Below are 56830 nucleotides of genomic sequence, written 5' to 3'. Positions count from 1 at the left end.
CTGTTCTCCGGGACGGTGGCGACGAATCTTCGGTACGGAAACCCGGACGCCACCGACGAGGAGCTGTGGCACGCGCTGGAGGTCGCGCAGGCCAAGGAGTTCGTCGAGGAGCTGGAGCACGGCCTGCACGCGCCGATCGCGCAGGGCGGCACCAATGTCTCCGGCGGGCAGCGCCAGCGTCTGTCGATCGCCAGGACGCTGGTGCAGCGGCCGGAGATCTATCTCTTCGACGACTCGTTCTCCGCGCTCGACTACGCGACCGATGCCGCGCTGCGCGGGGCGCTCTCGCGGGAGACGGCCGAGGCGACCGTGGTGATCGTGGCCCAGCGGGTGTCCACCATCCGTGACGCCGACCGCATCCTGGTGCTGGACGAGGGCCGGGTCGTCGGCTCCGGCACCCATCACGAGCTGATGGACGGCAATGAAACATATCGGGAGATCGTGCTCTCCCAGCTGACGGAAGCGGAGGCCGCGTAATGGCCGGGCCTGGCGGACGCATGATGGCGGGCGGGGCTCCGACCGACCGGTCCATGGACTTCAAGGGATCCTCGAAGCGGCTGCTGAAGCGCTTCGCCACGGAGAGGACCTCGCTGTACGCGATGCTCGCGGCCTGCGTGCTGAGCGTCGGGCTGTCGGTGGTCGGGCCGAAGATCCTCGGCAGGGCGACCGACCTGGTGTTCGCCGGGGTCATCGGCCGGCGGATGCCCGAGGGCACGACGAAGGAACAGGCCGTGGAGGGCCTGCGCAAGACCAACAGCGGCCTCGCCGACATGCTGTCCGGGGTGGACTTCGTCCCCGGTCACGGCATCGACTTCGGCGCGGTGGGAGACGTCCTGCTGGTGGCGCTGGCGGTCTATGTCGGTGCGGGGCTGCTCATGCTGGTGGCCACCCGGCTGTCGATCCGGATCATCAACCGGGTCGTGTTCCAGCTGCGTGAGGACATCCAGACGAAGCTCTCGCGGCTGCCGCTGTCCTACTTCGACCGGGCCAAGCGCGGCGAGGTGCTCAGCCGGGCGACGAACGACATCGACAACATCTCCCAGACGATGCAGCAGACGTTGGGTCAGCTCATCAACTCCCTGCTCACCATCGTCGGCGTGCTGATCGTGATGTTCTGGGTCTCGCCGCTGCTGGCGCTGGTCGCGCTGGTGACGGTGCCGCTGTCGGTCTTCGTGGCCGCGAAGGTCGGCAAGCGGTCGCAGCCGCAGTTCGTGCAGCAGTGGAAGGTGACGGGCAAGCTCAACGCCCATATCGAGGAGATGTACACCGGGCACACCCTGGTGAAGGTCTTCGGCCGGCAGGAGGAGTCCGCCAAGGACTTCGCCGAGCAGAACGAAGCGCTGTACGAGGCGGGCTTCAAGGCGCAGTTCAACAGCGGGATCATGCAGCCGCTGATGATGTTCGTCTCCAACCTGAACTATGTCCTGATCGCCGTCGTCGGTGGTCTGCGGGTCGCTTCGGGATCGCTGTCGATCGGTGATGTGCAGGCGTTCATCCAGTACTCGCGGCAGTTCTCGATGCCGCTGACCCAGGTCGCCTCGATGGCGAACCTGGTGCAGTCGGGTGTCGCCTCGGCCGAGCGGATCTTCGAGCTGCTGGACGCCGAGGAGCAGGGAGCCGACCCCGCTCCGGGCACGGGCGAGCGCCCCGAGGAGCTGCGGGGCAGCGTCTCGCTGGAGAAGGTGTCGTTCCGTTACGACCCGGAGAAGCCGCTCATCGAGAACCTGTCGCTGAACGTCGAGCCGGGTCACACGGTCGCCATCGTCGGCCCGACCGGCGCCGGCAAGACCACGCTCGTCAATCTGCTGATGCGGTTCTACGAGGTGACGGGCGGCCGGATCACCCTCGACGGGGTCGACGTGACGAACATGTCGCGCGACGACCTGCGCGCGGGGATCGGCATGGTCCTCCAGGACACCTGGCTGTTCGGCGGGTCCATCGCGGAGAACATCGCGTACGGCGCTTCGCGCGAGGTCGGCCGGGAGGAGATCGAGGAGGCGGCGAAGGCGGCCCACGCCGACCGCTTCATCCGTACCCTGCCGGACGGTTACGACACGGTGATCGACGACGAGGGCTCCGGTGTCAGCGCGGGCGAGAAGCAGCTCATCACCATCGCGCGGGCGTTCCTGTCCGACCCGGTGATACTCGTGCTCGACGAGGCGACGAGCTCCGTCGACACCCGTACCGAGGTGCTGATCCAGAAGGCGATGGCGCGCCTGGCACACGGCCGTACGAGCTTTGTGATCGCGCACCGGCTCTCCACCATCCGGGACGCCGACGTCATCCTGGTGATGGAGAACGGCTCGATTGTCGAACAGGGCACGCACGACGAGTTGCTGGATGCCGAGGGCGCGTACGCCCGGCTGTATTCGGCGCAGTTCGCGCAGGCGGTCGCCGAGGTCGACTGACGCGAGCGCGGCACGTGACGGGGCCCGTAGCGCCGGTCGGCGGTACGGGCCCCTCTCGTCCGGGGCCGACCGCGAACCCGTCGGCCGCCGGGGGCCGGTAGGGGCGGTGGCCGCCACGGCGCCCTTCGGGTGACAGCGGGTGACGGACCGTCCGCTCCCGGGCGACGGCTCCGCGGAGCCGGCCCGTCCGTCCACGGTGCCCGGTCAGTCGAGGTAGCCGCGCAGCTGGTCGGCGAAGGCGTGGTCCCGCAGCTTGCTGAGCGTCTTGGACTCGATCTGGCGGATGCGTTCGCGTGTCACGCCGAAGATCCTGCCGATCTCCTCAAGTGTGCGGGGCCGCCCGTCGGCCAGCCCGTAGCGCAGCTGGACCACCTTGCGCTCACGCTCGTTGAGGGTGGAGAGCACCGCTTCCAGATGTTCGCGCAGCAGCAGGAACGCGGCGGACTCGACCGGGGACGCGGCATCGCCGTCCTCGATCAGATCGCCGAGCGCGACGTCCTCCTCCTCGCCGACCGGGGCGTGCAGCGAGACGGGTTCCTGGGCGAGCCGCAGGACCTCACCGACCCGCTCCGCGGTGAGGTCGAGCTGGTCGGCGACCTCCTCGGGTGTCGGCTCGTAGCCACGCTCCTGGAGCATCCGGCGCTGGACCCGTACGACACGGTTGATGAGTTCGACGACATGGACCGGGACCCGTATGGTCCGCGCTTGGTCGGCGAGGGCGCGGGACATGGCCTGACGGATCCACCAGGTCGCGTACGTCGAGAACTTGTAACCCCGGGCGTAGTCGAACTTCTCGACCGCCCTGATGAGTCCGAGGTTTCCCTCCTGGACCAGATCGAGCATGGTCAGCCCGCGGCCGACATAGCGTTTGGCGACGGAGACGACGAGGCGGAGGTTGGCCTCGATGAGCCGGCGCTTCGCCATCCGCCCCATGACCACCAACCGGTCCAGGTCGACGGCCAGTCGGCTGTCCGGGTCCGGAGTGCTCGCGAGCCGTTCCTCGGCGAAGAGCCCCGCCTCGACCCGGCGGGCGAGCTCCACCTCGTCGGCGGCGGTGAGCAGCGGGATCCGGCCGATCTCCCGCAGATACTGGCGGAAGAGATCGGAGGACGGACCGGCCGTCTCCGGTCGGCCCCGCGGCTCCGGGGGGTCGGGCGCCTCCGGTGGCTCCTCCATGAGTGCCTCGGGCGGGTCGGGGGGGTCGGACGGTTTCTGCGGCTCCACCACGGCCTCCGGATGACGCACGGCCCGGTTCTGCGCGGGGATGGCCGAGACATGCTCGGTTTCGGTCAGGGTCCGGGTCTGCACGGGGGCGACCTCCAGGTGATCGCTGCCGGATCGCGGGGATGGCGGACCACGGTCCGGTGGACCGGCCGCGCTCCGATGACTCAGGCGCCGCCCCCAGTGTGGGGGAAGACGCCTCGCTGCCACGAGGGGCGTGCGGGGACTTTCTGAGTCCGGTCCGTGACCGGGCGGTTACGCGGACGGGGCGGGGCGGGAATTTCGAGCCCGCCCGGCGACGGATGACGCGGCGACGGCCGGACGCGCCCGGTGCGCCGTCACCGCGGCGCCGCCGAAGCCTCGCCCGGCCCCCGGCTCAGAGCCTGTCGGGTGACCTCGGACCGGACGGCGGACGCGGTCCGGTGCGTGCGATTCCAAGGCTGAGGAGGGAGTCGGACGGGGTCTCCCCTGCTCGAACGCGGCTGAGAGCTCGGGGAAGGAGCGTCGGCGACCGACGACAACGCGGGAAGCCTGCGTACCGGGGCGTGGCCGCCCGGTCGGAGGCCACCCGACAGGCTCTCAGAGCGCGTCGGCGCCGTTGTTGCGCAGCGACTCGGCGTACTGCTGGAGAACCCAGACCTCGTTCTGCGCGGCGGCCAGCTGGTCGGGGGCCACATTGCTGCCGAGGCGGGCGAGGCTGCCCTGGACGTCGTTGATCCGGCGGTCGACGGCGCGCAGCCGGACCTGGACGAGCTGCATGCCCGCGTAGGTCTCGTCGATGCTCTTGCCGTGGAAGACCTCGACGGCCAGCTCGGTGACCAGGTTGCGCACCGTGTCGTCGGGGGCCGCGTCCAGGACCTGGACCAGGTACTCGCGGGTCTCGGGAACGCCCATCTCGGCGCCGCCCGCCTCCGCGATGCACTGCCGGACCCTGGCGTACGGCGGGGCGGTGAACTCGTCGACCCCGTAGGCGTCGAAGGCCGGTGAGACGAGCACGGGCTTCTGCAGGGCGAGCTTCAGCAGCTCACGCTCGGTGCGGTGGGCGGGGCTGCGGAGGTTGAGGGCGGGGCCGGAGGGGGCGGTCGGCGCCTGGACCTGCTCGTGCCGGGGGCCGCCGCGGGGCGGGGCCTGCGCGGCGCCCCGCTGGTCGCCCCGCTCGCGGGCCCAGCGGGCGAGCTGGCCGACGCGCTTGACCACGAACTGGGTGTCCAGGATGCCGAGCATGCCGGCCAGCTGGACGGCCACCTCGTGCTGCGAGGAGCTGTTCTTGATCCGGGCGACGACGGGCGCCGCCTCGTCGAGCGCGGCGCCGCGGCCCGCCGGGGTCTCCAGGTCGTACCGGCCGACGATCTGCCGGAGCGCGAACTCGAAGAGCGGGGTACGGGGTTCGACCAGGTCGCGAACGGCCTCGTCGCCCTTGACCAGGCGCAGATCGCACGGGTCCATGTTGTCCGGGGCGATCGCGATGTACGTCTCGGCGGCGAACTTCTGGTCGTCCTCGAAGGCGCGCAGGGCGGCCTTCTGCCCGGCCGCGTCACCGTCGAAGGTGAAGATCACCCGGGCGCTGCCGTTGTCCATCAGGAGGCGGCGCAGGATCTTGATGTGGTCGCCGCCGAAGGCCGTGCCGCAGGTGGCGATGGCCGTGGTGATCCCGGCGAGATGGCAGGCCATGACGTCGGTGTAACCCTCGACGACCACGGCCCTGCTGGCCTTCGCGATGTCCTTCTTCGCCAGGTCGATGCCGTACAGCACCTGGGACTTCTTGTAGATCGCGGTCTCGGGGGTGTTGAGGTACTTCGGTCCGTTGTCGTCGTCACGCAGCTTGCGGGCGCCGAAGCCGACGACATCGCCGGAGGTGTCGCTGATCGGCCACATCAGCCGGCCGCGGAAGCGGTCGATCGGGCCGCGCCTGCCGTCCTGGGAGAGGCCGGAGGTGATCAGCTCCTTGTCGCTGAAGCCCTTGCCGCGCAGATAGCGGGTGAGGTGGTCCCAGCCCGCCGGGCTGTAGCCGACACCGAAATGGGCGGCCGCCGCCTGGTCGAAGCCGCGCTCGGCGAGGAACTTGCGGCCGATCTCCGCCTCGGGGCTGTCCAGCTGCTCGACATAGAACTGGGCGGCCACCTTGTGTGCCTCGACCAGCCGGATGCGCTCACCGCGCTGGTGGGAGGGGTTGTACCCGCCCTCCTCGTAGCGCAGGGTGATGCCCGCCTTGGCGGCGAGCCGCTCGACCGTCTCGGAGAACGAGAGATGGTCGATCTTCATCACGAAGGCGATCGTGTCACCGCCCTCCTGGCAGCCGAAGCAGTGGAAGAGACCCTTGCTCGGGCTGACCTGGAAGGAGGGGGACTTCTCGTCGTGGAAGGGGCAGAGCCCCTTGAGGTTGCCACCGCCCGCGTTGCGCAGCTGGAGATACTCGGAAACGACGGCGTCGATCGGGACCGCGTCCCGCACCGCCTTCACGTCGTCGTCATTGATCCTGCCTGCCACGGGTGAAGTCTACGGGTGGGGTACGACAGCCGTGCCGCGTGCCGATGTGATCCGGGGAACCCGGGAACGAGGGCGCCCGCCGCGTGCGGTACGGCCGGACGCTCCCGTCCGGGACCACCGACGAGGCGGCCGGCGTCGTCCGGTCCCGGCCCGCCCGGCGCGGTCCGGCCCGGTTGCGGGGGTCAGCTCAGGGCGGCCAGTGGTACCGACGGGTCCGCCAGCGCGTCCGGATCGATCTGCCGACCGGACCGGACCAGCTGCTGCACGTCCTCGGTGACGTCCCACACGTTGACGTTCATCCCGGCCAGCACCCGGCGGTCCTTCAGCCAGAAGGCGATGAACTCGCGCTTTCCCGCGTCGCCGCGGATGACCACCTGGTCGTAGCTGCCCGGAGGCGCCCAGCCCGAGTATTCGAGACCGAGGTCGTACTGGTCGGAGAAGAAGTACGGCACCCGGTCGTAGCCGACCTCCTTGCCGAGCATGGCGAGGGCCGCCGCCGGGCCGCTGTTCAGCGCGTTCGCCCAGTGGTCCACGCGCAGCCGGATGCCGAGCAGCGGATGGGCCACGTTGGCGACGTCACCGGCCGCGAAGATGTGCGGGTCGGAGGTACGCAGGGAGGCGTCGACGGCGATGCCTCCGCCGTCCTTGCGCGCGGCCATGGCGAGCCCAGCGGCTTCGGCCAGTGCGGTACGGGGAGCGGCACCGATCGCCGCGAGCACGTCGTGGGCGGGGTGCTCCTCGCCGTCGTCGGTGCGGACCGCGAGGACCAGGCCGTCCTGGCCGATGATCTCGGTGAGGCGGACGCCGAAGTGGAAGCGGACCCCGTGGTCGGTGTGCAGATCGGTGAAGATCTGGCCGAGCTCGGGGCCGAGGACATGGTGCAACGGGGTCGGCTCCGGATCGACGACGGTGACCTCGGCGCCGTACCCGCGCGCCGCCGCCGCGACCTCCAGGCCGATCCAGCCCGCCCCGGCGATCACGAGGTGGCCGTTGTCGCGGCCGAGGGTGGTCAGTACGTTGCGCAGCCGGTCGGCGTGGGCCAGCCGGCGCAGATGGTGGACACCGGCCAGGTCCGTACCCGGAATGGGCAGGCGGCGCGGCTCGGCCCCGGTGGCGAGCAGCAGCTTGTCGTAGTGGACGACGGTGCCGTCGCCGAGCTGGACGGAGCGGGCATGCCGGTCGAGGGCGGTGACGGGCTGGCCCAGGTGGAGCTCGATGTCGGCGCCCGCGTACCAGGCGGTCTCGTGGACGAAGACGCTGTCCCGCTCCTCCTTGCCGCACAGATAGCCCTTGGAGAGCGGCGGCCGTTCGTACGGATGATCGCGTTCATCGCCGAGGAGGATCACCCGGCCGCTGAAACCCTCCGCCCGGAGCGTCTCGGCCGCCTTGGCTCCTGCCAGTCCTCCGCCGACGATGACGAACGTCCGATGTGCGTCGACCACTTGTTGCCTCCTCGGTGCTTGCTGCGCGGGGCCCGACTGCGAGCGTCCCGCACGCAGCGTGATGGCGAAAGAGGGTGTACACCGATCAGGTCACACCCAGTGGTCACAGGCAAGTCCGCGCGGCTCGCGGACGGGGTCGCGGACGAAGCCGCGCGGCGGTGGAAACGGGCCTGCCGCACCGGGTGCCCCGGGCGCGGTGACGACCGACGGTGACGGCGGGGCCGGGCCGTCCGCCGGGGGGCGGGGCTTCGGCCGGTCAGCGGCGGGGTCCGGTGAGCGAGGCGTGCAGGGAGCGTGCCGAGGCGTCGGTCAGGGCGGCGATCTGGTCGACGAGGACCCGCTTGCGGGCCCGGTCGTCCGCGGCGGCGTCGAACAGCGCCCTGAACTGCGGTTCCAGTCCCTCCGGGGCGCGTGCGGTCAGCGCGGCGGCCAGTTCCGCGATGACGATCCGCTGATCGGCGCGGATGGCCTCCTGCTCGGCGCGCTGCATGACGTAGCGGTCGGCGACCGCCTTGAGCACGGCGCATTCGTTGCGTGCCTCGCGGGGCACGACGAGCTCCGCCGCGTACCGGCCGAGCCGGCCCGTCCCGTGAGCCTGCCGCGTGCCGCTCTCGGCCGCCAGGCAGAACCGGCCGATCAGCTGGCTCGTCGCGTCCTTCAGCCGGGCCTGGGCGACGGCCGAACCGTCGTAGTTGTCCGGCCACCACTCCTGGCCGATGAGCCGGTCGAGGGCGTCGGCCAGCTCCTCGGGATCGGTGTCCGCCGGGACGTAGCGTCCGATGGCGACCGCCCAGATCGCGTTCCGCTCGGGCTCGGAGTAGAGGCAGTTGGGATCGATGTGCCCGGCGTGCAGCCCGTCCTCGAAGTCGTGCACCGAGTACGCGACGTCGTCGGACCAGTCCATGACCTGCGCCTCGAAGCACTTGCGGTCCTTCGGGGCGCCCCTGCGGGCCCACGCGAAGACGGGCAGGTCGTCCTCGTACACCCCGAATTTCGGGGAGTCCGGTTCGAAGGGGTGACCGCCGCGCGGCCACGGGTACTTGGTGGCGGCGTCCAGGGCGGCACGGGTCAGATTGAGCCCGACGCTGACCAGCTCACCGGTCCGGGTGTCGGGGACGAAGCGCTTCGGTTCGAGCCGGGTCAGCAGGCGCAACGACTGCGCGTTGCCCTCGAAGCCCCCGCAGTCCGACGCGAAGTCGTTGAGCGCCTGCTCCCCGTTGTGTCCGAACGGCGGGTGGCCGAGGTCGTGGGCCAGACAGGCCGTCTCGACCAGATCGGGGTCGCAGCCGAGCGCCGCCCCGAGTTCGCGGCCGACCTGGGCGCATTCCAGGGAGTGGGTGAGCCGGGTCCGCGGGCTGGCGTCCCAGGCGTGGCCGCGGGTACCGGGGGTGACGACCTGGGTCTTGCCCGCGAGCCGGCGCAGTGCGGCGGAGTGCAGCACACGCGCGCGGTCGCGCTGGAACGCGGTACGGCCGGGCCGCTTGTCCGGCTCGGTGTCCCAGCGTTCGGCGTCGGCCGCGCGGTAGGGGGCCGAGCCGTGGTCCTGTGTGCCGTGCGCGCACTGTGTGCCGTGCGCGCAGTCCATGTCCTGTGTGCGCTGTGTGTCGTCTGCGCCTTGTGTTTCCTGCGTGCCGTCCATGCCGTCGATGCCGTCGATGCCGTCCATGGGTCCGACACTAAACGTCCCGGCCGACAGCGCGGCTCAGGCGGATGCGCGCCGGGCGGCCGGCGGGAACTGTCGTGCACCAGGCCGTAACGAACCAAGACCGACCGGCGAATGGAGGGCGGCGTCGCGGGGGCCGGCACGCACATCCGCGGCGTTGTCGTCAGTCACCGACGCTCCTTCCCCAAGCTCTCAGCTGCGTTCGAGCAGGGGAGACCCCATCCGACTCCCTCCTCCGCCTTGCAGCCGCACGCACCGGACCCCGCTCCTTCTCCCACCCTCCATCCGCCGGTCGGTCCAAATGAAACCGGGAGATGGAGAACCCTTTCTCCTCTTCGGTCGTCCGATCATGTGGGACGACACGTCACGAGCAGGGGGCACCCATGGAGGAGAAGCAGCCGGGACGGGCGGCGCGGCTCGAACGGCTCGGGCGGCTCCGGCCGCGGTGGCCGCGGACGCGGCGCGGGCAGCGGCGCCTCGTGCAGGGGGTGATGGTCGCCTGTGTGGCGGCGCTGACGCCTGCGACCTGGTTGCACTCCGTCGCCGACGCCCGGGTCAGGACGACCGCGGACGCGCCCGCGCAGCAGGTCGCCGTGGTGTTCGGAGCCGGGCTCTGGCAGGGCAAGCCGTCGCCGTATCTGGCGAACCGGCTGCGCACCGCCGCCGAGCTGTACCGGGACGGAAAGGTGAAGGTCGTGCTCGTGACCGGTGACAACAGCCGGAAGGAGTACGACGAGCCCGACGCCATGCGTACGTATCTGAAGGCGCACGGCGTGCCGGACAAGCGCATCGTGAGCGACTTCGCCGGGTTCGACACCTGGGACTCGTGCGTCCGCGCCAAGAAGATCTTCGGGGTCGACCGCGCCGTACTGGTGAGCCAGGGGTTCCACATCCGGCGCGCGATCGCGCTGTGCCGGAGCGCCGGGATCGACGCGTACGGCGTCGGCGTCGACGCCGTACACGATGCGACCTGGTACTACGGCGGAACACGGGAGATGTTCGCGGCGGGGAAGGCGGTGCTGGAATCCACGTTCAAGCGCGACCCGCACTTCCTGGGCCCGAAGGAGCCCGGCATCGCCGAGGCCCTGGCCGCGGACGAGCGGTAGGGGACGGCCCGGCCCGACCGTCCGCTCCAGCTGGTGTGGCCGGAAGGGTTCACCGGCTCACGACGCCCGGCAGACCTTTCCGGCCACAGCACTAGACAGGGGCGTCCGGGGCGGTCTCGGAGGAGACCCAGTCCAGGTAGCGGGCGCTCCCCCGTACCACCGGGACCGCGACGACCTCCGGTGTCCCGTAGTCGTGCGCCGCCAGGAGATGGGCCTCCAGTTCGTCGTACCGCTCCGCCGTCGTCTTGAGCAGCAGCTGCCACTCCTCGGTGGTCTCGATGGCGTTCTGCCAGCGGTAGACCGAGGTGACGGGCGCGGAGATCTGTACACAGGCGGCGAGCCGGGCCTCCACCGCGCCCTGCGCCAGCGCATGGGCCTTCTCCTCGCTGTCCGTCGTGGTCAGTACGGTCAGCCATGCCGGCGTCGTCACCTTCGGGCTCCTCCCTGTCGGTCACGGGTGTCCTCGCACCCCTCGTCGATTGTCGGGGGCACAGCGGCGCGGCGCAGTGTCCGGCGGTCAGACGCCGTACGGACGGACGGCCTTGGCGTCACGCAGCGCGCGTCCCCACCAGTCGAGCTGGTCGAGCAGCGTCCTGGCCGCCGCATCGCAGCCCGAGGGGTCCTTGGGCCTGCCCTCCTCGTCGAACAGGGCGCCCGCGTTGTGGAACGAAACGGTTTCGCGGATGCCGACGCCGTGCAGTTCCGCGAAGACCTGCCTCAGGTGCTCGACCGCGCGCAGACCGCCGGAGACTCCGCCGTACGAGACGAAGGCCACGGGCTTGGCCTGCCACTCGGCGTGGTGCCAGTCGATGAGGTTCTTCAGCGGGGCCGGGTACGAGTGGTTGTACTCGGGGGTGATGACGACGTAGGCGTCGGCCGCCGCCAACCTGGAGGACACGGCGGCCAGTCGCGCCCGCGCATCGGCGTCGGGCCGGTGGGAGAGGGCGATCGGGAGGTCGAGCTCCGCGACGTCGATCAGGTCGGTCTCGATGCCGGGCCGACGGATGGCGTGCGAGAGGAACCAGTCGGAGACGACCGGGGCGAACCGCCCTTCACGATTGCTGGCGAGAATGACCGCGACCTTCAGGGGCGCGATGGAGGCGGTGAAAGCCGCAGATGAGGGTGCTGTGGTGAGGTCCATGCGGAGAGGCTCGTATGTCAACCATGGTTGAGGTCAAGCCGCGCCCATCGACGTCCGCCGTCGCGCCCCGCGGCATACCGTGGACCGCATGACGACTCCCTCTCCCGCACCCTTCCCGTACGCGGAGTTCAACGGGCACCCGGCCACCGAGGCGGATCTGCGGATTCCCGCCTTCCTCAACTACGGCCATTTCACGGCCATGCAGGTCAGGGACGGAAGGGTGCGCGGCCTCGCCCTGCATCTGGCCCGGCTGGACTCCGCCAACCGGGAGCTGTTCGAGCGCGCCCTGGACGGGGAGCGCGTGCGCGAGCTGATCCGGCACGCACTGGACGGTGCGGGGGTACGGGACGCCTCGACCCGGGTGTACGGCTACCTGCCGCCGGGCGACGCGGAGACCACCGTCATGGTCACGGTGCGCGGGCCGGCCCGGAAGTCCGCCGAACCGCACGATCTGATGTCCGTTCCCTACGCCCGGACCGTGCCGCACATCAAGCGTCCCGGCGAGTTCGGCCAGACGTACTACGCGACGCTCGCCGCCCGAGCCGGTTTCGACGAGGCCCTGCTGACCGCGCCGGACGGTGCGGTGACGGAGGGGGCGATCACCAACATCGGTTTCTGGGACGGCACCTCGGTCGTCTGGCCGGACGCTCCCTGCCTGCGCGGCATCACCATGGCGCTGCTGGAACAGGAGCTGCCGGGTGCGGGGCTGGAGTCCGTGCGTCGCCGGGTGACACTGGACGGGATCGGCGCGTTCCGGTCGGCGTTCCTCATCAACTCGCAGGGCATCGCGCCGGTCCGGCGGATCGACGACATCGCGCTCACGGTGGACGAGGAGCTGATGAAGCGGATCGGGCAGGCCTACGACGGCACGCCGTGGGACACGATCTGACACCTGACGGCTCACACATCCGCCCGCCGTGGGCCGGTCCGCAGCCGCGCCGGCCCGGGACGCGGCGCCCCGGACTCCCGGTGCGGAACGCCCTCACCGGACCCAGGGGGGGTGGGTCCGGTGAGGGCGGTGGCCGGGAGCGGCCCGGTGCACCGTCCCGTGGGGGGTGTCAGACGTGTGCCCGACACTCGCAAGGTCATGCGTGTGATGTGCGCCACTTTCCTCCCGGAGGGCGTCACCCGATCGGCACCGGTCGGTAAAGGACCGGTCATCCACACTTCGATCACCGCTGTGACCTGCACACATACCACTTGGCAAGGATGCCGCGCCGGGCCGTTCGGGTGAAAGCTGACTTGGTGTCAACAGGCGTGGAGGGCGGGCCGCCCGTTAGCTCGGAGTCAGGACACACCTACTCGCGCAGTTGCCGGAGGAACCCCCATGCGTGCTGCTCGCCCAGTGACCGGTATCGCCGCTTCCGCGGTCACCATAGCCACGCTCGGCCTCTTCTTCTCCGCAGGGCCGCCCGCGTACGCCGCCGATACCGGCACTCTGCGGATCGGCTCGGCGGGCGCGCCGCGGGCCGACAGCGACCGGGAGGGGCACGGCCGCGACGGGGACGGAGCGAACAACTCGTCCGGATCCGGGTTCAACTCCCCCTTCGGCCTCAACGTCCCCTCGCTCCTCGACTCCGCCGGCGGGCTCAACGCCTTCTCCGGGCTCAGGACCCCCTCCAGGGAGGGCTCGAACGAGCGTGGGAGCGGGGATCGCAACCAGTCCGAGGACGGGGGCTCGGGCCGGCACGACAGTTCGTCGGGACGCAACAACTCGTCGTCGGGACACGACAGTTCGTCCGGGCGCAACGACTCGTCGTCCGGACGGGACAACTCCGGGCGCGACAACACCGGGCGCGACAGCGCGGGACGGAATTCCTCCGGCCGCGACAACTCGTCCGGACAGGGCGATTCGTCCGTGCCCAACGCCCCCAGCGGGCGCGTCAGAACAGGTGTCGGCGGCAGTGTCCGGCCCGACACCTCCCAGATCACGGCGGGCGCCGGCGTACTCGCCGCGACCGTCGTCGGCGGAGCCTGGCTCCTGCGTCGCCGGGCGAGCGGCACGCAGGAAGCCGGCTGACGGAGACGGATTCACGTCTCCGTACCGCCTGGAATCCGTCCCGGTGGCCGCGCGGCCACCGGGACGGGACCGTTCCCGCACCCGTACCGTTTCCGACCCGTCACCCGGAGGACGACCGTGTCCCAGAAGGCCGAGAGCTGGCTGCTGGTCATCGCGGCCCTGGCCGGTGTCTGGCTGATCCGCCACGGCGCCGACGCCCAGGTGATCCCGCCCCAGCCGACCTCCGCGCAGGCCTTCGCCGGCGGCCCGGGGCCGCAGCCGGGGTCCCCGGTCGCCGAACCGCTGGGGCCGTCGACGCCCGTGCGCCTGCGCATCCCGAGCATCCGGGTGGACGCCCCGATGATGCGGCTGGGGCTCGGTGGCGACGGCAGTCTCGACGTACCGCCGGCCGGAAACCGCAATGTCGTCGGCTGGTACGGGGACGGCACTCCGCCCGGCTCCAAGGGCAGCGCCATCGTCGCCGGTCATGTCGACAACGCGCAGGGGCGATCGGTCTTCTACGACCTGGGCGCCCTGCAGAAGGGCAGCAAGGTCGAGGTGGTCCGCCAGGACGGGCGTACCGCCGTCTTCTCGCTCGACGCGATCGAGGTCTACCAGAGCCGTAACTTCCCCGACAAGCGCGTGTACGGGGCCTCGCCCTACGCCTCGCTGCGACTGATCACCTGCGGCGGCGGATTCTCGAAGACGACGGGTTACGAGGGCAATGTGGTGGCGTACGCGCACCTCACCGAGGTGCGGTGACCCCTGCCTTCCGGGGCCGGTCGCTCATGCCGTCCACTGGTCGAAGGCCAGCTTCGCGACCAGCGAGAACACCACGACCAGCAGGACCCCGCGGACGAACCCGCTGCCCCTGCTGAGCGCCATCCGCGCCCCGATCAGTGCGCCGGCCAGGTTGAACGCCGCCATCAGCGCGGCCAGTTGCCAGAACACACTGCCCTGGTAGGCGAACATCGCCAGCGCCCCGCCATTGGTGCACACGTTGACGATCTTGGCGGTGGCGGAGGCCGTCACCAGGTCGAGATGGAGCACCGCGGTCAGCGCGAGCACCAGAAACGTGCCGGTACCGGGGCCGAACAGCCCGTCGTAAAGGCCGATGCCGCCGCCGACCAGCACGATCGCGGTCACGGTACGGGCCCGGGTGACCTCGCGCCGGACCCCCTCGTCCGTCGCCGTGCCGAACGAGGGCCTCAGCATCACGAACGCCGCGACCGCCAGCAGCACCACCATGATCACGGGGCGCAGCACCGCGCTGCTGATCCCGGCCGCGAAGAACGCGCCGGTCATCGATCCGGCCAGCGCCGCGAGCCCGATCCGCAGGGCCGTCCCGACCTGCACCGGCGCCTTGCGCACGTACGTCACGGCGGCGCCCGACGTACCGACGATCGCGACCGCCTTGTTCGTGCCGAGGACGTGCGCGGCCGGGACGTGCGGCAGGCCCAGCAGCAGAGCGGGCAGCAGGAGCAGTCCGCCGCCGCCGACCACCGCGTCGATCCAGCCCGCCGCGGCTGCGGCGAGGCAGAGGACAACCAGTGTGGTGAGTGCTATGTCGGGCATGATCGCGACCCTAAGGACGAGGTAGGTGCCCCGTCCAACCGCTTTGGCCGGATCGCGGGAAAGTTGAGCCAACTCTGAGGTTGCCGGGCCTCCGGACCCCCTGTGGCCGCCACAGGGCCCGCGTTCGGGATCCGACCGGCCCGTTCCCCCCGCGCACCCCGGTCGTACGCTGGGGTCCATGAGCCAGGGCTGGAACGCGAGCGACATCCCCGACCAGAGCGGCCGTACCGCCGTGGTCACCGGAGCCAACAGCGGGATCGGGCTGATCACGGCACGGGAGCTGGCCCGGTGCGGCGCGCGGGTGCTGCTCGCCTGCCGTGACGAGACGCGCGGCAAGGAGGCCGAGTCCCGGATCCGGACGGCCGTGACCGGCGCGGACGTGGAGTTCGTACCGCTCGATCTGGCCGATCTGGATTCCGTACGCGAGTTCGCCGCGGTCCGCGCGCCCGGCCGGATCGATCTGCTGATCAACAACGCGGGCGTGATGGCGCTGCCGTACGGGAGGACGGCCGACGGCTTCGAGAGGCAGTTCGGCGTCAACCATCTCGGGCACTTCGCCCTCACCGGGCTGCTGCTGCCGAAGCTCCTCGACACCCCGGGGGCGCGTGTGGTGAGCGTCTCCAGCGGGATGCACGCCCTGTCCAACATCGACATCGGAGACCTCAACAGCGAGCGGAACTACCGCCGCTGGATCGCCTACGGCCGCTCGAAGACCGCCAATCTGCTCTTCGTCCACGAGCTGGCACGGCGGCTTTCGGCGGCTGGTTCCGGGCTGGTGGCCGCTGCGGCGCACCCCGGGTACGCGGCGACCAATCTGCAGACGGCGGGCGCCCGGATGGAGAGCCGCAAGACGGCGGAACAGGTGTTCGAGCTCGGCAACCGGATCATCGCCCAGCCCGCGTCGTCCGGAGCGCTGCCCACCCTCTACGCGGCCACCGCGCCCGGAGTGCGCCCCGACTCGTTCACCGGGCCGAGGCTGCTGGGCTGGCGCGGTGCCCCCGCCCCGTCGTGGCGAGCGGGCTGGACGCTCGACGATGTGGCGAGCGAGCGGCTCTGGGTGGCGTCCGAGCAGCTCACGGGAGTGACATATCCGGGCCTCGGGTCCTGAGACCCGGCCACTCTCCGACCGAAGGTCGCCCGACAGGCTCTCAGGCCTGCTGTCCCTCGACGGCTGCGGGGTCCATCCACATGACCTCCCAGATGTGGTGGTCCGGGTCCTGGAAGGAACGGCCGTACATGTGACCGAAGTCGATCGCCTCGTTGGCGGGCGATCCTCCGGAGGCCAGGGCGGTGTCGACCAACTCGTCCACCTTCTCGCGGCTCTCCGCGCTCAGCGCGAGGATCACCTCGGTGGACTTCGAGGAGTCGGCGACCTCCTTCTTGGTGAACTCCTTGAAGCGGGGTTCGGTGAGGAGCATGGCGAAGATGGTGTCGCTGATGACGAGACATGCGGTGTTCTCGTCGCTGAACTGCGGGTTGCACGAGAAGCCGAGCCTGCCGAAGAAGGCCTTGGTCGTCTCGAGGTTCTTGACCGGCAGGTTCACGAAGATCATCTGAGGCATGGCCGTTCCGTTCTCTCTGGTGTTCGAACGATTGACGACAGGTTGACGACGGGGCGGCACGGAACTCATCGATGCCGGCGAAGAAATTTTCCGCCCCCGGATTCAGGACATGGCGAGCGGCGCGCCGCCCCGGAGCAGCGATCCGCCCAGCGGGGTCAGCGTATGCAGGACCGAGCTGCCGTGCCGCAGCGTGTGGATCAGGCCGGCCTCGCGCAGCACGCAGGCGTGCTGGCTCGCCGAGGCGAGGGAGACTCCGGCGCGGCGGGCGAGTTCGCTGGTCGTGCAGCCGTTGCCGATGGCGCTCAGGACCGTGGAGCGGGTATGGCCGAGGAGCCGGCCGAGCCACGGCCCCGGTTCCGCGAAGACCGGGGCGCGCGAGTGGGTGACCGGGTAGACCAGGACCGGTGGGAGCCGCGGGTCGCGGAGGACGACCGGAGTGACCCGGCAGAAGAAGGACGGCTGGAGCAGCAGCCCCCGGCCGTCGAGGTGGAGCTCGCGATCCACGGGGTAGTCGGCCTCCAGCACGGGGGCCCGCCAGCGGATCGTGGGCGGGAGGGAGGCGAGCAGTTCCTCCGCCCCGCCGTCCAGGAGTGCGCGACCGCGCAGGGCACGGTCGGCCTCGATGCTGGCCTGGATGTGCGGCCAGTACGGTTCGATCGCGGCACGGTGGTAGCTGCGCAGGGCGCCGATGAGCCGGTCGAGCGACCCGACGCGCCGGTGGGGGACGCGGCCCGCCTCACGCCGTTCGGCACTCAGGAGGGCGAGTTCGGCGCGGATCCGCCGGGTCGGGGTGTCGCGCAGCGCCTCCATTCCGGCGTCGAGGCCGTACGGCTCGGCGGTTTCCTGAGAAGGCGTCAGAAAGTCCGGGAAATAGCCGCGCGGTGGAATCACGGCGGCCAACGGATGTACTTCACCGTCCAACCGGGGCCGGGTTTCCTTACGCCATTCCCCGAACACCTTGGAACCGCGCCGGTCCCTCAGCCGATGGAAACTCAGAATGGTTTCCCACAGCGCATCCGGCCGGGTGGCCATCCGCACCTTGGAAAGGTCCACCCCGGACATGTGGATACGCAGCACCGAACCCCCACCTGTTGCACCTGCAATTACCCCCACCCCAGGGTATGCGACCCATAACAGCACGTCACCACGGGGTTTCGGCCAGAGGTGAAACGTCTCGCCCACGGGTGCCATCACCCGAAAAGCTGTAGGACGTCGGGTGCGAATCCGGCGCCACCGGAAGAGCGAGTGAAGGCCGTGGGGGGTTTTGCTCGTTCGGCGGCGGTCGGCGACGGTGCGGCTCCGTGCCCGGCGGGGGTAAGCCGGGTGCGGTCCATGGATGGGGATCCATGGACCGCACCCCGGTCCGATACCGGCCCATGTCTTTGCGTATTGAACGAACATTGCGTATTGAACTGCACGGGAGGGCGAAGAAAAGACACAACGCCGAGCAACGCTTTTCCCCAGAACAAAACGAGACGGCGGCACCCCGCACAGGGTGCCGCCGTCTTCGAGGGTTCCGGGGCCGCCGTCGGCTCGGCGAGGGTACGAGTGAGCCTTCGGCGGCCCCGGGGCCTTGGGGGACAGCCTTCGGACGCCGGGTCAGCGGCTGTCGCTGCCCGTCGAGTCCGCCGCCGCCCGGCCCGCCTCCAGGCGGGCGACGGGGATGCGGAACGGGGAGCAGGACACGTAGTCCAGGCCCACCTCGTGGAAGAAGTGCACCGACTCCGGGTCACCGCCGTGCTCGCCGCAGACGCCGAGCTTCAGGTCCGGGCGGGTGGCCCGGCCGGCCGCGACGGCGCTGCGGACCAGTGAGCCGACGCCGTCCTTGTCGATCGTCTCGAACGGCGACACCCCGAAGATGCCCTTCTCCAGGTACGCGGTGAAGAACGAGGCCTCCACGTCGTCACGGGAGAAGCCCCACACCGTCTGCGTCAGGTCGTTGGTGCCGAACGAGAAGAACTGTGCGGCCTCGGCGATCTGACCGGCGGTCAGCGCGGCACGCGGCAGCTCGATCATGGTGCCGATGGTCAGCTTCAGCCGGGTGCCGGTGGCGGCCTCGACCTGGGCGATGACCTGGTCGGCCTCCTCGCGGACGATCTCCAGCTCCTGGACCGTGCCGACGAGCGGAATCATGATCTCGGCGCGCGGGTCGCCCTTGGCGTTCTTGCGCTCGGCCGCGGCCTCGGCGATCGCCCGGACCTGCATGGCGAACAGGCCGGGAATGACGAGACCGAGACGGACGCCGCGCAGACCGAGCATCGGGTTCTGCTCGTGCAGCTTGTGGACGGCCTGGAGCAGTCGCAGGTCGTTCTCGTTGGCGTCCTTACGGGACTCGGCGAGTGCGACACGTACCGAGAGCTCGGTGATGTCGGGCAGGAACTCGTGCAGCGGCGGGTCGAGCAGCCGTACCGTGACGGGCAGTCCGTCCATCGCCTCGAACAGCTCGATGAAGTCGGCCTTCTGGAGCGGCAGCAGCTCCTCCAGCGCAGCCTCGCGCTCGGCGTCGGTGTCCGCGAGGATCAGCTTCTCGACCATCTCGCGGCGCTCACCGAGGAACATGTGCTCGGTACGGCACAGGCCGATGCCCTGGGCGCCGAAGCGGCGGGCCCGCAGCGCGTCCTCGGCGTTGTCGGCGTTGGCCCGCACCCGCAGCCGGCGCACCCGGTCCGCGTACGCCATGATCCGGTGCACGGCGGCGACCAGCTCGTCGGCGTCGTCGGCGCCCGCGTGCATCCGGCCCTCGAAGTACTCGACGACCGGGGACGGCACGACGGGGACCTCACCGAGGTACACCTTGCCGGTGGAGCCGTCGATGGAGACGACGTCGCCCTCCTCGATGACCCGGCCGCCCACCGTCATCCGGCGGCGCTTGGTGTCGACCTCCAGGTCCTCGGCGCCGCAGACACAGGTCTTGCCCATGCCGCGGGCGACGACGGCGGCATGCGAGGTCTTGCCGCCGCGCGAGGTCAGGATGCCCTCGGCCGCGATCATGCCGTCGAGGTCGTCGGGGTTGGTCTCGCGGCGGATGAGAATGACCTTCTCGCCGGAGCGGGACCACTTCACCGCGGTGTACGAGTCGAAGACGGCCTTGCCGACCGCGGCGCCCGGCGAGGCGGCGATGCCCCGGCCCAGCAGCTCGGTGGCGGCTTCGTCGTCGAAGCGCGGGAACATCAGCTGCGCCAGCTGCGCCCCGTTGACCCGCTGGAGCGCCTCGGCCTCGTCGATCAGCCCCTGGTCGACGAGCTGGGTGGCGATCCGGAAGGCGGCACCGGCGGTGCGCTTGCCGACCCGGGTCTGGAGCATCCAGAGCCGGCCGCGCTCGATGGTGAACTCGATGTCGCACAGGTCCTTGTAGTGCGTTTCGAGGGTCTCCATGATCTGCATCAGCTGGTCGTACGACTTCTTGTCGATCGACTCCAGCTCGGCGAGCGGCACGGTGTTGCGGATACCGGCGACGACGTCCTCGCCCTGCGCGTTCTGCAGGTAGTCGCCGTAGACGCCCTGGTGGCCGCTGGCCGGGTCACGGGTGAACGCGACACCCGTACCGGAGTCCGGGCCGAGGTTGCCGAAGACCATCGAGCAGATGTTGACGGCCGTGCCGAGGTCGCCGGGGATGCGCTCCTGGCGGCGGTAGAGCTTGGCCCGGTCGGTGTTCCACGAGTCGAAGACGGCCTTTATGGCCAGGTCCATCTGCTCGCGCGGGTCCTGCGGGAAGTCCCGTCCGGCGTCCCGCGAGACGATCTTCTTGAACTGCTTGACCAGCTTCTTCAGGTCGGCCGCGTCGAGGTCCACGTCGACCGTGACGCCCTTGGCCTCCTTCGCCGCCTCCAGCGCCTCCTCGAAGCGGTCGCCGTCGACGCCGAGGACGGTCTTGCCGAACATCTGGATGAGACGCCGGTAGGAGTCCCAGGCGAACCGCTCGTCACCGGCCTGGGCGGTGAGACCGGCCACGGACTCGTCGGAGAGGCCGATGTTGAGAACCGTGTCCATCATGCCGGGCATCGAGAATTTCGCGCCGGAGCGGACCGAGACCAGCAGCGGATCGTCCGCCTGGCCGAGCTTCTTGCCCATTCGGGCCTCAAGGGCTTCGAGATGCGCACTGACCTCGGCTCGCAGCTCCGTCGGCTCCTCACCACTGCCGAGGTAGACCTTGCACGCCTCGGTGGTGATGGTGAAGCCCGGAGGGACGGGGAGTCCGAGATTGGTCATCTCGGCGAGGTTGGCACCCTTCCCGCCGAGCAGGTCCTTCAGGTCCTTGTTGCCCTCGGTGAAGTCGTAGACGAACTTCTGGCCCTGCGGGTCCCGGGAATCCGGGGTGGATACGTGGGAATCTTTGTTTTCCGACACGGGTCTCGACTCCTCGAGGACGCGGTGGCTGCCCTGACGGCGAGGAACATACCCAGATCGAAGGTGCCCCGGTACGTCCACTTGCGCGTCATGCGGCCTCAACCACCCGTCCGCCAGCAGATCGAAAGTGACGGGACCTGTCCCTCGATCGAGGGACTGCATTCACTTCCTGAATGAATGAGCACTCAGCGCAACGGGAAATCCCCGCATTGACCACACAGCGCAAGGGTGGCATCGATCGATCAAAGTGGAGCCGCTTGGCACCGAGTGCCACCATTTGAGAAGTGCAGCTCCCAAATTCGCGCTCATCTGAGCAACCCGACTCTCAGGGTGGCGAGAATCACTCTACGATCGACGCTCAAATGTCACCATCCGGACGCCTGTGCGGCGACCACCTGTCACCGAGTGATCATCACGAAGCAGCTCAGCGTGAGTGAATCCGACGCACCGCGCGCGATGCGGACCCATTCGACTCGCCGCTTGGCTCGATACCGCTGAATCCGGCCGAATATTCCGCTCAGATGAGCGGCGCAAGGAGGGAGGCACGCGGTGCCTCTGGCGCCACGTGCCCCCTCAAGGGACGTGAGGGGCGTGAGGGGCGGTGAGGAGCCCGGAAAACCCGAAGGGCCCGGACAGGCCCAAGGACCTGACCGGGCCCCGGTCGGGCCCTTGGCGACACCTCGTCAGCCGCCCGAGGTGTCCAGCTCCGCGTCCGCGCTCACTCCCGCGCAGTCGTACGGGTCCTTCAGCCAGCCGTCCGGCAGCACGACCCGGTTGTTGCCCGAGGTGCGCCCGCGCGGCCCGTCCGCGCCGTCCGGCCACGGCTGATCCAGGTCCAGCTCCCGCAGCTGTCCGCCCAGCTCGTCCAGCGACGAGGTGATCGCCAGCTTCTTGCGCATCTCGGAGCCGACCGAGAAGCCCTTGAGGTACCAGGCGACATGCTTGCGGAAGTCGATCACGCCGCGGGTCTCGTCGCCGATCCACTCCCCCAGCAGCGTCGCGTGCCGCAGCATGACGTCGGCGACCTCGCGGAGAGCCGGCGCCCGCCGCGTCCGCGTACCCTCGAACGCGCTCACGAGGTCGCCGAAGAGCCAGGGGCGGCCCAGGCAGCCGCGCCCCACGACCACTCCGTCGCAGCCGGTCTCGCGCATCATCCGACGGGCGTCGTCCGCGCTCCAGATGTCGCCGTTGCCGAGGACGGGGATCTCCGGGACGTGCTCCTTGAGCCGGGCGATGGCGTCCCAGTCGGCGGTGCCGCCGTAGTGCTGCGCGGCCGTCCTGCCGTGCAGGGCGACGGCCGTGACGCCCTCCTCCACGGCGATCCGGCCCGCGTCGAGGTAGGTGGTGTGGTCGTCGTCGATGCCCTTGCGCATCTTGATGGTGACCGGCAGTCCGCCCGCGTTGGAGACCGCCTGGTTGAGGATCGCGCGCAGCAGGGGCCGCTTGTACGGGAGCGCCGAGCCGCCGCCCTTGCGCGTCACCTTGGGGACCGGGCAGCCGAAGTTCAGGTCGATGTGGTCGGCGAGGTTCTCGTCGACGATCATGCGGACGGCCTTGCCGACAGTGACCGGGTCCACGCCGTACAGCTGGATCGAGCGCGGGGTCTCGCTCGCGTCGAAGTGGATGAGCTGCATGGTCTTCTCGTTGCGCTCGACCAACGCGCGCGTGGTGATCATCTCGCTGACGAACAGCCCCTTGCCTCCGGAGAACTCCCGGCACAGGGTGCGGAACGGGGCGTTGGTGATGCCGGCCATGGGCGCGAGCACCACCGGCGGCTGCACCGTGTGCGGGCCGATCCGGAGCAGCGGGGGCGAGGGGGCGAGCGTGGTCATTGCTCCATTGTCGCGTACGACGCGGAGCGGTTCGCCGGCAGAGTTCGTTAGTTAACCGTACTATCCATGTATGCCCGAGCTGAGCCCCCACCGACGGCAGCTGGTACTGGCGATCTGCTGTATGAGCCTGCTGATCGTCAGTCTCGACAACACCGTCCTCAATGTCGCCCTGCCGTCCATGCAGAAGGAACTGCACGCCACCGTGGCGGGCATGCAGTGGACGATCGACGCCTACACCCTCGTCCTCGCGTCGCTGCTGATGCTCGCGGGCTCCACCGCCGACCGGATCGGGCGCCGGAAGATCTTCAAGATCGGGCTCGTCCTCTTCACCCTCGGCTCGGTCCTCTGCTCCCTGGCGCCGAACCTCGAGTCGCTGGTGGCGTTCCGGATGGTGCAGGCGGTGGGCGGCTCGATGCTGAATCCCGTCGCGATGTCGATCATCACCAACACCTTCACCGACCCGCGCGAGCGGGCCCGCGCCATCGGGGTGTGGGGCGGTGTCGTCGGCATCTCCATGGCGGCGGGCCCGGTGATCGGCGGCCTGCTGGTGGATTCGGTCGGCTGGCGGTCGATCTTCTGGATCAATCTGCCGGTCGGTCTCGTCGCGCTGCTGCTCACCTGGCGCTACGTCCCCGAGTCGCGCGCCCCGAAGCCGCGCCGCCCCGACCCCGTGGGGCAGCTGCTGGTGATCGCGCTGCTCGGTTCGCTGACGTACGCGATCATCGAGGCGCCCTCGGCGGGCTGGGCCTCGCCGCGCATCCTGACGTTCGCCGCGCTCGCCGCCCTCGCGGTCGTCGGGCTCCTGCTGTACGAGCCCAGGCGCGCCGAGCCCCTGATCGATCTGCGGTTCTTCCACAGCGCCCCGTTCAGCGGGGCCACCGCCATAGCGGTCTGCGCGTTCGCCGCGCTGAGCGGGTTCCTGTTCCTCAACACGCTGTATCTGCAGAACGTGCGCGGTCTGAGCGCGCTGCACGCCGGTCTGTACATGCTCCCGATGGCGGCCCTGACCTTTGTCTGCGCACCCCTGTCCGGGCGGCTGGTCGGCAGCCGGGGACCACGGCTTTCGCTGCTCGTCGCGGGAGTGACCATGACGGCGTGCGGGCTGCTGTTCGCCGCGTTCGACGCGGAGACGGACGACGTCCTGCTGTTCACCGGCTATGTGCTGTTCGGCCTGGGCTTCGGCATGGTGAACGCCCCGATCACCAATACGGCCGTCTCCGGGATGCCCCGCTCGCAGGCCGGTGTGGCGGCGGCGGTCGCCTCGACCAGTCGGCAGGTCGGCGGAACGCTCGGGGTCGCCGTGATCGGTGCGGTGCTGGCGGCCGGCGTGGCCGGTACCGGGTCCCCGCGGAGCGCCGCGTACGCGGCGGCGTTCGTGGACGCGAGCAAGCCCGCCTGGTGGGTCCTCACGGGGTGCGGGGTGTGCGTCCTGCTGGTGGGGGCGCTGACCAGTGGGCACTGGGCCCGGGAGACGGCACGTCGGACGGCCGAGCGGCTGGCGGCGCCGACGGATGCCCCGGTCGGCGATCAGGCATCGGCGAACTCCAGGGCCTGAAGGCGCCGCAGCCGCTGCGCGGTCTCGTCGTCGGCGGGGGTGTACGTCACCATGCGGGGCCCGGACGAGGGACCGAGCCACAGGTCGGTGTGGTCGAGGCGGAGCAGTCCGACATGGGCGTTGCGGAAGATTTTGGTCCGCCCGCCGGAACCCACCACCTCGTGCCGCGCCCAGAGCTCGCGGAACTCCGGTGAGACCGCCTCCAGCCGGCCGAGGAGCGCCTTCCACGCGGGCTCGGCCAGATGTCCGGCCATCGACCTGCGGAACTTCGCGGCCATGACCCGGTTCATCTCGGGGAGATCGACGACGGCGGCGCGCCACTGCGGGTTGGTGTAGGAGAGGATCATGCAGTTGCGGTCGTCGGGGTCGACGGCGTCCAGGTCGCAGAGCAGCCGCCCGTAGGTCCGGTTGTACGCGAGGATGTCGTACCGGCTGTTCTGGATGCAGGCCGGAATGGGGTCGAGCTGCCGCAGCATCTCGCGCAGCGCCGGGGTGATGCTCGGGCAGTCCGCGCCGGGCGACGGGTCGACGGCCCCGGCGAGCGAGAAGAGATGGCCGCGCTCGGTGCGGTCGAGCAGCAGGGCGCGGGCGAGTGCGTCGAGGACCTGGGGCGAGACCTGGATGTCGCGGGCCTGCTCCAGCCAGGTGTACCAGGTGACGCCGACCGCGGAGAGCTGGGCGACCTCCTCACGCCGCAGGCCGGGGGTACGCCGCCGCGGACCGCGGGGCAGACCGACCTGCTCGGGGGTGATCCGCTCACGGCGGCTGCGCAGGAAGTCCGCGAGTTCATGCCGCCGGACGTCGGGCTCGGAGGGCTCGGGCCTCCGGGGAGCCGGTGCCCCGGACACCACGCGTACGTCGGGCGACTCGCTCACCATGGTCGTCATACCTCCAGCGTGCCGAACGGCCCGGCGCTCTGCCAGGTGCTGCTTGTACCAGGATAAGGAGACTCTGGTACCAGGCTGGGATGACGGCGATTCTCGATGGCGTGAGTGAATCAACTGTAAGGACGGAAGTATCCGCCACCACCGCCCGAGTGGTGCGGCACGACCACCCCACTCCGGTGCTCGGCGCACTCGGACTGTTCACCGTGCTGCTCGGCGCGGCACTGCCGCTGATCGACTTCTTCATCGTGAATGTCGCCCTGCCGACGATCGACCACGATCTGAACGCGGGCCCCGCGCTGCTCGAACTGGTCGTCGCGGGCTACGGGCTGGCCTATGCCGTGCTGCTCGTACTCGGCGGTCGGCTCGGCGACACGGCCGGGCGGCGCCGGCTCTTCCTGCTGGGGATCGCGGCCTTCGGCATCACCTCGCTCGCCTGTGGGCTCGCCCCGGACGCCTGGGCGCTCGTCGGGGCGCGGGTGGCGCAGGGTGCGGCGGCGGCGCTGATGCTGCCGCAGGTGCTCGCCACCATTCAGGCGGCCACGTCCGGGCACCGGCGGGCGAGGGCGTTGAGCCTGTACGGGGCGACGGCCGGGCTCTCCATGGTCGCGGGCCAGATCCTCGGCGGTGTGCTCGTCGCCGTCGCCCCGCTGTCGTCGGTGTTCGGCGAGAGCGCGGGCTGGCGTTCGGTGTTCCTGGTGAACGTTCCGGTGGCGGCGGTGGGGCTGGTGCTGGCCGCTCGCGCCGTGCCGGAGACCCGTTCCGACAGGCCCGCGCCGATCGACGTACCAGGCACACTGCTGCTGACCGTGTCGCTGCTGACGCTGCTGGCTCCGCTGACGGAGGGGCGCGCCGCGGGCTGGCCGGTGTGGACCTGGGTCTCGCTGGCCCTGTTCCCGTTCGCCGCGTACGCCTTCTACCGGGTCGAGCGGCGGGCCGACCGGCTCGGGCGGACCCCGCTGGTGCCGCCGAGTCTGCTGCGGCTGGAGTCGCTGCGGCGCGGGCTGGCGCTGGTGGTGCCGTTCTCGATCGGCTTCGGCGGCTTCATGTTCGTGATCGCGGTGGCGCTGCAGCAGGGGCTGAGGCTCGGCCCGGCGGCCGCGGGTCTGTCGATGGCCCCGATGGCGATGGCCTTCTTCGTGGCGTCCCTGGCGGGCCCACGACTGATCCTGCGGTACGGCAGCCGGGTCGTGACGGCGGGCGGGGTGATCCAGGCGGTGGGCGTACTGGTGCTCGCGTTCACCGTGTGGCAGCGGTGGTCGGGCCTCGGCGTGCTGGGGCTGATGCCGGGGGTCGCGATCGCGGGGTTCGGACAGGGGCTGCAACTGCCCGTCCTGTTCCGCATCGTGCTCTCCGACGTACCGGCCGCGCGAGCCGGTGTGGGCGGCGGGGTGATGACGACCACTCAGCAGGCCGCGCTGGCCCTGGGTGTGGCCACGCTCGGCACGCTGTTCCTCTCCCTGGCCCCGGGCTCCGGGATGCGGGACGCGCTGGCCGTGACGCTGCTGGTGCAGCTGGCCGCGGTGGTCCTGACGACGCTGCTGAGCCTGCGGCTGCCGCGCAGAGTGGCGTGAGCACGCGGGACGGCGGGGCGCGGGCACGGGCGGGGGCCCGGATCACTTCTGGTGATCCGGGCCCCCGGTCGTACGGATGATGAAGAGGTGTCAGCTCTGTGCCGGGGTGTCCTGCTCGGACGCGCTCGGCTGCGCGGAGCCGTCCGACGACGCCCCGGTCCGGGCGGAGGCCGGCTCCGACTGCGCGCGCTCCCGCATCTTGCGCAGCAGCTCCTGCTTCTGGTCGGCAGCGGTCCTGCGGTCGGCATTGCGCGCAGGGCCCACACCCTGCTGATCGGCGCGGGACAGCTTCTTGCGCTGTCCGCCCACACCGAGGAGGTTGTTGCGGCTCTTGGCCACGGTGTTCTCCCATTCGTGGTGAGAAGTGAGGTCTGAAGCGACCTGGAATCGATCCGATGGGCGGCGGGTGGTCGGGCCCGCCGCGCGCTCACTCGTAGATCTGGAAGAACGAATACATGCCGGAACCGTACCCCGGCCGGGCCGGACCGGGCACCTGATTTTCCGCACGCTCCGGCAGGGTCCCGCCACCACGGCCGAGTTCAGCGGCGCGCCGGCCCCCTGCGCGCGACGGCCCGCGCGCGGCAGCGCCGGGCGCGGGCGGCCCGCTCAGGCGGTCGGGTCGACCGTCGCGCGATGGGCCTCGGCGAGATGTTCCCCGGCCTTGAGCCAGGGCAGGAACTGCACCTCCTGGCGCCAGCCGCAGGTGTCGCAGCTCAGCCGCCGCTGCATCCCCGACTTCGTCACGTGGACGACGTGTTCACGGCCGTGCTGATCCCATCTGCTGACCTTGCTCGTGGTCATGGACGGCATCGGAGCCTCCTGTGGACGCGTGGGCGCGCGGGCGCGACGCTCGGCGTGGACAGTGTGCAACGAAGCCCCCGGTTCCGTACGGGGAACCGGGGGCTTCGTCGAACCGTGGCGCGTCAGCAGCCCAGCAGCCGGGCGCCGAGGTAGGCCTGGATCTGGTCCAGGGAGACGCGCTCCTGCTTCATGGTGTCGCGCTCGCGCACGGTGACCGCGTTGTCGTCGAGCGTGTCGAAGTCGACGGTGACGCAGAACGGCGTACCGATCTCGTCCTGACGGCGGTAGCGGCGGCCGATGGCGCCCGCGTCGTCGAACTCGATGTTCCAGTTCTTGCGCAGGTCGGTGGCGAGACCCTTGGCCTTCGGCGACAGCTGCGGGTTGCGGGACAGCGGCAGGACGGCGACCTTGACCGGCGCGAGGCGCGGGTCGAGACGCATCACGGTGCGCTTCTCCATGACGCCCTTGGCGTTGGGCGCCTCGTCCTCGATGTACGCGTCGAGGAGGAAGGCGAGCATCGCGCGGCCGACACCGGCCGCCGGCTCGATGACGTAGGGGGTCCAGCGCTCGCCGGCCTCCTGGTCGAAGAAGGACAGATCCGTGCCCGAGGCCTTGGAGTGCGCCTTGAGGTCGTAGTCCGTGCGGTTGGCGACACCCTCCAGCTCGCCCCACTCACTGCCGCCGAAGCGGAAGCGGTACTCGATGTCCGCGGTGCGCTTGGAGTAGTGGGAGAGCTTCTCCTTCGGGTGCTCGTACCAGCGCATGTTCTCCTCGCGCATGCCCAGGTCCGTGTACCAGTTCCAGCGCTGGTCCATCCAGTACTGCTGCCACTCCTCGTCCTCGCCCGGCTTGACGAAGAACTCCATCTCCATCTGCTCGAACTCGCGGGTGCGGAAGATGAAGTTGCCCGGAGTGATCTCGTTCCGGAAGGACTTGCCCATCTGGGCGATGCCGAACGGCGGCTTCTTGCGCGAGGTCTGCTGCACCTGGCCGAAGTTGGTGAAGATGCCCTGCGCGGTCTCGGGACGCAGATAGGCGACCGAGCCGGAGTCCTGGGTCGGGCCGAGGTGGGTGGAGAGCAGACCCGAGAACTGCTTGGGCTCGGTGAAGGTGCCCTTGTTGCCGCAGTTGGGGCAGTTGAGCTCGGCCAGGCCGTTCACGGGCGCGTGGCCGTGCTTCTCCTCGTACGCCTCCTCCAGGTGGTCGGCGCGGAAGCGCTTGTGGCAGGAGGTGCACTCGGTCAGCGGGTCGGTGAACGTGGCGACGTGGCCGGAGGCCACCCACACCTCGGGGGCCAGGATGACCGACGAGTCGAGACCGACCACGTCCTCGCGCGAGGTGACCATGTAGCGCCACCACTGGCGCTTGAGGTTCTCCTTCATCTCCACGCCCAGCGGCCCGTAGTCCCAGGCGGCGCGCTGACCACCGTAGATCTCACTGCAGGGATAGACGAAGCCACGGCGCTTGCTCAGGCTGACGATGGAGTCGATCTTGTCGGCGGCCACGGTGCTCTCTTCATTACGACGACGAAACTGGACAGGGGTGGCGCGAAGCGCCTCGTGGGGGGGGTGGTGCTCGGGAGACGGGCGGGCGAATGCTTCAGATTACCGGCGGGCACGCCCCTTCGATCAAATCGGTATCGGCGCGGACGGCCGAGCGGTCCTCTCATCAGGCTTGTTGACAATCGTTTCCACTTTTGTTGAAAATGACTGTCATGAACGTAAGCCGCCTCATACCCACCGCCGCCGTCGCCGGAGCAGTCGTCCTCGGCCTCACGGCGCTCACCGCCTGCTCCGGCTCGAATGCCGCCGATCACAAGAACGGCGACAAGCTGAACGTGGTGGCCTCGTTCTATCCGATGCAGTTCCTGGCCGAGCAGATCGGCGGGAAGCACGTCTCCGTGACCACGCTGACCAAGCCGGGAGTCGAGCCGCACGATCTGGAGCTCACCCCGCGGCAGATCGGCGGACTCGCCGACGCCGACTACGTCCTCTACCTCAAGGGCATCCAGCCCGCCGTCGACGACGCGATCAAGCAGTCCGGCGCGAAGGACGTCGTCGACGCCTCGAAGCTCACCGCGCTGGAGGACCACGGCACCGAGACCGGAGCCGACGAACACGGTCATGAGCACCACGGCGACGAGGCCGGAGCCGACCCCCACATCTGGCTCGACCCCGTGAAGTACGCCGAGGTCGCCAAGGGCGTCGGGAAGTCGCTGGAGAAGACCGACCCGGACCACGCCGCGGACTACCGCAAGAACACGGACGCGCTGGTCACCAGGCTCGACGGCCTGAACACCGCGTACGCGAACGGGCTGAGGAACACCGCGACCAAGACCTTCATCACCACCCACTCCGCCTTCGGATACCTCGCCGAACGCTACGGCCTGACCCAGGAGGGCATCGCCGGCGTCGACCCCGAGGCCGAGCCCAGCCCCGCCCGGATCGACGAGATCCACACCATCGCGAAGAAGAACAAGGTCAGCACCGTATTCTTCGAGACGCTCGCCAGCGACAAGACCGCGAAGACCCTCGCCGAGGACACCGGACTGAGGACCGACGTCCTGGACCCGCTGGAGGGAATCACGGACAAGTCCAAGGGCGCTGACTACATCGAGGTCATGCAGTCCAACCTCGCCGCCCTGCAGAAGGCGCTCGGCGCGAAGTGATCCACGCAACACCGGCCACAGCAGTATCGGAGGCGCTCATGCCCGAGTCAGGGAGCACGACCGAGCCCGTCATAGCCCTGCGGGGCGCCACGGCCGCACTCGGCGCGCGTGTGGTGCTGCGCGGCATCGACCTGACCGTCCACCGCGGCGAGGTCGTCGCCCTGCTCGGCGCCAACGGCTCGGGCAAGTCGACCGCCGTGCGCTCCGTCATCGGCCAGGTGCCGCTCTCCGGCGGTTCCGTCGAGCTGTTCGGCACCCCGCTGCGCCGCTTCCGCACCTGGTCGCGTGTCGGTTACGTCCCCCAGCGCACCACGGCGGCCGGCGGTGTCCCCGCCACGATCCGTGAGGTCGTCTCCTCCGGGCGGCTGTCCCGTACGAAGCTGGGGCTGCTGCGCAAGGCCGACCGGGCCGCCGTCGACCGGGCCATCGAGCTCGTCGGCCTCGCCGACCGGGCCAAGGACTCGGTGGACGCGCTCTCCGGCGGACAGCACCAGAGGGTGCTGATCGCGCGGGCGCTGGCCGCCGAACCGGAGCTGCTGATCATGGACGAGCCGATGGCCGGCGTCGATCTGGCCAGCCAGGAGATCCTCGCGGCGACGCTCCGGGAACAGGTCGCGGCCGGCACCACGGTGCTGCTCGTCCTGCACGAGCTCGGCCCGCTGGAGCCGCTCATCGACCGCGCGATCGTGCTGCGCGACGGCTGTGTGATGCACGACGGGCCGCCCCCGAAGGCGCTGGGCCAGCACGCCCTGCCCGGACACGACCATGTACACCCCCACGCGGCCTCCGAGCCCGTCCGGACCGGACTGCTGAGCTGATCATGGAATTCCTCGACCCTCCGTTCATGCAGCGGGCCCTGCTCGCCGCCGTACTGGTCGGCGTCATCGCCCCCGCCGTCGGCGTCTACCTCGTCCAGCGCCGCCAGGCCCTGATGGGAGACGGCATCGGTCATATCGCGATGACCGGTGTCGGCCTCGGCTTCCTGCTCTCCACCAGCCCGGTGTGGATGGCCACGGCCGTCGCCGTCGTCGGCGCCGTCGCGATGGAGCTGATCCGCTGGTACGGGCGCACCCGCGGCGACATCGCGCTGGCCATGCTGTTCTACGGCGGCATGGCGGGCGGTGTCCTGCTGATCAACCTCTCCGACACCGGCTCCAACGCCAACCTCACCTCGTACCTCTTCGGCTCCCTGTCCACGGTCTCCACCGAGGACGTCACCGCGATCTGCCTGCTGGCCGCCTTCGTGCTGCTGGTGACGCTGGGGCTGCGCAGGCAGCTCTTCGCCGTCAGTCAGGACGAGGAGTTCGCCCGGGTCACCGGCCTGCCGGTGCGCGCGCTGAACCTGCTGGTCGCCGTGACGGCGGCGGTGACCGTCACCGTGGCGATGCGGGTCGTCGGGCTGCTGCTGGTCAGCGCGCTGATGGTGGTGCCGGTCGCGGCGGCGCAGCAGATCTCCAGGTCCTTCAAGGTGACGTTCGTGCTGTCGGTCGTCATCGGTACGGCGGTGACCCTGGCGGGCACCGTGACCTCGTACTACCAGGACGTCCCGCCCGGCGCGACGATCGTGCTGCTGGCCATCGTGGCCTTCGTCGGCCTGACCCTGCTCGCGACCCCGCTGGCCAGAAGACGCGCCCGGCAGAGCGAAGCGGCGTCCGGGGAGTGCACTCTTGAGGTGACGGCCTCCCGTTCGGCCACGGACGAACTCCGGGTTTGACCGTGACGCCCGGACGGGCTGGCACAATGGCCCGACACAGGTACGGGCGACACGAGGAGGCTGCTGTGGCGACGGCGCCGATCAGTGGAACGAACGCGGCCCCGGTACGCGGCCGGTCGACCCGGCAGCGGGCGGCGGTGGCGGCGGCGCTCGACGAGGTGGACGAGTTCCGCAGCGCCCAGGAGCTGCACGACGTGCTCAAGCACCGCGGTGACTCGGTCGGGCTGACCACCGTCTACCGCACCCTTCAGTCCCTCGCCGACGCGGGCGAGGTCGATGTGCTGCGCACCACGGACGGCGAGTCCGTGTACCGGCGCTGCTCGACCGGGGATCACCACCACCACCTGGTGTGCCGGATGTGCGGCAAGGCCGTGGAGGTCGAGGGGCCCGCGGTGGAGCAGTGGGCGGAGACGATCGCCGCACAGCACGGGTATGTGAACGTGGCGCACACGGTGGAGATCTTCGGAACGTGCGCGGAGTGTGCGAGCGCGAAGGGCTGACGACGGTCCGGGGGCGGTGCCCCCGGACCCCCCTTCCTCAGCCCTTCGGCTCCTGGACCACTTCCTCCGCGCCGCCGAACCGCCGGTCCCGCTGGGCGTACTCCAGGCAGGCCCGCCACAGGTCGCGGCGGTCGAAGTCCGGCCAGAGCACGTCCTGGAAGACCATCTCGGCGTAGGCGCTCTGCCAGATCAGGTAGTTGGACGTGCGCTGCTCACCGCTGGGGCGGACGAAGAGGTCGACGTCCGGCATGTCCGGGTAGTAGATGTACTTCGCGAACGTCTTCTCATTGACCTTCGACGGGTCCAGCTTCCCGGCCGCGACGTCCTTCGCGAGGCGCTGTGCGGCGTCGGCGATCTCGGCCCGGCCGCCGTAGTTGACGCAGAAGTACAGCGTCATCCGGTCGTTGTCCTTCGTCTGCTCCTGGGCGACCTGGAGCTCCTGGACGACGGACTTCCACAGCTTGGGCATGCGCCCCACCCAGCGGATACGGATGCCCAGTTCGTCCATCTCGTCACGGCGACGGCGGATGACGTCCCGGTTGAAGTTCATCAGGAACTTCACTTCCTCCGGGGACCGCTTCCAGTTCTCGGTGGAGAACGCGTACAGCGAGAGGTTCTTGACCCCCATCTCGATGCAGCCCTTGAGGACGTCCATGACGACGCCCTCGCCGACCTTGTGGCCCTCGGTGCGCGGGAGGCCGCGTTCCTTGGCCCAGCGGCCGTTGCCGTCCATCACGACGGCGATGTGCTTGGGCACCAGCTCGCCGGGGATCTTCGGGGGCGTGGCTCCGGAGGGGTGCGGCTCCGGGGTCTTGTAGTCGCGCCGGTTACGGCCGCCGAGCATCCCGCGTACTGCCATGAACTGTCTCGCTCCCTCTGCCTGATCTGCCTGTGTCACTTCTCTACGTACCGCAGTGAGCGCAGTCCGCGCTCCAGATGCCAGTGCAGGTAGGCGGACACCAGTCCGCTCCCCTCCCTGGCATGACGCGCCTCGCACGCGTCCGCTGTCTCCCAGTCGCCGGTGAGCAGCGCGCTCAACAGGGCGACGGCCTCAGCCGAGGGTACGACGCTGCCGGGTACCCGGCAGTCGCCGCATATGACGCCGCCCGCCGCGACGGAGAAGAAACGGTTCGGTCCGGGCATTCCGCACTTCGCGCAGTCCTCGAAGCTGGGTGCGTAGCCGTTGACGGCGAGCGACCGCAGCAGGAAGGCGTCGAGAATGAGATGCGGCTCGTGCTCGCCGCGGGCGAGGGTCCGCAGCCCCCCGACGAGCAGCAGGTACTGCTGGACCGCGGGCTCGCCCTCGTGGTCGGTGAACCGCTCGGCGGTCTCCAGCATCGCGGTGCCCGCGGTGTAGCGGGCGTAGTCGGTGACGATGCCGCCGCCGTACGGGGCGATCGTCTCGCTCTGGGTGCAGAGCGGCAGGCCGCGACCGATGAGTTCGCTGCCCCGGGCGAAGAACTGCACGTCCACGTGGGAGAAGGGTTCCAGCCGTGCCCCGAACTTGGACTTCGTGCGCCGCACACCGCGGGCGACGGCCCGCACCCGGCCGTGGCCGCGGGTCAGGATCGTGATGATCCGGTCGGCCTCGCCCAGCTTCTGCGTGCGCAGCACCACGCCGTCGTCCCGGAACAAGCTCATGTGTCCATTGTCCGGTACCAGGACGGCTCATGGGGCCCACCCCCCATGGCGACCGACGACGACACGGTGGGGCACGGTGCCGGGGCACGCGGGCCCGGCGTGATCCGAACGAGAGACCCTACTGCCCGTCCGCCCCGCCCGCGGCCGGGACGACCAGCCCCGATTCGTACGCGACGATCACCAGCTGGGCCCGGTCGCGGGCGTCGACCTTGCCCATGATCCGGCTGGCGTGGGTCTTCGCGGTGAGCGGGCCGAGGCCGAGGGTCTCGGCGATCTCCGCGTTGTTCAGCCCGCGCCCGACCAGGCAGAGCACCTGGCACTCCCGTTCGGACAGGCGGTCCGGGCCGCCGGGCGCCCCCGCGGGCGGGGTCCGCGGGCCCGAATACTCCCGCGGGAGTACGCGCCCGGTGTGGACGGGGCCGTTCAGGAGGGGGTGCGCGCAGCCGCCGCGAGCAGTCGGGCGGTGTCCTCGGGGCAGAGCTGCAGCGCCCCGCCGACCATGGTCAGCACCTCGCGCTCCGCCTGCCCGTACGGGCCGTCGGCGAGCGCGATCCTGGCCCCCTGCAGCAGGATCGATTCGCGTCCGGCGGGGGCCAGGTGCGGGGCGAGGGGTTCCAGTGCCTCGTGCAGTTCGATGGCGAGGGCCGCACCGCAGGCCTCGGCCGCCGGGTCGAAGGCGGCGCCGTGGCCGATGTCGGCGGCGAGGACCTCGACGACGGTGGAGAGCTGTTCCTCCGTGCAGTCGTCGAATCCGGCGTCGCGCACGAGGGCGGCCGCGGCCTCCAGGGCCGTGCGGGAGGCGGTGCCGCCGGCGGCGAGGACGCCGAGCGCGACCGTGTGGACGGCGTCCCGGAGCATCGCGGAGAACCGGGTGGTGGTGGGGTGGTCCAGCACCTCGGTGTCGAACCGGTCCCGGCAGGCGGCGCATTCGACGACCGGTCCCGTGGTGCCGCGCCGCACCATCGGTACGCCGAGCACCGCGAAACGGCGACGGCCGGTGAGCCGACGGTAGTTGCGGTCGCCGCCGCAGCCGGGGCAGAAGAACTCCCCGTCCCCGACGGTGTCCCAGATGGTGCGGATGCCGCAGATACGCAGCTTCATGGCGCGTTGTCCCCGGGCTGACCGCACGTCGCACACCTCCGTAACTCCCCCGTAGCCCCAAAGGCACGGGAGGTGCCCCTCCGGCAACATTGCCGTGTCGACGTGATGTTAACCACAGTCACGATGTGGCGTCAGCACCTCGGTCGTCACAACCGCCGGAGATGGCCGAACCCCGCCCCCCGGATGCGGGTGGACGGGGTTCTCGGCCGTGCGGCTTCACGCCCTTTCGGGCGCCGGGTCAGCGGGTGGCGCGGTTGACGGCGGAGACGACCGCCTTCAGCGAGGCACGCGTGGTGTTGGCGTCGATGCCGATGCCCCACAGGACCTTGCCGTCGATCGCGCACTCGATGTACGAGGCGGCCTGGGAGCTGGCACCCTCGCTCATGGTGTGCTCGGTGTAGTCCAGCAGACGGGCATCGATGCCGATGGCCTGCAGCGCCTCGAAGAACGCGGAGATCGGGCCGTTTCCGGTACCGGTCAGCACGGTGTCCGTGCCGTCCACGGTCGCCTCGACGGTGATGGTGTCCCGGCCGTCGGAGCCGGTCGTGGTCTGACCGGAGCGGATCTGCACGCGACCCCATTGAGCCGCAGCGTCGTCCGGGTTCGGCAGGTACTCGTCCTGGAACGTGGACCAGATCTGCGTCGGCGTGACCTCGCCGCCCTCGGCGTCGGTCTTGGCCTGAATGATCCGGGAGAACTCGATCTGCATCCGGCGCGGCAGGTCCAGTTTGTGGTCATTCTTCAGGACATAGGCGATTCCGCCCTTGCCGGACTGCGAGTTGACCCGGATGACGGCCTCGTAGCTGCGGCCGACGTCCTTCGGGTCGATCGGCAGGTACGGCACCGCCCACTCGATGTCGTCGACCGTCGTGCCCCGGGCGGCCGCGTCGGCCTCCATGGCGTCGAAGCCCTTCTTGATGGCGTCCTGGTGGGAGCCGGAGAAGGCGGTGTAGACCAGGTCGCCCGCGTAGGGGTGGCGCGGGTGGACCTCCATCTGGTTGCAGTACTCGCTGGTGCGGCGGATCTCGTCGATCTGCGAGAAGTCGATCTGCGGGTCGACGCCCTGCGAGAACAGGTTCATGCCCAGGGTGACCAGGTCGACGTTGCCGGTGCGCTCGCCCTGGCCGAACAGACAGCCCTCGATCCGGTCCGCACCGGCCATGATGGCCAGTTCGGCGGCGGCGACAGCGGTGCCGCGGTCGTTGTGCGGGTGGACCGACAGGCAGACGAACTCGCGGCGCGACAGGTTGCGCGACATCCACTCGAACCGGTCCGCGTGCGTGGAGGGGGTCGAACGCTCCACGGTGGCGGGCAGGTTGAGGATGATCTCGCGGCCCTCCTCCGGCTGCCAGACGTCACAGACCGCCTCGCAGACCTCCAGGGCGAAGTCCAGCTCGGTGTCGGTGAAGATCTCGGGGCTGTACTGGTAGCCGAAGACCGTCTCCGGGCCCAGCAGCTTCTCCGCGTACTCCATGACCAGCCGGGTGCCGTCCACGGCGATCTGCTTGATGTCGTCCTTCGAGCCCCGGAAGACGACCCGACGGAAGGTGGGCGCCGTCGCGTTGTACAGGTGCACGGTCGCGCGGTGGGCGCCGACGAGGGACTCGACGGTCCGCTCGATCAGGTCCTCGCGGGCCTGCGTCAGGACGGAGATCGTCACGTCCTCGGGGATCGCGCCCTCTTCGATGATGGAGCGGACGAACGCGAAGTCGGTCTCGCCGGAGGACGGGAACCCGACCTCGATCTCCTTGTAGCCCATGCGTACGAGCAGATCGAACATCTCGCGCTTGCGGGCCGGCGACATCGGGTCGATCAGGGCCTGGTTGCCGTCGCGCAGATCGGTGGAGAGCCAGCGGGGCGCGACGGTGATCCGGTTGTCCGGCCAGGTGCGGTCGGGAATCTCGACGGCCTCGTACCGGCCGTACTTGTGGATCGGCATCCCGGACGGCTTCTGCAGCTGAGTGGCGTTGGTGATCGGCGTCGGGCGTCCGACAGCGTTCCCGGCGGGGGTCTGAGCGGGATGTGCGGCGGTCATGGCGTACGGCTCCTCGGGGTCCAACCAATGGGACGGCCGACTGTGTCGCTGCAGCACCAGACTCCGCGGGGAGGGGGTCGGCCTACGACTACAGGCCCTCGCCGCGGCAGCTAAGAAGAAGCAGCCCGAAACGCATGATGCGACGAGACTAACCGAGAGGCGCCTGATGCGTCCGTCCCGTATCAGTATGCGGGACCGGACGCCGGAAACGCCCAAGAGTGATCGATCACTCCATTTCGTCAATCCTGGTCGCAACCAGTGACATGTCCGTCACCCGGTGCCACAGTCGGCTGTATGCAGCCTCAGTCTCAGCACGGGTTCCGCCCCGTCTTCTGCACCATCGTGCCGCCCCATGTCCTCGACAAGCTGTCGCAGTCCGACAACCCCGACCTCGCGGGCCCCGCCCGCCGCACCCTGGAGAGCGACGCCGCCCGCCGCACCCGCCGCCAGATGGCCACGGTCGTCACCGTGCCCGTCACCGCCACGACCGGCAAGGAGGCGTCCGACAAGCCCGACCGGACGCTGTACGACTGCCGTCACCGCACCCGGCTGCCCGGCACCAAGGTCCGCGCCGAGGGCCAGGAGCCGACGAAGGACGCGAGCGTCAACCGCGCGTACGCGGGACTCGGCGCCACCTTCGAACTGCTGCTCAAGGCATACGGCCGCCGTTCGATCGACGGCAACGGGCTCCCGCTGATCGGTTCCGTGCACTACGACGAGAAGTACAACAACGCCTTCTTCGACGGCGAGCAGATGGTCTTCGGTGACGGGGACGGGGAGATCTTCCTGGACTTCACCGTCGCCATCGACGTGATCGCCCACGAACTGACGCACGGCCTGACCCAGTACACCGCCAATCTGAGCTACTACGGCCAGTCCGGCGCGCTCAACGAATCGATGTCCGACGTCTTCGGTTCCCTGGTCAAGCAGTACTCGCTGGGCCAGAGCGCCGACCGGGCCGACTGGCTGATCGGCGCCGGACTGCTGGCCCCCGGTGTCCGGGGCGAGGCGTTGCGTTCGATGAAGGCACCGGGAACGGCGTACGACGACGACGTGCTCGGCAAGGACCCGCAGCCCGCGTCGATGGAGGACTACATCCACACCGGCGAGGACAACGGCGGGGTGCACCTCAATTCCGGCATCCCGAACCGGGCGTTCTATCTCCTGGCGACGGCCCTCGGCGGCAACGCGTGGGAACGCGCCGGGCAGCTCTGGTTCGATGTGCTCACAGGTGGTCGACTGGCCGTGGACGCGGACTTCGCGTCCTTCGCCCGGCTGACCGTGGCCGCGGCCCGCAGCCGCTTCGGAGAGGGCGACGAGGCGGAGGCCGTCCTGAAGGCATGGTCGGAGGTGGGCGTACCGACCGCGTAGGGCATTTCCCGGCCCGTCCGGCGATGGAGGACACCGCATGCGGATTCAGGTCAGCAGGACCGGCGGCTTCGCCGGCATCGCACGCCATGGCGAGGTCGACACCGCCGGTCGGGCCGACGCCGCGCAGTGGGAGCAACTGGCCCGCTCGGCGCTCGTCTCGGGCCACGACACCCCGCCCGGCGGCGTCCCGGACGGTTTCCGGTACCGGATCACGGTCGGTGACCGGACCATCCACTGCGCGGACCCCCGGCTGACCGACGCCCAGCGCGCACTGATCTCACGCGTCCTGAAGGAGGGCGCGTGAGACGGGCGCGCGCCCGGGCCGCGGCCGGACCACCGGCATGTCCCTGACCCGGGTCAGAACCCGAGCTTGCGCAGCTGCTTCGGGTCGCGCTGCCAGTCCTTGGCCACCTTCACGTGGAGGTCCAGGAAGACCGGCGTGCCGAGCAGTGCCTCGATGTGCTTGCGCGACTTCGTGCCGACGTCCTTCAGCCGCTTGCCCTTCGGGCCGATGATGATGCCCTTCTGGCTGGGGCGCTCGATGTAGACGTTGGCATGGATGTCGAGCAGCGGCTTGTCCGCCGGGCGGTCCTCGCGCGGCAGCATCTCCTCGACGACGACGGCGATGGAGTGCGGCAGCTCGTCCCGTACGCCTTCGAGCGCGGCCTCACGGATCAGCTCCGCGACCATGACCATCTCGGGCTCGTCGGTGAGGTCGCCCTCCGGGTAGAGCGGCGGGCTCTCGGGCAGCAGCGGGGCGATCAGATCGGCCAGCAGGTCCACCTGGCCGGCTCCTCTCCCGGCACCGCCCTTGTTCGAGGGGCTGCGTCCCGCCTCCTGCTCCGCCTTCACCGCGGAGACCGGAATGATCTCGGCCCACTCGAAGCCGAGCTCCTCGCCGAGGCGGGAGACGGCGAGCAGCTGTTCGGCGAGCTGCTTGGAGTCGACCAGGTCGGTCTTGGTGATGACGGCGATCTTCGGGGTCTTCTTGATGCCCGCGAGTTCCTTGACGATGTACTTGTCGCCGGGGCCCAGCTTCTGGTCGGCCGGCAGGCAGAAGCCGATGACGTCGACCTCGGCCCATGTGGTGCGCACGACGTCGTTGAGACGCTCGCCGAGCAGGGTGCGCGGCTTGTGGAGGCCCGGGGTGTCGACCAGGATCAGCTGCGCGTCCTCGCGGTGCACGATGCCGCGCACGGTGTGCCGGGTGGTCTGGGGCCGGTTGGAGGTGATCGCCACCTTCTGGCCGACCAGAGCGTTCGTGAGGGTGGACTTGCCCGCGTTGGGGCGGCCCACGAAGCAGGCGAAACCGGCCCTGTGCGGGGCTTTGTTCGCAGCCTGCTGTGCAGCGGCTTCTGTGTCAGGTCGAACGCTCATGGCGCCCATTGTCCCCGATGCCGGCGGCCCCGCCGTACCAAGGGGCGCGCCGGGGCCTGTCGCGCGTCGCGTCAGGCCGTGCCGGTGCGGCTCCGACGGGCCCGGATCCACAGTCCCGTGCCCGCGCCGACGATCACCAGCAGGACCCCGGCCATCAGCCAGGGCAGGGCGAAGTACCCGACGGCGGCGGACTCGCGGGTGTCGCGGGCGCTCGCGGTCACCTCGATCTCGCCCCATTCCAGCTGGGGCGCGTCCGCCCACTGCTCGGTCAGCCGGACCTGCTGGCGGGGCAGCAGCTCGGAGGGGATCCTCTTCAGGTCGCGGGCGAGCAGGGTGCGGCCGAAGAGGCCCTCGGCCCTGAGGGCGACCTTGGGGTTGAGGGTGACGTTGCCCCGGTTGTGGAGCGTGTACGAGATCACGGCCCGGCTCTTGCCGGTGCCCGGGACCAGTGGCTGGGTGTGCTCGACCTTCACGTCGTCGACGGAGAGCGCGGGCATGGTCGGTCCGTTCACCCGCAGGTAGATGCGGGCACCGACCGCCTTGCGGATGCCGACGGCGACGGCTCCCGCGTCGGCGGGGTCGATGCGTTCGTCGAGGGCGACGAGGGCGCCGGGATGGTCGCCCGGCTCGGCGTCCTCGGGGACGGTGATGGTGACCGGCACGGTGACCGAGCCGTGCGGCCGAACCGTGATCCGGTCGCGGTCGGTCTTCGCCCAGGCGCCGACGGAGCGCTGTCGCTCGTTCCGGGCACGGACGGCGAAGCCCCCGTCGCGCGGGGTGTTGTAGGCGTCGGCTGCGTACAGCCGGAAGGTCTGCGGCCGGTCCGTCTTGTTGGTGACGGTGACCCGGTCGTCGAGCGTGGCGCCGGGGTCGGCGGAGAGGTAGAAGTACGGGCGCTGACCGGCCTGGGCGGTGGCCGGGTAGACCGACCAGCTGCCGTTGTCCGCGGCGTGGGCGGCCGGGGCGCCGGTCAGCAGCAGGGCGCCGGCCAGAAGGAGTACGGACAGCTTGCGCACGGTGCGGGACCCCCGGGTGGTCGTGTGTTCGGTGGTCCGGGCGGGTGCGCGCCCGGTCCACCGGATCGGTCGGGGCTGTTCGGTCACGTGAGGGTGAGGGTGAGCACGCCGGAGTACGCGCCGGGGGCGGTGTACGCCGGTACGTTCAGCGCGAGCCGGGCGTCGACGGTGAACTCGCCGCCGGTGAGGGTCCCGTTCGGCGTGGACGCCAGCGTGGCGCCCGCGCTGCCCACCGGCCCCTGGGAACCGGCCGCACAGGTGCTGGGACTTCCGGCCTTCGTCGCGCAGACCGGGGTCCAGCCCAGTTCGGACGCTCCGATCGTGGCGCCGCCGGGGCCCTTGAAGTCGGTGACCTTTCCGGTCAGGGACCAGCCGGCGGGCCCGCCGCGGTAGTCCTCGACCGTCACCGTCTGCAGCGAGCCGCGGGATGCGCCGCCCCTGCCGAAGTCGACCGCCGACATCTCGACCGTGTCCCCGGCCTGGACCATGGACAGCGTGCCCGCCTTCACGGACGAGTCGAGCCGCTGGCTGCCGTCCGGGATCCCGCCGCCGCCCCCGGTGACGGTGTAGGCCTGCGGGCCCGCGCCCTTGGCCGCGTCCCAGGCACCGCCCTCGTAGGCGACGATGCCGGTGGTCGCCGGATCGTCGACGGTGAGCCGGCCGCTGAAGCCGCCGGAGCCGTCCGCCTTGACGGTGGCCGTGTCGGCGGTCTGCCTGTCCCCGGCCCGGCCCGCCAGCGTGACGTCCGCGCCCGCGGTGAACTTCGACCCGGTCACGGTGACCGCGTCGCCCGCCTTGCCGGAGGCCGCCCCGAGCTGGATGGCACGCTCGTTGACCTGGCCGCCGCCGTCCGTCGCGAGGATCGTCTCGGAGACGGGGGCGGGCGGATCCGTCACCGTGCAGGGGGTGTCCAGCTCCATGATGTAGCTGGTGTGGATGTTGTAGTCGCCGGGCGACAGCGTGATCTGTCCGGGTGCGGTGACCGTGAACGTACCGGTCATCGAGAACGACGGGAAGTCGCCCTTGCCGGGTACCGGGGCGTTCTTCTTAGGGCCCGCGACGGTGATGCTCGCGGACTGCGCGCCGCCGACGGTGACCTTGCCGGTCGGCGTCATGATGTCGGCGGGCAGGGCCAGGTCGACCGGGTTGCCCGCGGCGGGCTTGACGACGGTGTACGTGACCGTGACGGTGTCGCCCACCGTGGGTGCGGCGTTGTCGACGGTGATCTCGGCCTTGGTCGGCCCGTCGATCGGGGGGATGCCCGCGATGGCCGGCGGGATGCAGTGGGTGGGGAACTCCACCGGCACGGAGGCCGTCACCATGGCCTGCGCGGGGCCCGCGAGTCCCCCGCCCCCGGCCACGACGAGCGCGCCCACGCCCAGCGCGGCGCCCCAGCGGCGGCCGCGCCCGGAACGCCTTCGCGCGCCGGATCTTCGCATGCTGATGCTTCGAACGGTCGGACGCATGGAGCCCCCTCCTGCCGGATGCGGCGCAGCGGCTCATCTGCGCCGACAGGGGGCCCATTGACGACTCCGGCCGAAAAGAAGTCAATGGAAGCGAAACGCACCGACTGATGGACCATCAGATGGTGTCAAGATCCGCGCTCCTCCCGCTCGGGTGTGCGAACGCCTCGCGCCGACGGGGGCGGGGCGTTCGTGCGCCGGGTGCGGATCCTGTCGCCGTCAGCCCGCCGTCACGCTGGCCCGCAGCGCGCCGTCGGGCCCGGCGAGCAGGACCGGGGTGTCCGGGCCGCCCAGGTCCCGTACCGCGGCGCGGTCCGCGTCCGACGGGGTCTGCGCCTCGGAGACGACCGCGGCCGCCTCCAGCGACGTGGCGCCGCTGGCCACCGCCATCGCCACGGCGGTCTGCAGGGCGCTGAGCTTCAGCGAATCCAGTCGGACGGTGCCCGCGACATACGTGCGTCCGGTCTCGTCCCGTACGGCCGCGCCCTCCGGCACGCCGTTGCGGGCGCGGGCGCTGCGCGCCAGCGTGACGATCTTGCGGTCCTCTGGGCCGAGGTCGGTGCTCTCAGTCATGTGCCGAGCATACGAACCGGGCGGACGGGTACGGTCCGCGGGCACCGGCGACGCGCGGTCACCCCGGCACCGGGCATCCGCGGAACGATCCGGGCACCCCGTCCGGAACCGAGCGACGACCCGCGGTGCGATCGCGTCCCGGTGCGGCGGCAGGTGCCGGTGGACCGGGGTGGCGACACGCGCTCATCAGGTGCCTCCTGTCATCGCAAAGTCTCTTTGTGCAACCGGGGCGGGGCCCGTGATCCCGCGTATGGCAAGGTGTGCCGACGAATCACGCCGACCGGGCTTCGCCGGGGAGTCCGGCCCGCGACAGCCATCCGGGCACCAGGATCCCGCGGCAGCGCCTGGGAAGTCACCTGCCGGACGGGAGTGTGCCGTCCGGTCCACGCCCAACCTTTCAGGAGTGTCACCCGTGAACGGAAAGCGTCGCCGACTGCTGTTGGCCGCCCTCGACCCCATGCTCGATTCCCAGGAGCAGGTCAAGGTGGCGACCATCGTCAACCTGAGCTCTGTCTCTGTGCGCCGGACCGCGGCGTTCGCGGCAGCCTCGGCGATCGCGAGCGGTGGAATGGCCGTGATCCCGGTGCCGACCCCGATGTATCTGGCAATGACCGACCGTCGCATCTTCATCTTCCGGGCGAACCCGACGTTCGCCCGACCCGAGGAACACCTGATGACGATTCCGCTCGCCGGCCTCGTCCGCTCGGAGATCAAGGAACGCATACTCAACTCGTCCTTCGTCGTCTCCTCACCGGAAAGCGAACAGGGTCTGAAGATCGTCTTCCCGCTGATCAGCCGCACGGACCGGAACGCGATAGCGGTCGCCCTGCCCCTGGCAGGCTGACCGCCTCGTCACGAGTGAACAGAGCCATCAGGAACCGGGGAACAGGTTCACCGCTCCTACGCCCGGTCCAGCCGCAGCCGTTCCGCCTTCGGCAGGCCCGCCACCACCAGGTCGTAGGAGTCCTCGATGAGCTCACGGAGCACCCGGTCCGGCACCCCGGACACCGTCACCGTGTTCCAGTGCCGCTTGTTCATGTGCCAGCCCGGCACCACCGCGTCGTACTCCTCGCGGAGCCGCGCCGCCTCGTCCGGATCGCACTTGAGGTTCACCGTCAGCGGACGCGCGTCCAACGTGCTGAGCGCGAACATCTTGCCGAGCACCTTGAAGACGGACGCCTCCGGCCCGAACGGGAACTCCTCGACACTCGCGTCGAACTCCAGGCAGAAGGCCCTCAGCTGATGCGGAGTCACCCCTCCCCCACCCCCTCCGGCTCCACGGGCTCCACCAGCACCGTGACGATCTTGTTCCGGCGGCCTGCCGGGGACTCCGCGGTCAGCCGGATCCGGCGGCCGTCGGGCAGGTCGACCGGCGAGGACGCACCGGCGATCGGAACCCGTCCGAGCGCCTTCGCGAGAAGACCGCCGACCGTCTCCACGTCCTCGTCGTCGAACTCGTCGAGGCCGAACAGCTCCCCCAGGTCGCCGATGTCGAGGCGGGCGGTCACCCGGAAGCAGCCGTTCTCCAGCTCCTGGACCGGCGGGAGTTCACGGTCGTACTCGTCGGTGATCTCGCCGACGATCTCTTCGAGGATGTCCTCGATGGTGACGATGCCCGCGGTGCCGCCGTACTCGTCGATCACGACGGCGACGTGGCTGCGCTCCTGCTGCATCTCGCGCAGGAGATCGCCGGCGTTCTTCGTGTCGGGCACGAACGCCGCCGGCCGCATCGCCGTGGAGACCGGATCGGCCTCCGACTCCCGGTTGATGTGCGTCTTGCGGACCAGGTCCTTGAGGTACACGATGCCGACGATGTCGTCCTCGTTCTCCCCGGTGACCGGGATCCGCGAGAAACCGGAGCGCAGCGCCAGGGTCAGCGCCTGCCGGATCGTCTTGTAGCGCTCGATGCAGACCAGGTCGGTCCGAGGCACCATGACCTCGCGCACGAGCGTGTCACCGAGCTCGAAGACGGAGTGCACCATGCGACGCTCCTCGTCCTCGATCAGCGACTCCGCCTCGGCGAGGTCGACCAGGGCCCGCAGTTCGGCCTCGCTGGCGAACGGTCCCTTGCGGAACCCCTTGCCGGGCGTCAGCGCGTTGCCGATGAGGATCAGCAGCTGCGGGATCGGACCCATGATCCTGGCCAGCGGCAGCAGCACGTAGGCGGCGGCGGTGGCCGTGTTCAGCGGGTGCTGGCGGCCGATGGTGCGCGGTGACACGCCGATGGCGACATAGGAGACGAGGACCATCACGGCCATCGCGACGGCCAGCGCCTCCCAGGTCTGCGAGAACTCCTGCAGACAGGCGTAGGTGACGAGCACACCGGCCGACATCTCGCAGGCGACCCGCACCAGCAGGGCGACGTTGAGATACCGGGTCGGATCGGCCGCGACCTGTTCGAGCTTCTGACTGCCACGCCGCCCGGAGCGGACGGCCTCGGCGGCCCGGAAGCTGGACACGCGGGCGATGCCCGCCTCCGCGCAGGCCGCCAGCCAGCCGACGACCACCAGCAGAACGGCACCGAGGACGAGAGGAACGCTCACGAGACGGTGGGGGCGGGCGAGGGACCGGTCAGGCCGCGCTCGGCGCGCCAGCCGTCCACGATCGCGGCCTGGAGGCCGAACATCTCGGCCTTCTCGTCCGGCTCCTCGTGGTCGTACCCGAGGAGATGCAGCACTCCGTGGACGGTGAGGAGCTGGAGCTCCTCGTCCATGGAGTGCCGGGTCTCCGCGTCCGCGCCCTGCTTCTCGGCGACCTCCGGGCAGAGCACGATGTCACCGAGGAGCCCCTGCGGGGGCTCCTCGTCGTCCTTCGACGGCGGACGGAGTTCGTCCATCGGGAAGGACATGACATCCGTCGGCCCCGGCAGGTCCATCCACTGGATGTGGAGCTGCTCCATGGCGTCGGTGTCCACCACGATCACCGAGAGTTCGGACAGCGGGTGGATCCGCATCCGTGCGAGCGCGTAGCGGGCGATGTCGAGGATCGCCTGCTCGTCGACCTCGGTTCCGGACTCGTTGTTGACGTCGATCGACATGGTGCGCTGCGACTACTTCCCGTTGTGGCTGTCTCGGTTGTCGTACTTCTCGTACGCGTCGACGATACGGCCGACCAGCTTGTGCCGGACGACATCCCGGGAGGTGAGCTTGGAGAAGTGGACGTCCTCGACGCCGTCCAGGATGTCCTGGACCTGACGCAGACCGCTCTTGGTCCCGTTCGGCAGGTCGACCTGGGTGACGTCACCGGTGATGACGATCTTCGAGTCGAAGCCGAGCCGGGTCAGGAACATCTTCATCTGCTCGGCGCTGGTGTTCTGCGCCTCGTCGAGGATGATGAACGCGTCGTTGAGCGTGCGGCCACGCATGTAGGCCAGCGGCGCGACCTCGATCGTGCCCGCCGCCATCAGCCGCGGGATCGAGTCGGGGTCGAGCATGTCGTGCAGGGCGTCGTAGAGCGGGCGCAGATACGGGTCGATCTTCTCGTAGAGCGTGCCCGGCAGGAAGCCGAGCCGCTCGCCCGCCTCGACGGCGGGCCGGGTCAGGATGATCCGGTTGACCTGCTTGGACTGCAGGGCCTGGACCGCCTTGGCCATGGCGAGATAGGTCTTGCCGGTACCCGCGGGGCCGATGCCGAAGACGACCGTGTGCTTGTCGATCGCGTCGACGTACCGCTTCTGGTTGAGCGTCTTGGGACGGATGGTGCGACCGCGGCTGGAGAGGATGTTCTGGGTGAGCACCTCGGCCGGCGTCTCCTGACCGTCCCCCTCGCCGCTCTCACTCGCCCTGAGCATGGCGATCGAGCGTTCCACTGCGTCCTCCGTCATCGGCTGACCGGTGCGGAGCACCAGCATCATCTCGTCGAACAGGCGCTGGATCAGGGCGACTTCCGTCGCGTCTCCGGCGGCGCTGACCTCGTTTCCCCGGACATGGATGTCGGCCGCCGGGAAGGCCGTTTCGATCACGCGCAGCAGGGCGTCACCGGAGCCCAGGACGGTCACCATCGGATGCTTGGCCGGAACGGTGAACTGGGCTCGCGCCTGCCCCGGCGCCAGGGTCTGGGCTGTGGGTGTCTGAGTCATGGGCCGGCTCTGTGGCCTGCACATACCTCCTGTTGCAGGGTTCTCGCCGATCGACAACCTCTGGATTACCAAGCCTACGACTTGGCACCCACAACACCGAGAGCTTTTTCGCACACGGCTGCGAACACGACTGCCCCGTTCAGGCCGGACGGCGGAAGCCGATCGTCGGGACGGCCCGGCGCAGCGGCCACGGCCGGGCGGCCGCGGGCAGCAGTTCCTCCAGGAACGCGTACCGCTGGAGCGCCGCGGGGTCCTGGTCCGCGAAGGTGCGCACCTGCTGCCACCAGGCGCCGATCTCCTCCCAGTCCGGTGCCGACAGGGAACCGCCGAACTCCTGCACCGAGAGCGCCGCGGTCAGTCCGGCGAAGGCCAGCCGGTCGGCCAGCGGCCAGTCCGCCAGGGTGCCGGTGACGAAGCCGGCGACGAAGACGTCGCCCGCCCCGGTCGGATCCAGCGCCTCGACCTCGATGGCGGGCACCTCGGCGCTCGCCCCGGTCGCCGCGTCCACCGCGTAAGCGCCCTCCGGGCCCAGGGTGACCACGGCGAGCGGCACCCGTTCGGCCAGGGCGTGGGCGGCGGCGCGCGGGCAGTCGGTGCGGGTGTAGCGCATCGCCTCCTCGGCGTTGGGCAGGAACGCCTCGCAGTGCTCCAGGTCGGCCAGGGCGTCCAGGTCCCAGCGGCCGGTCTCGTCCCAGCCGACATCGGCGAAGATCCGGGCACCGTTCCCGGCGGCCTTGGCGACCCAGGGCTCGCTGCGCCCGGGGACGAGCGAGGCGATGGCGGCCCGCGCGCGGGGCGGGCAGCGCGGGAAGACGGACTCCTCGGCCGGGAGCACGGCGCCGGAGGTCCTTTCGGGGCCCGGGGCCTCGTGGCCGTGCGAGACCATCGTCCGTTCGCCCTCGTACGCCATGGAGACGGTCACCGGTGAGTGCCAGCCGGGGACGGTGTGCGACATGGACAGGTCGATGCCCTCGCCCTGCTCCAGGGCGTCCCAGCAGTACTCCCCGTAGTGGTCGTCGCCGAACGCCGCGGCCAGTGAGGTGTGCAGGCCCAGCCGGGCGAGCGCGGTGGCCATGTTCGCGACCCCGCCGGGGCTGGAACCCATGCCGCGCGCCCAGGACTCGGTACCGCGCACCGGGGCGCTGTCCAGGCCGGTGAAGATGATGTCGAGGAAGACCGTGCCGGTGAGGAAGACGTCGCAGTCCGGGTCCTGCGGGGCACGCAGCCCGTCCAGTGGGTCGATGGCTGGAATGTCCGTGCTCACCTTGCGCTCCCCGGTCGTGGCAGATGCGGCCAGTGTGCCCGATCCGCTCCTGTATCCGGAGGGTCCGCGCCGCCCCGCCCCCGGGGCACGCGCCCGCTCCGCACCCAAGGGTTCTGACCTGCGCAAACGTGGGCGTCTACCCGGGCACTCAAAGCGTAAACATGCATGTGACCCAGATCACATCGAGGTGGCTTTCGGTGGGCTGGACGCAGTTGATACAAATTGGCCCGCGAGCCCCGTTGGCGGCAGTTGCCGACGCGTGCACCGTCTCCCCCCGTATGTCCCGCATTGCCCTCCCCTGCCTTCTCTGCCTCCTTCGGCATGTCCTCAGGAACGCCCATGTCCTCGCGCCCTCGCGCCGCGTGGCCCCTGGTCGCCGTGTTCACCGCCGGTTACCTCGCCGCCTATCTGCTCCCCACCATCGTCGGGCGGCTCTCCGTCCATCTGGGCCTCAGTACCGCCCAGGCCGGGCTGGTGGGCAGCGCCCTGCTGGTGAGCTCGGCCACGGCCGGATTCACGCTGGCGGGCCGGGTCGAGACGTACGGGCCGCGGCGCCCGGCGCGGATCGGGCTGGTGCTGGCCATGACGGGGTACGGCTGCGCCGCGCTGGCGGGCTCCCTGCCGCTGGTGGTCATGGGCGCGATGATCGGCGGCCTCGGCTCCGGTACGGCCACCGCCGTGGCCGCGGCGGGCATCGCGGCCCAGCGCGATCCGCACCGGACCTCGTCGCTCGGTCTGCTGAGCGTCTCCGCGACGGCGGGCGCCCTCTATCTGACGATCCCGCACCTCGGCGGCGGCCACCGGCTGCCGTTCGCCTCGATCGCCCTGGTCGCCCTGCTCGTCTGGCCCGCCACCGCACGGCTCGGCGGCCCCGCTCCCGGCGGCCCCGCGGCCCCCGTCGTCGGCCGGCTGCCGCACCGGCGCTCCGGTCTGGTGCTGGCGGGCGGCATGCTCGTCTGGTCCATGGCGCAGAACGCGCTGTGGGGCGTCAGCAGCCGGATCGGAGTGGTCCAGGCCGGTCTCTCCGAGGTCACCATCGGCGCGGTGTTCGCCGCCGCGCTCGGTGCGGCCCTGCTCGGTGTGATGGGCGCCGGGATGCTGGGCGCCCGGCTCGGCCGGGCGGTGCCGATCGGCCTGGGCACCGTGGTCATCGCGGCGAGCATCGTGCTCAGCTCGTCGGCCGGGAGCCTCGGTTCGTTCGCGACCGGCGAGATCCTGTGGAACACCGTCTACCCGGTGGTCCTGTCGTACCTGATCGGGCTGGCCGCCTCCCTGGACGTGCGGGGCCGCTGGGCGGTCCTCGCGGGTTCTGCCTCGTCCGTCGGGGTGGCCTGCGGGCCGGTCCTCGGCAGTGTGCTGTCCGAGCAGGCCGGCTACCCGGTCATGGGTCTGATCCTCGGCGCCGTCACACTCCTGGTCGCGGCCCCGGTCACGGCCGTCGCCCTGCACACCGGTGGCCGGCCGCTGGTGCCGGGCTCGGTGCGGCGCAGGGGCGGTGCCCCGGCCGCGCTGCTCGCCGTCACCACCGGCGCGGTGCCCGGCGCCGTACCCAAGCTGGGCTCGCCCGAGCAGGCCGTCACGGAGATCAGCCTGCCCGCGCTGCGCCGCAGGCGCCCGGTCAGGATCGCGTTCCGCACGGCCGGCCCGTCCGGCGCGGCCGCTCAGTCGAACGTGTACGCCTCGACCTCGGAGAGATAGCGCGCCCTGCGCTCCTCGTCGTGGTCGAGGAAGGCCGCTTCGAAGGAGTTGCGGGCCAAGGTGCGCAGCTGTCCGTGATCCAGACCGAGCGCCTCGCGGACGGCGTGGAAGGTGTCCCCGACGTAGCCGCCGAAGTAGGCGGGGTCGTCGGAGTTCACCGTGCACAGCAGTCCGGCGGCCATCATGGACCGCAGCGGATGCTCCTCCAGCGTGTCGATGGCACGCAGCCGTACGTTGGACAGCGGGCACAGGGTGAGCGGCACCCGGTCCGCGACGAGCCGCCTCACCAGGTCCGCGTCCTCCATGCAGCGCAGCCCGTGGTCGATGCGCTCGACCCCGAGGACGTCCAGGGCCTCGCGGATGTACTCGGGCGGACCCTCCTCACCGGCGTGGGCGACCTTGCGCAGTCCGAGCGCCCCGGCCGCCTCGTACACCTCGCGGAACTTGACGGGCGGATGCCCGACCTCCGCCGAGTCCAGGCCGACCGCGCTGATCCGGTGCAGATACGGCTTCGCGGCCTGAAGGGTCTCAAGCGCCGACTCGGCGGACCGGTCGCGCAGGAAGCACATGATCAGCTGGGTGGAGACGCCGTGCTTCTCCTCGCTGTGGTCCAGCGCCCGGCCGAGCCCCTCGACGACGGTGCCGATCGGGACGCCGCGGTCGGTGTGGGCCTGCGGGTCGAAGAAGATCTCCGCGTGCCGGACGCCCTGGGCCGCGGCGCGGGTGAGATACGCGTCGGCGAGCTGCTCGAAGTCCTCCTCGGTCCTGAGCACCGCCATCAGGGCGTAGTACAGGTCGAGGAAGGTCTGCAGATCGTCGAAGAGATAGGCGGTGCGCAGCTCTTCGGTGTCCGCGTACGGCAGCGTCACGCCGTTGCGTTCGGCGAGCGCGAAGGCCAGCTCGGGTTCGAGGGTGCCTTCGATGTGGAGGTGGAGTTCGGCTTTGGGGAGGTGCACGGGTCTTTCACGCTCACAAACGGTGGTGCTGATGTGTTCGCGGGTGCCGGTGGACACCCGTGTCCAGAGGTGGCGGGGCGGCGCCCTGTTTCAGGGGCGCCGGGTGGGCACGGGAACCCGGCCGAGGTCGCGGGCGACGGTCAGTTCGCCCTCGAACCCCGCGGCGCGGGCCTGCGCCTCGAAGACGGCCGGGTCGTCGTAGCGCTGCGAGAAGTGGGTCAGCACGAGGTGCCGTACGCCCGCTTCCCGGGCCACCCGGCCCGCCTGGCCGGCGGTCAGGTGGCCGTGGTCGGTGGCGAGTCGTTCGTCCTCGTCGAGGAAGGTCGACTCGATGACCAGCAGATCGCATCCCTCGGCCAGGACGTACACGCCGTCGCAGAGCCTCGTGTCCATGATGAACGCGAACCGCTGGCCGCGCCTGCGCTCGGAGACGTCGGCGAGCGTGACACCGCCGAGAGAACCCTCGCGCTGGATCCGGCCGACGTCGGGCCCCTTGATGCCGTGCTCGGCGAGTCTGGCCGGCAGCATGCGGCGCCCGTCGGGTTCGACCAGCCGGTAGCCGTACGACTCGACGGGGTGCGAGAGCCGGTGGCTGCTGAGCGTGTACGCGTCCGTGGTTGCGAGCACCCCGTCGGCCGCGACCGGGGCCTCGGTCAGCTCGACGGACTCGCGGTAGGCGGTCGCGTAGCGCAGCCGCTCGAAGAAGCGCTGTCCGCTCGCCGGGTAGTGCGCGGTGACCGGGTGCGGGACCTGGTCGAGGTTGATCCGCTGGATCACCCCGGCCAGGCCGAGCGAGTGGTCGCCGTGGAAGTGCGTGACGCAGATCCGGTCGATGTCGTGCGCGGCGACGCCGGCCCGCAGCATCTGGCGCTGGGTCCCCTCACCCGGGTCGAAGAGGATGCCCTCGCCGTCCCAGCGCAGCAGATAGCCGTTGTGGTTGCGGTGTCTGGTCGGGACCTGGCTGGCGGTGCCGAGGACCACGAGTTCGCGTACGGACACGGTGTGCGATCGACCGTTCTAGCCGGGGGGCCACTGCAGTCCGCGGCCGCCCAGGACGTGGGCGTGCGCGTGGAAGACGGTCTGGCCGGCGCCGGATCCGGTGTTGAAGACGACCCGGTAGCCGGTGTCCACGATCTTCTCGTCGGCAGCCACGTGTCCGGCCTCGCGCAGTACGTCGGCGGCGATTCCCGGCTCGGCTGCGGCGAGGGCGGCGGCGTCCGGGTGGTGGACGCGGGGGATGACGAGCACGTGGGTGGGGGCCTGAGGGTTTATGTCCCGGAAGGCGACGGTGGTGTCGGTCTCCCGGACGATGGTTGCCGGGATGTCACCCGAGACGATCTTGCAGAACAGGCAGTCGGGCTGCGGTTCTCCCGCCATGGGGTCGGCTCCTCGGTCGGTGGTGATCGTTGTACGGCATGGTATCGGGGCGCCGGCGGCGGGCTCGTCCCCCGTACCGGGAAGGGGCGGCGGGGGCCGACCCGCCGACCGCACCCGCCCCCTCCCGCGTCCACCCCCTACATCCCCGGCGGCTCCGGCGCCCGCTTCGCCGGCGTCCGGGCCAGCGACTCCAACGCGATCCGGATCGCCTCGTCCAGTTGCGGATCGCGCCCCGCCGCATGGTCCTGCGGCGTCACCACGACCTCGACATCGGGATCGACCCCGTGGTTCTCCACGCCCCAGCCGTAACCCTCGAACCAGAACGCGTACTTGGGCTGAGTGACCGACGTCCCGTCGACGAGCTTGTAGCGGCTGTCGATGCCGACCACTCCGCCCCAGGTGCGCGTACCCACCACCGGCCCGATGCGCAGCGCCTTGATCGCGGCGTTCACGATGTCGCCGTCCGAGCCGGAGAACTCGTCGGCGACGGCCACCACGGGGCCGCGCGGCGCGTCCTCCGGGTAGCTGTACGGCCGCATCCCGCGCGGCATGTCCCAGCCGACGATGCGCCGGGCGAGCTTCTCCACGATCAGCTGCGAGGTGTGGCCGCCACGGTTCTCGCGGACGTCCACGACCAGCCCCTCGCGGGCCACTTCGAGGCGCAGATCGCGGTGGAGCTGGGCCCAGCCCGAGCCGACCATGTCGGGCACATGGAGGTAGCCGAGGCGCCCGCCGGAGTGCTCGTGGACGTAGGCCCGCCGGCCGGCGACCCACGCGTGGTAGCGCAGCGCCTCCTCGTCGGCGACCGGCACGACGACGACATGGCGCGGGTAGCCCCCGTCCACCGGAGACACGGTCAGCTCGACCGGCTTGCCGGCCGAACCGGTGAGCAGTGGTCCGGGTCCGGTCAGCGGGTCGACCGGCTGCCCGTCGACGGCGAGGATCGTGTCCCCGACGCGCACCGCCACCCCGGGTGCGGTCAGCGGCGACCGGGCCGCCGGGTCGGAGGTCTCGGAGGGCAGGATGCGGTCGATGCGCCAACTCCCCTCTTCCGTACGGGAGATATCAGCGCCGAGCTGCCCCTGCCGGGTCGAGTCGTCGCGCCATCCGCCGGGCGGTGTCACATAGGCGTGCGAGGTGCCGAGCTCCCCCTGCACCTCCCACAGCAGGTCCACCAGGTCGTCGTGGGTGGCGACGCGCTCCAGCACCGGGCGGTAGCGGTCCAGGACCCCGTCCCAGTCGACACCGCCCATGTCGGGACGCCAGAAGTTGTCCCGCATGATGCGCCCGGCCTCGTCGTACATCTGACGCCACTCGGCGGCCGGGTCGAGGATCCGGCGGATCCGGGAGAGGTCGACGGTGACGCTGCTGTCGCCGTCGTGGTCGTCGTCACCGGCCGGTACGCGGCTGTCGGACGGCACGACGCGCAGCTTGCCCCGGGTTCGCAGGACGATCCGCTTGCCGTCGCCGCTGACCTCGAAACCGCCGACGTCCGAGGCGAGTTCCTCCAAGCGCAGCTTCTCCAGGTCGTACCGTTCCAGGACGGTCTCGGGCCGCCGGGAGTCGGGCGTGGCACCGCTCGTCCCGAGCACCCCGGTCACCGGGTGGCTCAGCCACAGCAGCCCGTCCCTGGCGGCCCGCAGCGTGGAGTAGCTGGCGGCCTCGACGGGCAGCGGCACGATCCGCTCGGCGAGTCCTTCGAGGTCGATCCGGGTGACGGGCAGCGCGGTCGGGTTGTCCTCGCCGTCGCCGCCCTTCTCCTTCTCGGTCGGGCGGCCGTGGCGCTGCGGCCCGAACGGGGAGGGCGTGGTGGCGGCGAGCGTCAGCAGATGCGGACGGCAGGCGCCGATGAACGCCAGATCGAAGACGTGGGCGTCGTAGACCGGGTCGAAGGACCGCTCGGAGAGGAACGCGAGGTGCTTGCCGTCGGTGGTGAACGCGGGGGCGAAGTCCCGGAAACGCAGCGGGGTGGCCTCGGCGACGGACAGATCCGCCAGGTGCGCCAGCTTGAGCTGTCTGAGCGGATCGGGTCCGGGGTGCGACCAGGCCAGCCAGGAGGAGTCGGGGGAGAAGACGAGCCCGGAGACGTCGCCGTGCTCGCTGCGGTCCACCTCGTGGACCTCACCGCTCTCCCGCTCGACGATCAGCACCCGTCCGTCGTGCGCGGCGACGGCGAACCGGCTGCCGTCCGGTGCCGCGGCGAGGTCGAGGACCCTGCCGATACGGCCCGCGGCGAGGCGACGCGGCACGGCGCCCGGTGCGGTGCCGGTGGCGGGGGCGCACTCCAGGGCGTCGTCGCCCTCGGCGTCGGTGACCCAGACGGCGTGCTGGTCGCCGTCCGCCTGGAAGGCGCGGGGCACCCTGGCCCGTACCCCCGGTTCGACGGCGAGCGCGCGGGCCGGGCCCTCGCGGTGGGTGACCCAGTGGACGGCACCGCGCGTCCCGACGGCACTGCCGCGTCCCGTACGGTCCGGGGACGCGGAGTCGAGGTGGCTGCCCGCGTGCACGGGGTGCGGCTGGAGGTCGGCGCGCTGGCCGCCGAGCCGGATGTCGAGGCGGCGGGGTTCGGCTCCTTCGAGGTCGTCCAGCAGCCAGAGTTCACCGGCGGAGGCGTAGCAGACGCGGGTGCCGTCGGTGGTCGCGTGACGGGCGTAGAAGCCTTCGATGCCGGTGTGGCGGCGCAGGTCCGAACCGTCGGGGAGCGAGGAGTAGAGCGCACCGACCCCTTCGTGGTCGGAGAGGAACGCGACCCGTTGCGACGCGCCCGACTCCGGCCGGCCGGCAAGGGCCCCGCCACCCACCCACATCGGGGCCTCGATGTTCCCGTCGAGGTCCTCGTGCAGCCGTACGAACTCCGCCGGGCCGTCGCCCGCGTCCTGTGCCGCGATCCACAACTTGCCCGCGGTGCCGCCCCGGTAGCGCTTCCAGGTGGCGGCCTCGCGCCCCATCGTGGCCGAGAGCAGCAGGATCCGTCCGCCGGGCCCGTACGCGAGGGAGCCGACCGGCCCGTACGGCAGGGTCCGCGCGGGACCGCCGTCGACCGGGACGGCCCTGGCCCAGCTGCGCCGCATCGACGCCTGCCCCTGGGCGCTGATGACCAGTACGTCGCCCTCGGGCGTCCAGCCGCGGACGGAGGTCCGGGCGTCGCCCCAGTACGTGAGCCGCTCGGAGGGACCGCCGTCGACCGGCGCGATGTGCACCTCCGGGGCACCGTCCCGGGTGGACGTCCAGGCGACCCGGGTTCCGTCGGGAGATATCCGCGGGTTGGTGACCGGTCGGTTGTCGGCGCTGGCACGCCAGGCCCGGCCGCCGTCCAGCGGCGCCAGCCAGACATCGTCCTCGGCGGTGAAGGCGATCAAATCGCCCTGGACATGGGGGTATCGGAGGTAGGCAGGCTGCGTCACACCGGTCAGCCTAGGCCGCGGGCGTGCTCCGCGGAACCGAGTTGGCCGGAGTCCACCGGGTGGCCGGACGCCGGGAGCGATCACTTGCCCCGGGGCGCCTCGGTCACCGTGACCGTCACGGTGACCGTCGGCCGGGCGCCGCCGTTGCCGCCGCCGAGGAGCGGGTTCACGGCAACGGGCGACGGGACGGCGTTGCAGTTGCCGAGCACATCCGCCCGGAAGACGACCTTCCCTGCGGCCTTCCCGGTCAGGTCCCCACGGACACACCGCCCGTCGAGCGCCTGGGTCACCTGGCCGGCGATCGTGATGGCCTTGCCCGCGCCGGTCCGCCCGGTGCAGTCGACGTCCGCGATCCCGCGCGCGGCGGAGGGCGACGCGCCCCCGATCCGGTCCCCCACGACGTCGGCCGTACAGCTCAGCCACTGGACATCGACCCCGTTGCGCTCCAGGGCGCTGGTGCCGGTCCGGTCGGTGGTCACGGCGATGGATGCGGAGTTCAGCCCGCCCACGGGTTCACAGGCCACAACGCCTGCGACCGCCGCGCCCGCGAGTGCGGACGCGGCCAGAAAACGACGGATACTTCCCTGGCACCATGCCCTTGATGTCCCCATACGGGCAGCTTCCCACCGTTCCCCCGCGGGGCGGTAGACGGCTTGCGGCCACACGGGGGGTGGCTCCGGCGCACGAAAGGGGGCTCGGACGAGGCGGTGTCACGACCAGCGGCCGGTGCGCCCCAGCAGCAGTGCCGTTGCCGCCGTGCCCGCCGTCGAGGTGCGCAGGACGCTCGTTCCGAGCCGGCAGATCCGGGCGCCCGCCGCGGCGAAGGCCTCCAGTTCGTCCGGTGAGACCCCGCCCTCGGGGCCGACGACCAGCACGATCTCGCCCTGGGTGGGGAGTTGGGCGGTGGCCAGCGGCTCACTGTCGTACCCCCGCTCCTCGTGCAGGACGGCGGCGAAGTCCGCCGTGGCCACGAGCGCGGCAACCTGTCTGGTCGTCA

Annotated in this window: 51 protein-coding genes and 1 pseudogene (2 of these 52 running past the window's edge); 17 read left to right on the top strand and 35 right to left on the bottom strand. The window is 70.6% G+C overall.

The genetic code is table 11. The features are described from left to right. Nucleotides 1-477, top strand: partial view of an ABC transporter ATP-binding protein gene (locus ACIQCZ_RS09520; protein WP_351075662.1) — the 3' portion only. The gene continues 1257 nt to the left of window position 1, outside the view; 477 of the gene's 1734 nt are visible here — the last part of the coding sequence; its start codon lies off the left edge, out of view; its stop codon occupies nt 475-477. Beyond that, the gene (locus ACIQCZ_RS09515) at nt 477-2408 is read left to right on the top strand and encodes an ABC transporter ATP-binding protein (RefSeq protein ID WP_402280998.1); all 1932 of its coding nucleotides are present in this window, start codon (nt 477-479) and stop codon (nt 2406-2408) included. Before ACIQCZ_RS09520 ends, ACIQCZ_RS09515 begins: the two co-directional genes overlap by 1 nt. A 204-nt stretch (nt 2409-2612) precedes the next feature. Here the strand turns inward: ACIQCZ_RS09515 and ACIQCZ_RS09510 are convergent, their stop codons facing one another. From ACIQCZ_RS09510 to ACIQCZ_RS09495, 4 genes are all read right to left on the bottom strand, one after another. Continuing rightward, the gene (locus tag ACIQCZ_RS09510; RefSeq protein WP_402280997.1) at nt 2613-3716 is read right to left on the bottom strand and encodes an RNA polymerase sigma factor; all 1104 of its coding nucleotides are present in this window, start codon (nt 3714-3716) and stop codon (nt 2613-2615) included. Between the two features lie 492 nt (nt 3717-4208). Then, nucleotides 4209-6116, bottom strand: coding sequence for a DNA primase (gene dnaG, locus ACIQCZ_RS09505; RefSeq protein WP_376271411.1), 1908 nt, complete (start codon nt 6114-6116; stop codon nt 4209-4211). Nucleotides 6117-6298: 182 nt separating this feature from the next. Further along, nucleotides 6299-7558, bottom strand: a complete 1260-nt coding sequence (locus ACIQCZ_RS09500; RefSeq protein WP_402280995.1) for an NAD(P)/FAD-dependent oxidoreductase — start codon at nt 7556-7558, stop codon at nt 6299-6301. A 256-nt stretch (nt 7559-7814) separates the two neighbouring features. Continuing rightward, the gene (locus tag ACIQCZ_RS09495; RefSeq protein ID WP_402281270.1) at nt 7815-9143 is read right to left on the bottom strand and encodes a deoxyguanosinetriphosphate triphosphohydrolase; all 1329 of its coding nucleotides are present in this window, start codon (nt 9141-9143) and stop codon (nt 7815-7817) included. A gap of 461 nt (nt 9144-9604) precedes the next feature. On the opposite strand from ACIQCZ_RS09495, the gene ACIQCZ_RS09490 reads away from it, so the two are divergent. After that, on the top strand, nt 9605-10327 hold the full coding sequence (locus ACIQCZ_RS09490) for a vancomycin high temperature exclusion protein (protein WP_402280993.1): 723 nt from the start codon (nt 9605-9607) through the stop codon (nt 10325-10327). A 91-nt stretch (nt 10328-10418) separates the two neighbouring features. Here the strand turns inward: ACIQCZ_RS09490 and cutA are convergent, their stop codons facing one another. Both cutA and ACIQCZ_RS09480 read right to left on the bottom strand, forming a co-directional pair. Next, entirely contained in the window at nt 10419-10757 is a 339-nt protein-coding gene (cutA, locus tag ACIQCZ_RS09485; protein WP_402280991.1) for a divalent-cation tolerance protein CutA, read from the bottom strand. 87 nt (nt 10758-10844) lie between these two features. Further along, nucleotides 10845-11468 carry an NADPH-dependent FMN reductase gene (locus ACIQCZ_RS09480; RefSeq protein WP_402280989.1) on the bottom strand — a complete coding sequence of 208 codons (624 nt, stop codon included), beginning with the start codon at nt 11466-11468 and terminating at the stop codon, nt 10845-10847. An 88-nt stretch (nt 11469-11556) separates the two neighbouring features. Between ACIQCZ_RS09480 and ACIQCZ_RS09475 the strand changes: the two genes are divergently transcribed. The 3 genes from ACIQCZ_RS09475 to ACIQCZ_RS09465 all read left to right on the top strand — a co-directional run bounded on the left by ACIQCZ_RS09475 (nt 11557) and on the right by ACIQCZ_RS09465 (nt 14229). After that, nucleotides 11557-12357, top strand: a complete 801-nt coding sequence (locus ACIQCZ_RS09475; protein WP_402280988.1) for an aminotransferase class IV family protein — start codon at nt 11557-11559, stop codon at nt 12355-12357. 438 nt (nt 12358-12795) lie between these two features. Further along, nucleotides 12796-13488 carry a hypothetical protein gene (locus tag ACIQCZ_RS09470; protein WP_402280986.1) on the top strand — a complete coding sequence of 231 codons (693 nt, stop codon included), beginning with the start codon at nt 12796-12798 and terminating at the stop codon, nt 13486-13488. Between the two features lie 117 nt (nt 13489-13605). Next, nucleotides 13606-14229, top strand: a complete 624-nt coding sequence (locus ACIQCZ_RS09465) for a class F sortase (RefSeq protein ID WP_402280984.1) — start codon at nt 13606-13608, stop codon at nt 14227-14229. Between the two features lie 24 nt (nt 14230-14253). Here the strand turns inward: ACIQCZ_RS09465 and ACIQCZ_RS09460 are convergent, their stop codons facing one another. Continuing rightward, nucleotides 14254-15042, bottom strand: a complete 789-nt coding sequence (locus tag ACIQCZ_RS09460; RefSeq protein WP_402280982.1) for a sulfite exporter TauE/SafE family protein — start codon at nt 15040-15042, stop codon at nt 14254-14256. 178 nt (nt 15043-15220) lie between these two features. Between ACIQCZ_RS09460 and ACIQCZ_RS09455 the strand changes: the two genes are divergently transcribed. Continuing rightward, nucleotides 15221-16150, top strand: a complete 930-nt coding sequence (locus ACIQCZ_RS09455; RefSeq protein ID WP_402280980.1) for an oxidoreductase — start codon at nt 15221-15223, stop codon at nt 16148-16150. A 40-nt stretch (nt 16151-16190) separates the two neighbouring features. Here ACIQCZ_RS09455 and ACIQCZ_RS09450 read toward each other — a convergent pair whose 3' ends face one another. The 4 genes from ACIQCZ_RS09450 to dusB all read right to left on the bottom strand — a co-directional run bounded on the left by ACIQCZ_RS09450 (nt 16191) and on the right by dusB (nt 22783). Next, nucleotides 16191-16604: a VOC family protein gene (locus tag ACIQCZ_RS09450; RefSeq protein WP_402280978.1), complete on the bottom strand. Its 414-nt coding sequence runs from the start codon at nt 16602-16604 to the stop codon at nt 16191-16193. A 102-nt stretch (nt 16605-16706) separates the two neighbouring features. Continuing rightward, nucleotides 16707-17681, bottom strand: coding sequence for an ArsR/SmtB family transcription factor (locus ACIQCZ_RS09445; RefSeq protein WP_402280976.1), 975 nt, complete (start codon nt 17679-17681; stop codon nt 16707-16709). A 522-nt stretch (nt 17682-18203) separates the two neighbouring features. Then, a complete protein-coding gene (gene ppdK, locus ACIQCZ_RS09440) occupies nt 18204-20951 on the bottom strand; it encodes a pyruvate, phosphate dikinase (protein ID WP_402280974.1) in 2748 nt (915 codons plus the stop codon). A gap of 683 nt (nt 20952-21634) precedes the next feature. Further along, the gene (dusB, locus tag ACIQCZ_RS09435; RefSeq protein ID WP_376210831.1) at nt 21635-22783 is read right to left on the bottom strand and encodes a tRNA dihydrouridine synthase DusB; all 1149 of its coding nucleotides are present in this window, start codon (nt 22781-22783) and stop codon (nt 21635-21637) included. 70 nt (nt 22784-22853) lie between these two features. Here dusB and ACIQCZ_RS09430 point away from each other — a divergent pair, with 70 nt between their 5' ends. After that, the gene (locus tag ACIQCZ_RS09430) at nt 22854-24338 is read left to right on the top strand and encodes an MFS transporter (RefSeq protein ID WP_402280972.1); all 1485 of its coding nucleotides are present in this window, start codon (nt 22854-22856) and stop codon (nt 24336-24338) included. Here ACIQCZ_RS09430 and ACIQCZ_RS09425 read toward each other — a convergent pair. Beyond that, entirely contained in the window at nt 24311-25225 is a 915-nt protein-coding gene (locus ACIQCZ_RS09425; RefSeq protein ID WP_402280971.1) for a helix-turn-helix transcriptional regulator, read from the bottom strand. The two genes, ACIQCZ_RS09430 and ACIQCZ_RS09425, sit on opposite strands and share 28 nt — an antisense overlap. A 101-nt stretch (nt 25226-25326) precedes the next feature. Between ACIQCZ_RS09425 and ACIQCZ_RS09420 the strand changes: the two genes are divergently transcribed. Continuing rightward, on the top strand, nt 25327-26796 hold the full coding sequence (locus ACIQCZ_RS09420; protein WP_402280969.1) for an MFS transporter: 1470 nt from the start codon (nt 25327-25329) through the stop codon (nt 26794-26796). Between the two features lie 90 nt (nt 26797-26886). Here ACIQCZ_RS09420 and ACIQCZ_RS09415 read toward each other — a convergent pair whose 3' ends face one another. From ACIQCZ_RS09415 to ACIQCZ_RS09405, 3 genes are all read right to left on the bottom strand, one after another. Continuing rightward, a complete protein-coding gene (locus ACIQCZ_RS09415; protein WP_402280968.1) occupies nt 26887-27135 on the bottom strand; it encodes a DUF6243 family protein in 249 nt (82 codons plus the stop codon). A gap of 267 nt (nt 27136-27402) precedes the next feature. Further along, a complete protein-coding gene (locus ACIQCZ_RS09410; RefSeq protein ID WP_402280967.1) occupies nt 27403-27606 on the bottom strand; it encodes a hypothetical protein in 204 nt (67 codons plus the stop codon). Nucleotides 27607-27719: 113 nt separating this feature from the next. Next, a complete protein-coding gene (locus ACIQCZ_RS09405) occupies nt 27720-29102 on the bottom strand; it encodes a glycine--tRNA ligase (RefSeq protein WP_361440332.1) in 1383 nt (460 codons plus the stop codon). A gap of 209 nt (nt 29103-29311) precedes the next feature. Between ACIQCZ_RS09405 and ACIQCZ_RS09400 the strand changes: the two genes are divergently transcribed. The 4 genes from ACIQCZ_RS09400 (at nt 29312) to ACIQCZ_RS09385 (ending at nt 32479) form a co-directional block, all read left to right on the top strand. Continuing rightward, complete coding sequence (locus ACIQCZ_RS09400) at nt 29312-30265, top strand: metal ABC transporter substrate-binding protein (protein ID WP_402280965.1); 954 nt, start codon at nt 29312-29314, stop codon at nt 30263-30265. A 38-nt stretch (nt 30266-30303) separates the two neighbouring features. Continuing rightward, nucleotides 30304-31083, top strand: a complete 780-nt coding sequence (locus ACIQCZ_RS09395) for a metal ABC transporter ATP-binding protein (protein ID WP_402280963.1) — start codon at nt 30304-30306, stop codon at nt 31081-31083. A gap of 2 nt (nt 31084-31085) precedes the next feature. Beyond that, nucleotides 31086-31979 (top strand): metal ABC transporter permease, encoded by an 894-nt coding sequence (locus tag ACIQCZ_RS09390; RefSeq protein WP_402280961.1) that lies wholly within the window; start codon nt 31086-31088, stop codon nt 31977-31979. A gap of 65 nt (nt 31980-32044) precedes the next feature. Next, nucleotides 32045-32479 (top strand): Fur family transcriptional regulator, encoded by a 435-nt coding sequence (locus ACIQCZ_RS09385; RefSeq protein ID WP_266361624.1) that lies wholly within the window; start codon nt 32045-32047, stop codon nt 32477-32479. Between the two features lie 37 nt (nt 32480-32516). On the opposite strand, the gene ACIQCZ_RS09380 is transcribed toward ACIQCZ_RS09385, so the two are convergent. The 5 genes and pseudogenes from ACIQCZ_RS09380 to leuA form a co-directional block, all read right to left on the bottom strand. Then, nucleotides 32517-33338: an isoprenyl transferase gene (locus ACIQCZ_RS09380; RefSeq protein ID WP_402280960.1), complete on the bottom strand. Its 822-nt coding sequence runs from the start codon at nt 33336-33338 to the stop codon at nt 32517-32519. A 35-nt stretch (nt 33339-33373) separates the two neighbouring features. Beyond that, nucleotides 33374-34120, bottom strand: coding sequence for a DNA repair protein RecO (recO, locus tag ACIQCZ_RS09375; RefSeq protein WP_351079130.1), 747 nt, complete (start codon nt 34118-34120; stop codon nt 33374-33376). Between the two features lie 118 nt (nt 34121-34238). Further along, nucleotides 34239-34547, bottom strand: a pseudogene (locus ACIQCZ_RS09370) (response regulator transcription factor); the annotation flags it as partial. Next, a complete protein-coding gene (locus tag ACIQCZ_RS09365; protein ID WP_402280957.1) occupies nt 34544-35221 on the bottom strand; it encodes a TerB family tellurite resistance protein in 678 nt (225 codons plus the stop codon). The pseudogene ACIQCZ_RS09370 and the gene ACIQCZ_RS09365, both read right to left, overlap by 4 nt. Before the next feature lie 238 nt (nt 35222-35459). Beyond that, nucleotides 35460-37256 carry a 2-isopropylmalate synthase gene (gene leuA / locus ACIQCZ_RS09360; RefSeq protein WP_402280955.1) on the bottom strand — a complete coding sequence of 599 codons (1797 nt, stop codon included), beginning with the start codon at nt 37254-37256 and terminating at the stop codon, nt 35460-35462. A gap of 294 nt (nt 37257-37550) precedes the next feature. Here leuA and ACIQCZ_RS09355 point away from each other — a divergent pair, with 294 nt between their 5' ends. Further along, on the top strand, nt 37551-38627 hold the full coding sequence (locus tag ACIQCZ_RS09355) for a M4 family metallopeptidase (protein WP_402280953.1): 1077 nt from the start codon (nt 37551-37553) through the stop codon (nt 38625-38627). A gap of 37 nt (nt 38628-38664) precedes the next feature. Then, nucleotides 38665-38931, top strand: coding sequence for a protealysin inhibitor emfourin (locus ACIQCZ_RS09350; protein ID WP_402280952.1), 267 nt, complete (start codon nt 38665-38667; stop codon nt 38929-38931). Nucleotides 38932-38984: 53 nt separating this feature from the next. On the opposite strand, the gene ACIQCZ_RS09345 is transcribed toward ACIQCZ_RS09350, so the two are convergent. From ACIQCZ_RS09345 to ACIQCZ_RS09330, 4 genes are all read right to left on the bottom strand, one after another. Next, the gene (locus ACIQCZ_RS09345; protein ID WP_402280951.1) at nt 38985-40013 is read right to left on the bottom strand and encodes a GTPase Era; all 1029 of its coding nucleotides are present in this window, start codon (nt 40011-40013) and stop codon (nt 38985-38987) included. Nucleotides 40014-40075: 62 nt separating this feature from the next. After that, the gene (locus ACIQCZ_RS09340) at nt 40076-41020 is read right to left on the bottom strand and encodes a WxL protein peptidoglycan domain-containing protein (protein WP_402281269.1); all 945 of its coding nucleotides are present in this window, start codon (nt 41018-41020) and stop codon (nt 40076-40078) included. Nucleotides 41021-41103: 83 nt separating this feature from the next. Beyond that, nucleotides 41104-42486: a beta-xylosidase gene (locus tag ACIQCZ_RS09335; RefSeq protein ID WP_402280949.1), complete on the bottom strand. Its 1383-nt coding sequence runs from the start codon at nt 42484-42486 to the stop codon at nt 41104-41106. A 216-nt stretch (nt 42487-42702) separates the two neighbouring features. Beyond that, on the bottom strand, nt 42703-43056 hold the full coding sequence (locus tag ACIQCZ_RS09330; RefSeq protein ID WP_402280947.1) for a cytidine deaminase: 354 nt from the start codon (nt 43054-43056) through the stop codon (nt 42703-42705). A gap of 412 nt (nt 43057-43468) precedes the next feature. Between ACIQCZ_RS09330 and ACIQCZ_RS09325 the strand changes: the two genes are divergently transcribed. Further along, nucleotides 43469-43900 carry a hypothetical protein gene (locus tag ACIQCZ_RS09325; protein ID WP_402280945.1) on the top strand — a complete coding sequence of 144 codons (432 nt, stop codon included), beginning with the start codon at nt 43469-43471 and terminating at the stop codon, nt 43898-43900. Nucleotides 43901-43956: 56 nt separating this feature from the next. Here the strand turns inward: ACIQCZ_RS09325 and ACIQCZ_RS09320 are convergent, their stop codons facing one another. The 5 genes from ACIQCZ_RS09320 to ACIQCZ_RS09300 form a co-directional block, all read right to left on the bottom strand. Further along, nucleotides 43957-44310, bottom strand: a complete 354-nt coding sequence (locus tag ACIQCZ_RS09320; RefSeq protein ID WP_402280943.1) for an MmcQ/YjbR family DNA-binding protein — start codon at nt 44308-44310, stop codon at nt 43957-43959. Then, entirely contained in the window at nt 44307-45599 is a 1293-nt protein-coding gene (locus ACIQCZ_RS09315) for a hemolysin family protein (RefSeq protein ID WP_402280942.1), read from the bottom strand. Before ACIQCZ_RS09315 ends, ACIQCZ_RS09320 begins: the two co-directional genes overlap by 4 nt. Next, on the bottom strand, nt 45596-46093 hold the full coding sequence (gene ybeY, locus ACIQCZ_RS09310) for an rRNA maturation RNase YbeY (protein WP_402280940.1): 498 nt from the start codon (nt 46091-46093) through the stop codon (nt 45596-45598). Before ybeY ends, ACIQCZ_RS09315 begins: the two co-directional genes overlap by 4 nt. 12 nt (nt 46094-46105) lie before the next feature. Then, nucleotides 46106-47134: a PhoH family protein gene (locus ACIQCZ_RS09305; RefSeq protein ID WP_402280938.1), complete on the bottom strand. Its 1029-nt coding sequence runs from the start codon at nt 47132-47134 to the stop codon at nt 46106-46108. Between the two features lie 139 nt (nt 47135-47273). Then, nucleotides 47274-48398, bottom strand: a complete 1125-nt coding sequence (locus ACIQCZ_RS09300; RefSeq protein WP_402280937.1) for a carbohydrate kinase family protein — start codon at nt 48396-48398, stop codon at nt 47274-47276. 339 nt (nt 48399-48737) lie between these two features. On the opposite strand from ACIQCZ_RS09300, the gene ACIQCZ_RS09295 reads away from it, so the two are divergent. After that, complete coding sequence (locus ACIQCZ_RS09295) at nt 48738-50096, top strand: MFS transporter (RefSeq protein WP_402280935.1); 1359 nt, start codon at nt 48738-48740, stop codon at nt 50094-50096. On the opposite strand, the gene ACIQCZ_RS09290 is transcribed toward ACIQCZ_RS09295, so the two are convergent. From ACIQCZ_RS09290 to ACIQCZ_RS09265, 6 genes are all read right to left on the bottom strand, one after another. After that, entirely contained in the window at nt 50060-51052 is a 993-nt protein-coding gene (locus tag ACIQCZ_RS09290; RefSeq protein ID WP_402280934.1) for an adenosine deaminase, read from the bottom strand. The genes ACIQCZ_RS09295 and ACIQCZ_RS09290 overlap by 37 nt on opposite strands. Before the next feature lie 90 nt (nt 51053-51142). Beyond that, nucleotides 51143-52051, bottom strand: coding sequence for a ribonuclease Z (locus ACIQCZ_RS09285; RefSeq protein WP_402280933.1), 909 nt, complete (start codon nt 52049-52051; stop codon nt 51143-51145). 18 nt (nt 52052-52069) lie between these two features. After that, complete coding sequence (locus ACIQCZ_RS09280) at nt 52070-52429, bottom strand: histidine triad nucleotide-binding protein (protein WP_351079093.1); 360 nt, start codon at nt 52427-52429, stop codon at nt 52070-52072. A gap of 137 nt (nt 52430-52566) precedes the next feature. Next, on the bottom strand, nt 52567-55833 hold the full coding sequence (locus tag ACIQCZ_RS09275) for a S41 family peptidase (protein ID WP_402280931.1): 3267 nt from the start codon (nt 55831-55833) through the stop codon (nt 52567-52569). Between the two features lie 80 nt (nt 55834-55913). Then, nucleotides 55914-56444, bottom strand: a complete 531-nt coding sequence (locus ACIQCZ_RS09270; protein WP_402280930.1) for a hypothetical protein — start codon at nt 56442-56444, stop codon at nt 55914-55916. A 99-nt stretch (nt 56445-56543) separates the two neighbouring features. Next, nucleotides 56544-56830, bottom strand: the final stretch of a protein-coding gene (locus tag ACIQCZ_RS09265; protein ID WP_402280928.1) for a 16S rRNA (uracil(1498)-N(3))-methyltransferase. The gene runs 460 nt beyond the window's last position; 287 of the gene's 747 nt are visible here — the last part of the coding sequence; its start codon lies beyond the right edge, outside the window; the stop codon is at nt 56544-56546.

The sequence above is a fragment of the Streptomyces sp. NPDC093149 genome (assembly GCF_044754145.1).
In the GTDB taxonomy this organism is placed as follows: domain Bacteria; phylum Actinomycetota; class Actinomycetes; order Streptomycetales; family Streptomycetaceae; genus Streptomyces.
Note: the sequence above shows the minus strand (reverse complement) of the source record. Positions and strands in the feature narration are given on the sequence as shown.

What these genes read in the sequence shown, in the direction of transcription:
- ACIQCZ_RS09450 (WP_402280978.1), bottom strand. Translation starts at nt 16,604, where the DNA reads ATGCCTCAGATGATCTTCGTGAACCTGCCGGTCAAGAACCTCGAGACG.
- ACIQCZ_RS09305 (WP_402280938.1), bottom strand. Translation starts at nt 47,134, where the DNA reads ATGACTCAGACACCCACAGCCCAGACCCTGGCGCCGGGGCAGGCGCGA.
- ACIQCZ_RS09490 (WP_402280993.1), top strand. Translation starts at nt 9,605, where the DNA reads ATGGAGGAGAAGCAGCCGGGACGGGCGGCGCGGCTCGAACGGCTCGGG.
- ACIQCZ_RS09460 (WP_402280982.1), bottom strand. Translation starts at nt 15,042, where the DNA reads ATGCCCGACATAGCACTCACCACACTGGTTGTCCTCTGCCTCGCCGCA.
- ACIQCZ_RS09410 (WP_402280967.1), bottom strand. Translation starts at nt 27,606, where the DNA reads ATGCCGTCCATGACCACGAGCAAGGTCAGCAGATGGGATCAGCACGGC.
- ACIQCZ_RS09295 (WP_402280935.1), top strand. Translation starts at nt 48,738, where the DNA reads ATGTCCTCGCGCCCTCGCGCCGCGTGGCCCCTGGTCGCCGTGTTCACC.
- ACIQCZ_RS09390 (WP_402280961.1), top strand. Translation starts at nt 31,086, where the DNA reads ATGGAATTCCTCGACCCTCCGTTCATGCAGCGGGCCCTGCTCGCCGCC.
- ACIQCZ_RS09475 (WP_402280988.1), top strand. Translation starts at nt 11,557, where the DNA reads ATGACGACTCCCTCTCCCGCACCCTTCCCGTACGCGGAGTTCAACGGG.
- ACIQCZ_RS09515 (WP_402280998.1), top strand. Translation starts at nt 477, where the DNA reads ATGGCCGGGCCTGGCGGACGCATGATGGCGGGCGGGGCTCCGACCGAC.
- ACIQCZ_RS09280 (WP_351079093.1), bottom strand. Translation starts at nt 52,429, where the DNA reads ATGGCGGGAGAACCGCAGCCCGACTGCCTGTTCTGCAAGATCGTCTCG.
- ACIQCZ_RS09380 (WP_402280960.1), bottom strand. Translation starts at nt 33,338, where the DNA reads ATGGCAGTACGCGGGATGCTCGGCGGCCGTAACCGGCGCGACTACAAG.
- ACIQCZ_RS09400 (WP_402280965.1), top strand. Translation starts at nt 29,312, where the DNA reads ATGAACGTAAGCCGCCTCATACCCACCGCCGCCGTCGCCGGAGCAGTC.
- leuA (WP_402280955.1), bottom strand. Translation starts at nt 37,256, where the DNA reads ATGACCGCCGCACATCCCGCTCAGACCCCCGCCGGGAACGCTGTCGGA.
- ACIQCZ_RS09495 (WP_402281270.1), bottom strand. Translation starts at nt 9,143, where the DNA reads ATGGACTGCGCGCACGGCACACAGTGCGCGCACGGCACACAGGACCAC.
- ACIQCZ_RS09470 (WP_402280986.1), top strand. Translation starts at nt 12,796, where the DNA reads ATGCGTGCTGCTCGCCCAGTGACCGGTATCGCCGCTTCCGCGGTCACC.
- ACIQCZ_RS09335 (WP_402280949.1), bottom strand. Translation starts at nt 42,486, where the DNA reads ATGCGTCCGACCGTTCGAAGCATCAGCATGCGAAGATCCGGCGCGCGA.
- ybeY (WP_402280940.1), bottom strand. Translation starts at nt 46,093, where the DNA reads ATGTCGATCGACGTCAACAACGAGTCCGGAACCGAGGTCGACGAGCAG.
- ACIQCZ_RS09355 (WP_402280953.1), top strand. Translation starts at nt 37,551, where the DNA reads ATGCAGCCTCAGTCTCAGCACGGGTTCCGCCCCGTCTTCTGCACCATC.
- ACIQCZ_RS09480 (WP_402280989.1), bottom strand. Translation starts at nt 11,468, where the DNA reads ATGGACCTCACCACAGCACCCTCATCTGCGGCTTTCACCGCCTCCATC.
- ACIQCZ_RS09425 (WP_402280971.1), bottom strand. Translation starts at nt 25,225, where the DNA reads ATGACGACCATGGTGAGCGAGTCGCCCGACGTACGCGTGGTGTCCGGG.
- dusB (WP_376210831.1), bottom strand. Translation starts at nt 22,783, where the DNA reads ATGACCACGCTCGCCCCCTCGCCCCCGCTGCTCCGGATCGGCCCGCAC.
- ACIQCZ_RS09345 (WP_402280951.1), bottom strand. Translation starts at nt 40,013, where the DNA reads ATGGGCGCCATGAGCGTTCGACCTGACACAGAAGCCGCTGCACAGCAG.
- ACIQCZ_RS09455 (WP_402280980.1), top strand. Translation starts at nt 15,221, where the DNA reads ATGAGCCAGGGCTGGAACGCGAGCGACATCCCCGACCAGAGCGGCCGT.
- recO (WP_351079130.1), bottom strand. Translation starts at nt 34,120, where the DNA reads ATGAGCTTGTTCCGGGACGACGGCGTGGTGCTGCGCACGCAGAAGCTG.
- ACIQCZ_RS09350 (WP_402280952.1), top strand. Translation starts at nt 38,665, where the DNA reads ATGCGGATTCAGGTCAGCAGGACCGGCGGCTTCGCCGGCATCGCACGC.
- ACIQCZ_RS09430 (WP_402280972.1), top strand. Translation starts at nt 22,854, where the DNA reads ATGCCCGAGCTGAGCCCCCACCGACGGCAGCTGGTACTGGCGATCTGC.
- ACIQCZ_RS09365 (WP_402280957.1), bottom strand. Translation starts at nt 35,221, where the DNA reads ATGAAGCTGCGTATCTGCGGCATCCGCACCATCTGGGACACCGTCGGG.
- ACIQCZ_RS09395 (WP_402280963.1), top strand. Translation starts at nt 30,304, where the DNA reads ATGCCCGAGTCAGGGAGCACGACCGAGCCCGTCATAGCCCTGCGGGGC.
- ACIQCZ_RS09270 (WP_402280930.1), bottom strand. Translation starts at nt 56,444, where the DNA reads ATGGGGACATCAAGGGCATGGTGCCAGGGAAGTATCCGTCGTTTTCTG.
- ACIQCZ_RS09330 (WP_402280947.1), bottom strand. Translation starts at nt 43,056, where the DNA reads ATGACTGAGAGCACCGACCTCGGCCCAGAGGACCGCAAGATCGTCACG.